Genomic DNA, 57,671 nt, shown 5'->3' with positions numbered 1-57,671 from the left:
GATGGGCGAACGCCCAGAGCGCCACGCCGCTCATGAACGGCTGGCCCAGCGCGCGCTTGATGTGATTGCCCGGCACGCAGGCAGCCGCGATCATCACGAAGGCAATCGCGGTGAGGAGCGCAGTGACGTGCACCATGCCGAACGGCGGCAGCCAGACTGGCACGGGATAGCGCCGCGCGAGCGCGTAGCCCCGGACGATGAACACGAGGCCGAGAATCGAAAACAGCGCGAAGAAGCCACGCCATGCCGGCATGCCGAAGCGCTCGATTTGCGCCTCGCGCCATGGCGCGGCTACGACGCGGATCGAATGCATGGCAATGAAGATTGCAAGGCCCAGCACCAGTAACGCCATATTCGCCCCCTGGACACGGCATAAGCGCAATGGCCGGTATTGTGGCGCAACCGCACGGCATGGCCAATCGGCAAGATCAACGATCTTCCGACGAATATACGCTTAAACGGCTTATGGCCAAACCGGAGCAGGCGGATGCGAAGCGCCATTGATTAAATGGGCAATATCCACCGAAAGGCATTTTTAAAACGGCACTGAAATTTTGCCGCAATGACTAAAGCCGCCAAACAGACAATCGGGCAAATCAGGAAGGGCCCCGTGCGCCGCGCATGGTCTCGCATGCGACCGCCAGATGCTGCGCCAGGCCTCGCCCGCTAGCAGCGAAAATGCTCTATGTCCTGCCCCGCATGCTTGTAGCGCAACAACCAGGACGGCATGTCGCCTTCCCCATTCCAGGTATTGCCATATGCATCGCGGTACATCGGCTGCCGTTCACTTTCGGCAATGAATAATTCAAGATCTTCGAGCGTAATGCCGTACTCATCCATGCGGCGCTTAATCCACAGGATGAGCCGTTCGCGCGCCTCACTGTCGAGGTCGAACATCGGTTAATTCCTCTCGCATCGCTAAGGCAAGGCGTTGATCGATAACGATTCGTCTGCCCTGAAAAGACAAAGGCTTCGCCAAATGCCGCGAAGCCCTGCTGCACTGATGAGGTGACCCGGGCATGGAACCCGTGGCCGGTTCGGAGGGGATCTGAGGTCCGCTGCTCCGCTCGCCAGAATGGCCGCTATAGGTGCGCGGCGACTTGCTGCAAGCGGAGCCCATCATACCTTGCGCGAGCCGCCCAGATCAAGCGGTTTGACGCCTGCGAGGCCCACTCGGGGCGCTCGCAGGCGTCCTGCAGCATCGGCTTATGAGGCGGTTGCTCGCCGCTTCGCGGCACGCGCGCCGTCGGGGGCGGTTTCGTCCGCCGCTGCGGCTGCATCGTCGGCCGCGGCAGAAGACGGCAACGGCTGCACGCCGCTCGCCGTGCGCGCGAGCACGGGCGCAAGCGCCGCGCCGGTGTGGCTCGCCGCCACCTTCACGAGCCCTTCCGGAGTCGCCGCGCCGACGATCGTGCCGCCGCCCACGCCGCCCTCGGGACCGAGATCGATGATCCAGTCCGCCTCCGCGACCACGTCGAGGTCGTGCTCGATCACGACCACGCTATGCCCCGCATCCGCGAGACGATGCAGCACGCGAATGAGGCGCGCCACGTCCGCCATATGCAGCCCCACGGTGGGCTCGTCGAGCACGTAGAGCGTGTGCGGTGCCTTCTGGCCGCGCCGCGTGATGTCGTCGCGCACCTTGGAGAGCTCCGTGACGAGCTTGATGCGCTGCGCCTCGCCCCCTGAGAGCGTCGGCGACGGCTGCCCGAGCGTGAGGTAGCCGAGCCCGACGTCCTTCATGAGCTGCAACGGATGCGCAATGCTCGTGATCGGGCCGAAGAACTCCACGGCCTCATCGATCTCCATCGTCAGCACTTCGCCGATGTTCCGGCCACGCCATGTGACGGCCAAGGTTTCCGGATTGAAACGCTGGCCGTGGCAGACATCGCACGGCACTTTCACATCGGGAAGGAAGCTCATGCCGATCGTGCGCACGCCCTGGCCTTCGCAGGCCGGGCAGCGGCCATCGCCGGTATTGAACGAGAAGCGCGACGCGCTATAGCCGCGCGCGCGCGCCTCGAGCGTATCGGCAAAGAGACGGCGAATCGCGTCCCACACACCGATATAGGTGGCGGGACACGAACGCGGCGTTTTTCCGATCGGCGTCTGATCGACTTCGAGCACGCGGTCGATGGTTTCCCATCCGCTAATCGCGTCGCAGCCCTGCCACGTATGCGAAACGTCGAGCTTCGGCTTCTTGATCGTGCGCGCAAGCACGCTCGAACGGCGCTCGGCAGCGCTCGGTGCACTCTCCTTCGCGGCCTTGCGCGCGCGGCGCTCCGCCGGGGAAGACAGCACCGAACGCCCCACCGCGTCGAGCAGATTCGAGAGCAGCACATCGCGCGCGAGCGTCGACTTGCCGGAGCCGCTCACGCCCGTGATCGCCACGAGGCGGCCGAGCGGAATCTGCGCCGTCACGTCGCGCAGGTTGTGCAGCTTGCCGCCATGCACGGTGAGCCACTGCGCGGGCACGGCCTCGCGACCCGCACGCGCCGGCTTCACTTCGCGGCGCGGCTGCAGTGGATGCACGATCGGATGCGCGAGATAGCGGCCCGTCACGGAGTCGGGCTGTGCCGCGAGATCGGCGACCTTGCCCTGCGCGACCACGCGTCCACCGCGCTTGCCGGCGCTCGGCCCGATGTCGATGATGTGATCCGCGCGGCGAATCGTGTCTTCGTCGTGCTCGACGACGACGAGCGTATTGCCCTTCTCGCCCAGACTGCGCAGCGCGTCGAGCAGAATCTGGTTGTCGCGCGGATGCAGGCCGATGGTCGGCTCGTCGAGCACATAGCACACGCCCTGCAGATTGCTGCCGAGCTGCGCCGCGAGACGAATCCGCTGCGCCTCGCCGCCCGAGAGACTCGGCGCGGCGCGGTCGAGGCTCAGATAGCCGAGCCCGACTTCTTCGAGGAACTGCAAGCGGCTGCGTATTTCGCTCACCACGTCGCGCGCGATCTGCGCATCGCGGCCGTTCAGCTCGAGCGACTCGATCCAGCGGCGCGTTTCGGCCACGGTCCACTGCGCGACGTCGACGATCGGATGCTCATCGAATGTCACCGCGCGCGCGACCGGATTCAGGCGCGTGCCATGGCAATCCGGGCACGGCTCGTCGACCATACCGTCCGGCTCCAACTCCTCGGACGGCAAGGTCTGCTCACGGCCGCGATCGTCGGCGCCAACGACGGTATCGTCATAGGCCGCGCGCTGCTCGCGCGTGAGCGCGAGACCGGTGCCCACACAAGTCGTGCACCAGCCGTGCTTGCTGTTGTACGAGAACATGCGCGGATCGAGCTCGGGATAGCTCGTGCCGCACACGGGGCAGGCGCGCCGCGTCGAAAGCACCTTGACTTCACCGATGCGCGCAGTCGAATTGCCGTTGCCGAGCGCATGACCGAGCCCATCGAGCGGCGCCAGCAGATGCACCACGCCCTTGCCGGCTTCGAGCGTCGCGGCGAGCATCTGGCGCAATTGCGCCTCGTTTTCCGGCTCGATCACGAGATCGCCAACCGGCAATTCGATCGTGTGCTCGCGGAACCGGTCGAGCTTCGGCCATGGCGAAACCGGCACGAATTCGCCATCCACGCGCAGATGCGTATTGCCGCGCGCCTTCGCCCATTTCGCGAGGTCGGTGTAGACGCCCTTGCGGTTCACGACGAGTGGCGCGAGCAGGCCCACGTGCTGGCCGCGGTGCTCGCGCAGCAGTTGCGCGACGATTGCATCGACGCTCTGCGACGTCACCGGCGTGCCGTCATGCACGCAATGCTGCACGCCGAGTTTCACATACAGGAGCCGCAAGAAATGCCACACCTCGGACGTGGTCGCCACCGTGCTCTTGCGGCCGCCTCGCGAGAGACGCTGCTCGATGGCGACGGTAGGCGGAATGCCGTAGACGGCATCGACTTCCGGCCGCCCCGCGGGCTGCACGATGGAGCGCGCGTAGGCATTCAGCGATTCGAGGTAGCGGCGCTGGCCCTCATGAAAGAGAATGTCGAACGCGAGCGTGGATTTGCCCGAGCCCGAGACACCAGTAATCACATTGAACCGGCCATGCGGAATGTCGACGTCGAGCGCCTTGAGATTGTGCTCGCGTGCGTTCACGATGCGCACCACGTCCTCGCCCTGAATCTCGCGGCGCGTCTGCGCCGCGCGCAACGCCGTCTGCAGCGCTACGCCCTCTTCCTCCGCCACGAGCGTGCCGGCGCCGTTGCCGAGCGCGGCTTCATAACGTTCGAGCGCGGCGCCCGTATGCGAGCGCGGGCAGGCGATCGCGTCGTCCGGCGTGCCCACGCACACCACCTCGCCGCCCGCGTCGCCGCCTTCCGGGCCGAGATCGATCAGCCAGTCCGCGGCGCGGATCACGTCGAGGTTGTGCTCGATCACGAGCAGCGAATGGCCACCCGCGAGGAGCTTGCCGAACGCGCGCATCAACTTGGCGATGTCGTCGAAATGCAGGCCTGTGGTGGGCTCATCGAACATGAAAAGGCGCCCACCGGCTGCGTTCTCCCTGCCTTTCGCCTGCGCCGTTTCCGCCAGATAGCCCGCGAGCTTCAGGCGCTGCGCCTCGCCGCCCGAAAGCGTCGGCACGGGTTGCCCGAGCTTCACGTATTCGAGACCCACGTCGACGATCGGCTGGATCACGCGCAATACTTCGGCATCCTCACGGAAGCATTGCGCCGCCTCGCTGACGGTGAGATCCAGCACGTCCGCAACCGAGAGCGTGCGGCCACCGCGCTCGATCTTCACTTCGAGCACTTCCGGGCGGTAGCGGCTGCCGTCGCAGTCCGGGCAGCGCAGATAGACGTCGCTCAGGAACTGCATTTCGATGTGCTCGAAACCCGAGCCGCCGCAGGTCGGGCAACGCCCCTCGCCCGAGTTGAAGCTGAACATGCCCGCCGTATAGCCGCGCTGCTTTGCGAGCGGCGCCTTGGCGAACAGCTTGCGGATCTCGTCGAACGCACCCACGTAGCTGGCCGGATTCGAGCGCGCGGTCTTGCCGATCGGCGACTGGTCGACGAACACGGCGTCGCTGATCTGCTCCGCGCCGCTCAGGTTGCGATAGACGCCTGGCGCTTCGGTGGCCTTGCCGAGGTGACGCGCGAGAGCCGGATACAGCACGTCCTGCACGAGCGTCGATTTACCGGAGCCCGACACGCCCGTTACGCACACGAGGCGCTGCAGGGGAATCTCCACCGTCACGTCGCGCAGATTGTGCTCGCTCGCGCCTTCGAGCACGAGGCGCGGCGTGCTCGCATCGACGGCGCGGCGCTCCCAGTGCGAAGCGTCGGCGACGGCCCGGTGGCCGCCCAGGTACTCGCCCGTCAAGGTGCCGGACGAGCGAATGTCGTCGGGCGTGCCGTCGTAGACAATCGTGCCGCCACGCTCACCCGGGCCGGGCCCCATGTCGATCAGCCGGTCGGCGGCCAGCATCACCGAGGGATCGTGCTCGACGACCACGAGCGTGTTGCCCGCGTCGCGCAGGCGGTGCATCGCTTCGACGATGCGGTTCAGGTCACGCGGATGCAGGCCGATGCTCGGCTCGTCGAGGACGAATAGCGTCTTCGTGAGCGACGTGCCGAGCGCCGTGGTCAGGTTGATGCGCTGCACCTCGCCGCCCGAGAGCGTGCGGCTCTGGCGGTCGAGCGTGAGATAGCCGAGTCCGACGTCGCATAGATACTTCAGCCGCGTGCGCACTTCCGCGAGCAGCAGCTTGAGCGCGTCGTCAAGCAGTGCTGACGATAGCGAGAGACCGTCGAAGAAACGGCGGATGCGCTCGATCGGCAGCAGCATGACGTCGTGAAGCGTAAGGCCAGGCAGCGCTTCGAGTTGCGCGCGCGACCACTGCACGCCGTGCGGCATGAAACGCGCCTCGGGCGCGAGCACCTCGTCCGCATTCTCCTGCGACCCAAGGCGCCATTGCAAAGCCTCCGTTTTCAGGCGCGCGCCGCCGCACGTTTCGCACGGCGTGTAGCTGCGGTACTTCGAAAGCAGCACGCGAATGTGCATCTTGTACGCCTTCGACTCCAGATACTGGAAGAATCGCTTGACGCCGTACCACTGCGCTTGCCAGTTGCCCTTCCAGTCCGGGGTGCCGTTAAGCACCCAGTCGCGCTGCTCCTGCGTCAATTCCGACCACGCAGTGTCGCGCGGAATGCCGGCCTTGGCGGCGTAGCGCATCAGGTCATCCTGACACTCCTTCCACGCGGGCGTTTGCAGCGGCTTGATCGCGCCGCCGCGTAGTGTCTTGCGCGCGTCGGGAATCACAAGCCCCCAGTCGACGCCGATCACGCGGCCGAAGCCGCGGCACACATCGCACGCGCCGTAGGCCGAGTTGAACGAGAACAGTGCCGGCTGCGGGTCCGCATAGCGCAGATCGCTGTCCGGGCAATGGAGGCCGGTGGAAAAGCGCCAGATCTGCGGCTCGGGTTTCGCATCGGAAACATCGGCGGCGCCGTCGGTTTCCGATACGACATAAATGTTCACACGTCCGGCACCGCGCCTGAGCGACGCCTCGATCGCCTCGATCACGCGGCTCTTCTCGGCGTTCTGCAGGCGGAAGCGGTCGGCCACCACGTCTAGCAGCTTGCGCGTGCCGTCGGCGCCCTTCACTTCGCGCTGCGCCTGCACGCGTGTGTAGCCGCTGGCGGAAAGCCACTGCGCGACTTCCTCTTCGGTGGTCGTCTCGGGCAACTCGACCGGGAACGTCACGACGAGGCGCGGGTCGCCCGCGGCCGTGCGCGAGCGCAATTCCGCGTAGATCGTCTCGGGCGTGTCGTGACGCACCGGCTGCGCGGTCTCGCGGTCGAACAGATTCGCGGCGCGCGCGTAGAGCAGCTTCAGATGGTCGTTCAACTCCGTCATCGTGCCGACCGTGGAGCGCGAACTGCGCACGGGGTTGGTCTGGTCGATGGCGATGGCGGGCGGCACGCCGTCGACGCGATCGACCTGTGGCCGGTCCATGCGGTCGAGAAACTGGCGTGCATATGCACTGAAGGTTTCGACGTAACGGCGCTGCCCTTCCGCGTAAAGGGTGTCGAACACGAGGCTGGACTTGCCCGAGCCAGACGGGCCGGTCACGACCGTCATTTGGCCGGTGTGCAGGTCGAGGTCGAGATTCTTGAGGTTGTGCTGGCGGGCACCGCGGATACGAATAGATCGGTTATCGCTCACTTGCGCTGGCATTCCGGCTGGATGAAACGCGTGGGGCCGGGCGGCGCGGCCCGGCAACGCTCAGCCCTGGTGGGGCCGTCTGGGTTGAGATTCTACTGTATATTTATACAGCACGCCGGGCGTGTGCCCGCCGAGCCCCTGCCCGGGCCGCCCGCGCCGGTTCGCAAGCTGGCCGAACGGCCTAATCCATCCTGCCAGCCGCTTCAGCGCGATTTCACCTCGATTTCATCGCGATTTCACGACGCGCTTTCTGGCGCGTCGGTCACCGCTCCCCTTTGCTCGCGCCACATCGTTTCGTAAGCGGCCTCCATGCCCCTCGCGAAACGTACGCCGTCCATGAGCGGCGACGCCTCCATGCGCGCGCGCAATGAAGCGCGCAGACCGGCCAGCCGTGGCAGATCGTTCGACAGTTCAACAACGGTTCGCACGAATGCGTCGTCGGAAAACGCGGCGAGCTCGTCGAGCCCGAGATTCGCCAACTGAGACAAGCCAGCGCGCCCCGCGCACGTCGCACCCACGCGCGTGACCACCGGCACGCCCATCCACATCGCGTCGAGGCTCGTGGTGTGACCGTTGTACGGCAACGTGTCCAGCGCGAGATCGATCTCATGATACGTGCGCAAATAGGCGTCGCGCGGCTGAAACGCCGCGAAGCGCACACGTGCGCGATCAATGCCGTGGCGCGCCAACCGTGCCGCGAGACGCTCGCGCGCATCGCCTTGCGGCGCCATCAGCAGCAATCGCGCATCGGGCAGCGCCGCGAAGACCGCAGCCCAGAGATCGAGCGTAGCGTCAGTCAGCTTGCACGGGTTATTCAGGCTGCCTAGCGTCACATAGCCGGCGCTCTCGGCCGGCAGCCCGTTGACGGCCGGCTCCACCGCGAGAGGGTCATAGCACCAGAACGTGTCAGGCAGGCGGATTGAACGTTCGCTGTACTGACTGTCATGCGAGGACGGGTCGAGATATGGATCGGTCAGGCGGTAATTCATGGCGTCGAGGCCGGTCGTGCCCGGATAGGCGAGCCACGCGACCTGCACCGGTGCTGCCTGACGCGCAAACAGCAAAGGCCGGCCATCGGCCATGTGCATCGCCAGATCGACGAGAATATCGATGCCGTCCGCGCGGATTTTCTCGGCCAGCGCGGCATCGCCGAGCGGGCGCACGTCGTGCCAGACGTCCACGTGCGTAGCGAGGCGCGTGGTAATGGTGTCGGGACGCACGACGCTCGAATACGCGTGGATCTCGAAGCGCGTCCTGTCGTGGTTCGACAATAGCGGCATCATGAAAAATGCCTGGCAATGCTCACGAAAATCCGCCGATACATAACCGATTCTCAGGCGCCGCCCTGAAGCGCGCACCGGAGCCTGCGCAACGCGAGACGCGCGCAGTGGCATTTCGTGCTGCGCGGCCCAGCGGCGCGCTTCGGCAAGAATCGCCGCGGCATCGGACGACTGGAACGAAAGTGCATAGAGCAAATTGCTATGCGCGGTCAGGTTGCCGGGATCGCTCGCCAGCGCCTGACGCAGGCACACGATGCCGTCCTCTAGCTCGCCGCGGTCCTTGAGCACGTTGCCGAGGTTGTTCAGCGTGGCCGAGTGCGTGGGTGCGAGCGCCAGTGCCTTGCGCAGCAAGACGCACGCTGCATCCTGGCGGCCGAGCGCGCGCAACAGGTTGGCCGCATTGTTATAGGCGTCGACGAAATCGGGCCGCGCCTGAATGGCCGTTTCGAACGCCTCCATTGCCGCCTTGTGCTCGCCCAGCTCGCGACACACGTTGCCGAGATTGTTCGCCGCTTCGGCATGCCCGGGCTCGATCTCGAGCACTCGCCGATACTGCGTCTGCGCCTCGCGGCCATGGCCTAGCGCATGCAGCGCGTTGCCGTAATTGAAGGCCGCCGGCGCGAAGGCCGGCGCGATCGCCACCGCACGCGCGAGCACGTCTGCGGCCTCCTGCGGATTCTCGCACTCGATCAACACCGCGCCGAGATTCACGAGCGCGGCCGGCGACCCGGGTGCCGCAGCCACCGCCTCGCGCAGCAACCCCTGCGCCTGCTCGTGCCGGCCTTGCGCCTGCAGCAGCGTGCCGAGGTTCGTGAGCGCGTCCGCGTTGCCGGGTTGCGCCGCCAGCGCGCGCTCGTACGCGGACTGCGCCAACGCGGGCTCGTTGCGCAAACGGCAGCAGTTGCCGAGATTATTGAGTGCGTCGGCCCGGCGTGGATCGCGTTGCGAAACCGCTTCCCACGCCGACGCCGCTTCATGCAGCGCGCCCTGTGCCTGCAGCGCGCTGCCTAGCCCGAACCATAGGTCGGGATCCGCGTCATCCTCATCGAGCAACCCGCGATAAATCGAGGTGGCTTCTTCGTAACGATGTGCGAGCGCGAAGGCCTGCCCCAATGCCTCGCGATACCGTCGATCGCCAGGTTTGAGATCGAAGGCGCGCGTAAGCCACGCGATGGCTTCCTGATAGCGCCCCTCCTGAACGTCGACTACGCCAAGCCGGAATACCGCGTCGCTGTGTGACGGATCCAGATCGACAATACGACTGTAAGTTTCGCGCGCAGACGCAAGATCGCCTGCGAGATGCCGTTCGTGAGCACGCTGAAAAAGGTCTTCGATCTGCATTCGGATGAGCCAGTCTGGGAGCGACAGCCCGATTTTAATTGGCCGCATTGGCGGATCGAAGAAATATTCACGACGTCGACCAGCGAGCCCTGAAATTTATTCTGGACTACGGCTTAATACCCTGCTGGGACGCGCGCATTGGCGTAAAGCGAATCATGCGCCGGGCATCGCAACGCCCGGCGGCTTGCTTCGAATGCGCTCAGGCATGCGGCCGAATTCGCGGCTTCACGCCGCGATATCCACACCCTTCAACACCTTGACGTCGACCGGTTCGGCCAGCCAGTCGCCAATCTTGCCGCGAAACGCCACGTAATGCGCGCTCTCACGATGCGCTTGCACCGCCGCTTCGTCCACATAGGTTTCGTAGATATAAAAACCCGGTGCGCCATCTGCGCGACGTAGCAGGTCATAACGGCGATTGCCCGCTTCATTGCGCGTCTGCACCACCATGTGACGCAGTTCCGCCTCCAGTTCGGCAACGTGTTCGGGCTTCGGCGTGATGCTCGCAAAGAGATAGATGCTCATCGATATTTCCTTATCGTCAACGAAATTGCCGATGGGCAATATTGCCCATCGCCCTGCTTAACTCACCTTATAGCGTTCGAGCCAATGCGCGTACGGTGTGGGCAGCGTCCATGCCGCGCGCTCGACCTTCAACGCTTGTGCGGCAAAGTACGGCCAATGCGGGTTCGCAAGATGCGCGCGGCCGACCATCACGAGGTCCAGTTGCTCCGAGGCCACAGAGCGCTCGGCCAACTCCGGCGTGCCGATACCCCATGCCGACGACACCGGCAGACCCACGGCGCGGCGCACCTTTTGCGCGATCGGCGCGAGGAAGGCCGGCGCCCAGGGAATCTGCGCGGTCGGCGTGGTGAAACCCACGCTCACGCTCAGCATGTCGAGCCCTTCGCGCTTGAAGCCCTTGGCCAGCTCGATCGACTCGGCAAGCGTCTGCTCGTCGCGACCATCGTATTCGATGACGCCAAAGCGCGCAGTCAACGGCAGGTGCTCCGGCCAGACCTTGCGCACGGCAGCCAGCGTTTCCAGAAGGAAACGGCTGCGGTTTTCGAGGTTGCCGCCATAGGCGTCGGTGCGCTGGTTCGAATGTTCCGAAAAGAAACTCTGGCCCAGATAGCCATGCGCGAAGTGCAGCTCGAGCCATTCGAAACCGGCGTCGAGCGCCCGCTTCGCCGCCGCGACGAAGTCCTCGCGCACGCGCGCAATATCGTCGAGCGTCATCGCGCGCGGGACTTTCGGCAGATGCGCGCCGAACTCGATCGGGGACGGCGCGATCGTCTGCCAGCCGCGCTCATCGCCTTCGGCGATATGGTCGTCACCCTCCCATGGGCGGTTCGCGCTCGCCTTGCGGCCCGCGTGCGCGATCTGGATGCCCGGCACCGCGCCGGCCGCCTTGATCGCGGCGACTATCGGCGCAAAGGCCTTGGCCTGCTCGTCGTTCCAGATGCCCGTGCAGCCCGGCGTGATGCGGCCTTCCGGCGAAACCGCCGTGGCTTCGACAATCACGAGGCCCGCGCCGCCACGCGCGATTTGCGTGTAGTGGGCGTGATGCCAGTCGTTGACCCTGCCGTCGACGGCCATGTACTGACACATCGGCGGCACGGCAATGCGGTTGCGCAGGGACACGCCCTGGAGCTTGAACGGTTCGAACAATGCAGACATCTACTGCTCTCCTGTGTCGACCAGAGTGGCCGCCTGAGTGGCCGACTGAGGTCTCGTGATGGTTGCGATGGACGCAAGCCGCCGGGCGCGCCGCAGCTGGCGTTGCCGGGAGGAAATGAAGATCGGGAGCGGATGGAGGCAGCGATTGCCTCGCCGCCTTCAGCCTGGGACCGGCGGTTCAAAACTGGAGAAACGGCAAAGCAAAGCAACCGGACGCGACACGCGCGCGGAGCGTCCGGCCGAAAGACTCGAGACTCAACGGGCCGCGCCAGCAATCGATCGCAGACGGCAGAGCGTCTGCGCTCACTTGCTGCGCAGCGCCGCGAGCAGCGCCTCGGCTACAGGTTCCGACGAAGCCGGGTTCTGCCCGGTGATGAGCAGCCCGTCGGTCGCGAAGTGCGGCGCCCAGTCCGCGGCTTTCGTGTACTTGCCGCCGCTTTCCTTCAGCATGTCCTCGACGAGGAACGGCACCACGTCGGTCAGCTGCACGGCGGCTTCTTCGCTGTTCGAAAAGCCGGTGACCGCCTTGCCCGCCACCAGCGGCCGGCCGTCCGCGCCCTTCACGTGACGCAGCACGCCCGGTGCATGGCACACGGCCGCGACCGGCTTGCCCGCCGCAATCGTCTTCTCGATCAGCGCGATCGAGACCGGATCTTCCGCGAGATCCCACAGCGGGCCGTGGCCACCAGGATAGAACACGGCGTCGAACGCGCTCGCGTCCACGTCGGCGAGACGTTTCGTATTGGAAAGTTCTGCGCGCGCCGCGGCGTCGGCGTTGAAGCGGCGCGTCGCATCGGTCTGGGCCGAGGGATCGCTGCTCTTCGGATCGAGCGGAGGCCGGCCGCCCTTCGGCGACGCCAGCGTAATCTGCGCACCCGCGTCGCGCAACGCGTAGTACGGCGCGGCGAATTCCTCCAGCCAGAAACCGGTCTTCTTGCCCGTGTTGCCGAGGTCTTCGTGCGAAGTCAAAACGATCAGTACCTTCATCGGCGTTCCTCTTTTCTGTGATGTCCGGGCGCTCGCGCGCCCCGCGAAACCGGTCGGCACGGCATGCTTCCCGCACGCTATTAGACCGGTCGTCTATTCACTTGCCGCACCAAACGGCCCTTCACACATGGCGCCCGCTCAAGGGCGCCGGTTCACTGCATTCCTGTTGCTGCGTGGCCTGGATTCGCGTTCGATCAATCGCCGGGCGGCAGGTTCAACAATTGCCGCGTGGTCGCCATTGCAACGTCGAGCGGGCTGCGGTCGCGGCGGATCTTTTCCATCAGCGTTGCACCAAGCCAGAGTTGGTACAGTGCCGCCGCCGTCACGGCGGCGTCGCTCGCGCCCGCGAGCGATCCATCGGCCCGACCTTCCTCGATGCAGGCGGCGATGCGCCCGACGATCTCGTCGGTGCCGCGGCGCAGGACCGCGCGCATTGGCTCCGAGAGGTCGCTCACCTCCGCGCCCAGCTTCACCGCGAGGCATTTGCCATCGGGACCGTCCGCGCACTGCAGCGTGCGCCAATGCTCGAAGTACCCTATGAGCCGCATGGCCGGTGTATCCGTCTGGCGCCCGAACTGCGCCTCGAGGCGTTCCACGTACTCGGCGAAATACGACGTCAGCAATGCTTCGCCGAACGCCTCCTTCGAGCCGAAATAGTGATAGAACGACCCCTTGGGGACGCCGGCGGCCGCGAGGATCTCGTTGAGACCCACTGCCGAAAAGCCTTTGCCCAGCAGGATGGGCATGGCGGTATCGAGGATGTGTTGCCGTACTTCGACGGCTGGCGCTGCGTTCATGGATTGCCATGTTACAGGCCGAATAGACCAGTCGTCTAGTAATCTCACGTTTAGCGTAGTGCCATTACCCGGAGAGACTGTCATGTCGTCACGCACCCTGCTCTGTTACGGCGATTCCAATACCCACGGCACCAAGCCGCTCAACCTGCCCGGCGTGCTCGCGCGCTTCGGCCCCGCCGACCGCTGGCCCGGCGTGCTGGCCGCCGCGCTCGGCAGCGAGTGGCACGTGATAGAGGAAGGTCTGCCCGCGCGCACGACGGTTCACGACGACCCGATCGAGGGTCATCACAAGAACGGCCTCGCGTACCTGCGCCCGTGCCTGGAGAGTCAGTTGCCCGTGGACGTGGTCGTGCTCATGCTCGGCACCAACGACCTCAAGGCGCGTTTTTCCGTCACGCCCACCGACATCGCCAATTCGGTCGACGTGCTGCTCGAAACGCTCGTCGCATGTCGGGCGGGACCGGGCGGATCGACGCCGCACGTTCTGCTGATGGCGCCGGCGCCGATCGACGAAGTGGGCTTTCTCGGCGAGATCTTCGTGGGCGGCGCAGCCAGGTCGCGCCTGCTCGCGCCGCTCTACGAGCGCGTGGCGGTGAAACACGGTTCGGCGTTTCTCGATGCCGGGGAAATCGTAAGAGTCAGCCCCACCGACGGCGTGCACTACGAAGCCGATCAGCACCACAAGCTCGGCAAGGCCGTCGCAGAAGTCGTGCGGCAGCGCTTCGGCAACTGAGCAGCAACTGAGCGACACCTGCGCAGCGAAGGCGCGGCCGTCGCACACTTTCCGAAGAGAAACGGCCGCGCACGCGTTCCACGATCGGAAACTCCACCCGAACGAAGCGTTTCCGAAGCGAAATCCCGCGCCCAAAATGAAAAACGCCGCCGGGCCGAAGCCCTGGCGGCGTTTGCCTGATCGTTACGCCCGGCACAAGCACCGGACGCAAGCGCGACAAGCCATTAACGCGACATCATATTCATGCCGACGTTGTGCATGACCCACAGCGTGCCGCCGACGATGATCGCCACCGTCAGCACCGTATAGGTGAACGCGGTCACGTTCCAGCGCTGGCTCGACGACGTGTTCATGTGCAGGAAGAACACGAGGTGCACGAGGATCTGCACGACGGCCAGCGCGGCCAGGCCGAGCAGCGCGGTTTCGCGCGAGAAGCCGCCATGCAGCACGAGCCAGAACGAAGCGGCCGTGAGCACCACCGCCAGGACGAAACCTGCCAGATAGCCGCCGAGGCTGCCGTGGCTTTCTTCTTCGTGGATGGAATGAGCACTCATTTAGATCACGCTCGCAAGATAAACAAAAGAGAACACGCAGATCCAGACGATGTCCAGGAAGTGCCAGAAAAGGCTCAGGCACGACAGACGGCGGATTTCGCGCTCGCCGATTTCCGGCGCCTTGAGGGTCTGCACCATCAGCACGACCATCCAGATCATGCCCATCGTCACGTGGAGACCGTGGGTGGCCACCAGCGTGAAGAACGACGAGAGGAACGCGCTGCGTTGCGGACCCGCGCCTTCTTCGATCAGGTGCGCGAATTCATGCAGTTCGAAATACAGGAAGGTCGCGCCCAGCAGGAACGTGACGGCCAGCCAGAACAGCACCTGGCCGGTACGCTTCTTGTACGCGCCGATCATCGCGAAGCCGTACGTGATGGACGACAGCAGCAGCACTGCCGTTTCCATCGCGACGCCCGGAATGTCGAACAGGTCCTTACCCGTCGGGCCGCCTGCGAACTGGTTCTGCATCACGGCGAACACTGCGAACAGCGAGCCGAACAGAATACAGTCCGTCATCAGGTACAGCCAGAAGCCGAACACCGAGTGTGACGGCGGGTGATCGTGGTGATCGTGCTCCGCGAGTGCGGCCGCACTTGTATTCGTCAACATCAGTTGGCCTCCAGTGCTTCTTCAACCTTGCCACGGCGTTGCTTGTCAGCGAATGCCTTGACCAGTGCGCGGCTGCGCATTTCTTCGTCCGCCCGGACCTTGGCGGCCGGGATGTAGTAGCCCTCGTTCTTCTGGAAGCTGTAGCCGATTGCCGTCGCGAGAATGCCGACGAAACCAGCGATGGCCAGCCACCAGATGTGCCAGATGCCTGCGAAGCCCAGCACGAGGCTGAACATGCCGATAAAGAGACCGGCGCTCGTATTCGAGGGCATGTGGATGTCGGTGTACTTCGTGTTTGCGACGTCCACGGTCTCGCGGCCGGTTTCCTTCAGGTGTGCGAATTCGTCGAGCTCGCTCACGTGCGGGATGACTGCGAAGTTATACGACGGCGGCGGCGACGAGATCGCCCACTCCAGCGTACGGCCGCCCCACGGATCGCCCGTCAGGTCGCGGTTTTCCGGCAGGTTGCGGTCGCGGATCGAAACATACAGCTGTGCGAACTGATGCACGATGCCGATCAGCACGAGCACGGCGCCAAACCAGGCGATGAGCATCCACGGATGCCATGCCGGGTTGTCGTAGTGGTTCAGACGGCGGGTTGCGCCCATGAAGCCGAGCACGTACAGCGGCGTGAACGCGACATAGAAGCCCGTGAGCCAGAACCAGAATGCACGCTTGCCGAGCTTCTCGTTGAGCTTGAAGCCGAACGCCTTCGGGAACCAGTAGTTCATGCCGGCGAGATAGCCGAACAGCACGCCGCCGATGATCACGTTGTGGAAGTGAGCGATCAGGAACAGCGAGTTGTGCAGCACGAAGTCCGCGCCCGGGATCGCCATCATCACGCCGGTCATGCCGCCGATGGTGAAGGTGACCATGAAGCCGAGCGTCCACAGCACCGACGAGTTGAACTCGAGGCGGCCGCGGTAGATCGTGAACAGCCAGTTGAAGATCTTCACGCCGGTCGGGATCGAGATGACCATCGTCGCGATACCGAAGAACGCGTTCACATCGGCGCCCGAGCCCATCGTGAAGAAGTGGTGCAGCCACACGACAAACGCCAGCACCATGATCGCGCAGGTCGCGTAGACCATTGCCTTGTAGCCGAACAGCGGCTTCTTGGCGTACGTCGCAACGACTTCCGAGAAGATACCGAACGCCGGCAGGATCAGGATGTACACCTCAGGGTGACCCCAGGCCCAGATCAGGTTCAGGTACAGCATGGCGTTACCGCCGCCATCGTTCGTGAAGAAGTGCATGCCCAGGTAGCGGTCGAGGCCGAGCAGCGCGAGCGTGACGGTCAGGACCGGGAACGCGGCCATGATCAGCACGTTCGTGCACAGCGCCGTCCACGTAAACACCGGCATCTTCATCAGCGTCATGCCAGGGGCACGCATCTTGATGATGGTGACGAAGAAGTTCACGCCGGTCAGCAGCGTGCCGACACCCGAGATCTGCAGCGCCCACAGGTAATAGTCGACGCCTACCCCTGGACTGTATGCAAGCTCCGAAAGCGGCGGATACGCGAGCCAGCCCGTCATCGCGAACTCACCCACGACGAGCGAGATCATCAGCAGGATTGCGCCGACCGCGGTCATCCAGAACGACAGCGAATTCAGGAACGGGAACGCGACGTCGCGTGCACCGATCTGCAGCGGCACCACGATGTTCATCAGGCCGACCATGAAGGCCATCGCCATGAAGAAAATCATGATCACGCCGTGCGCCGTGAAGATCTGGTCGTAGTGGTGCGGCGGCAGATAGCCCGGCGCGTTGTACGCGAGCGCGAGCTGGGTACGCATCATGATGGCGTCGGCAAAGCCGCGCACGAGCATGATGAGGGCGAGCACGATGTACATCACGCCCAGACGCTTGTGGTCGACGCTCGTCAGCCACTCCGTCCAAAGATACTTCCACTTACCGAGGTAAGTGATGCCTCCAAGCACGAAGGCGCCGATCAGCGCCATGCCGATCATCGTGCCGACAATAATCGGCTCGTGATACGGAATGGCATCCAGTGTAAGTTTTCCGAACATGCCCGCTTACCCCTTGGTCACGCACGACGGGTCACTGAAGTTCGTGACGTGGCCGTTGTTGTACTTCGCAATGATGTTGTTGAAGAGCTTCGGGTCGACCGTCGAGAAGTACTCAACCGGAGCCTTCTCGCTCGGCTTGGCAACCGTCGCGTACTGATCCATCGAGAGCGACGTCGAGGACGCCTTGACCTTCTGGACCCACGCGTCGAAGTCTTGCTGGTTCGTTGCGATCGTGCGGAACTTCATGTCCGAGAAGCCCTTGCCGCTGAAGTTCGCCGAGAGGCCCGCGTAGTCGCCCGCTTCGTCCGCGATCAGGTGCAGGCGCGTCTGCATGCCCGCCATCGCATAGACCTGGGTGCCCAGCTGCGGGATGAAGAACGAGTTCATCACCGAGTCGGACGTAATGCTGAAGTTCACGGGCGTACCGACCGGCACCGCCAGCTGGTTCACCGTGGCAATGCCGAGGTCCGGATAAATGAAGAGCCACTTCCAGTCCAGCGCGACCACTTCGACGTTGATCGGCTTGACGTTCGATTCGATCGGCTTGTACGGGTCGAGCTCGTGCGTGGTTTTCCACGTGAGCACGCCGAGGAACAGAATGATCAGCGTCGGGACAGTCCAGACGACGATCTCAATGGCCGTCGAGTGCGACCATTTCGGCGCGTAGGTGGCGTTGCGGTTCGATGCGCGATAGCGGTACGCGAACCACAGCGTCAGGACGATCACAGGGATCACCACAATCAGCATGGCCCAGGTGGAGGTCGCGATCAGCGACTTTTCCGCCATGCCCACGCTGCCTTTGGGGTCGAGGACTTCCAAGTTGCATCCGGAAAGACACATGGCCAATCCGGCACTGACGGGAAGCAGTAACCTTTGCAAGGTCGTTCTTTTCATCACGTTTGCCTGAAATTCATTCATTGAATAGTTCCGGACGCGTCCCCTGACAAGCGACAAAGGAAGCGCGCCCGAATCATACAGCCGCTTTGATCGAAGACAATCAATGAATGCAGAAAATGACCTTTGTCAAAACGGAATCGAGACACTTTGTCGCATGTGTTTGCGAGGTTTGTCGCGCCTCGGGAACACACGCACGTCGTGCCCTACTCCGCACTTGACATCGATCCGCCGCGGCTCTTTTCGAATCTCAATATTCGAAAACTGCTGGACGCACTCGCGCGCCGCGCCGCCTCATGGCGGGGCGGCGCGCAGGTGCGCCGTCATTCTTTACTGATCTATTACTTGCTTTACGTCGGCGAGTGCGCGGTACGGGCTTCCGTACCCGCGCGCACGGGTTCCGTTTGCGCGGCATCTTCGACGGGTTGCTTGGTGCGGCCGGCCTGGGTGACGAGGTTCGCCGCCGAGAGCTCGATCGCGTCGGTCATGGGCTTCGGATAGAGGCCCACGGCCAGCACCAGCGCTGCGAGCGAAGCGAAGATCAGCGTTTCGCGGCGGCCGAGATCGGCCAGCTTCGCAACGCTCTTGTTCGCCACAGCGCCAAAGATCACGCGCTTGTACATCCACAGGGTGTACGCAGCGCTCAGAATGACGGTCGTCGCGGCAATCGCGCCGACCCAGAAGTTCACGCGGATGGCGCCCATGATGACCATGAACTCGCCCACGAAGCCCGACGTGCCCGGCAGGCCGAGGTTGGCCATGCAGAACAGCATCATGAAGGTCGCGTAGCGCGGCATCACGTTGACGACGCCGCCATAGGCCGAGATCGTGCGCGTCTTCGTACGGTCGAACAGCACACCGACCGAAAGCAGCAACGCGCCCGAGACGAAACCGTACGAGATCATCTGCACGATCGCGCCTTCGGTGCCGATCTGGTTGAAGAGGAACAGGCCCAGCGTCACGAGGCCCATGTGGGCGACCGTCGAGTACGCGAGCAGCTTGGTCATGTCGGTCTGCGCGAGCGCGAGCAGGCTCGAGTACACCACGGCCACGAGCGAGAGCGTGATGACGACCGGTGCGAAGAAGTGCGCGGCGTCAGGCGTGATCGGCAGCGTGAAGCGCAGGAAGCCGTAGCCGCCGAGCTTGAGCATGGCCATCAGCACGGTCGCGCCGGTGGGCGCTTCGAGGTGGACGTCGGGCAGCCAGGTGTGGAACGGCCACATCGGCACCTTGACCGCGAAGGCCGCGAAGAAGCCGATGAAGACGAGAATCTGCGGAACGAAGCCGAGCGAGACGTTATGCCAGACCGACATGTCGAAGGTGTGCGACTGGCTGTAGAGGTACAGCATCGACAGCAGCATCAACAGCGAGCCGGCCAGCGAGAAGAAGAAGAACTTGACCGCGGCGTAGCTGCGGCGCGCGTGGCCCCACGTGCCGATCAAGAGGTACAGCGGAATCAGCGTCGCTTCGAAGAACACGAAGAAGAGCATGCCGTCGGTTGCCGCGAACGTGCCGACCATCAGGCCCGAGAGAATCAGGAACGCGCCGAAGTACTGGGCGACGCGCACCGTGATCGACGTCCACGAGGCAATCACGATCACGAGCGTGGTGAACGCGGTGAGCACGACGAGCCACATCGAAATGCCATCGATCCCGAGACGCCAGGCCACACCGAAGTCGGGCAGCCAGTTGCGGAACTCGACGAACTGCATGCCGGCGACGTGGTTGTCAAAACCAGTGATCAGCGGCAAGGTCAACAGCAGGCCAACGACGGCGCCGATCAACGACAGCCAGCGTGCGCGCTGCGGATGACGATCCGATCCGACGCGCAGCACTGCCACGCCGAACAGGATGGGAATCCAGATCGCCAGACTCAGGAATGGAACGGATTGCATTTCAACGGGACCTCAAAAATGCGGAGCGAATAGCTTCGTCAGCGCACGGACTTGTACGCAAGCAACTTGAAAGATTGACGTGGGGTGGAAATCGGACCAGACAGGCTGTAATGAATTCGTCAGCTACAAGGCGAAATGCAACACACGTTCAAGGGTTAACGAGGGTAATCGGAATATGGAAGTTTTGCAGCGCAACAACACGGGTCGAATCGAAAATTGACGCAAGTCATTGTTTTTATTCAAAACTGCACTAAGGCGAAATACAACAAATTGCTCGGCAGACATCTTTTTTGATCACGAAAGCGCCTCTCGTAGCCGTCAGGGCGGGCCCAGGAGCGACATGACGTCGCGCTGCGCGGCCCGAATAATACCTTACTTGTTTCTTTCGGTTCAATGACTTATGCATCGCGACATGGCCCCTGGAACCGTGCCAGCCCCGCCCCGCGCGCGTTTGCGCGGTGCAAAAAAAAGCCCCGGCCGTTTGCAGGCCGGGGCGAACTCTCACGGTGCGCCAGCGGCGCTGGTACACGCATGTCCGGCACTTTAGCCCCTTCCGGCCCCCCAATTAAGCGGCCTGACTGGAAAAGTCCTTTCTAGCGCGCCATGGGATCGGGGTGCTGCCGCTCGCACGCTGGATGCTTCTGATCTGGCATCGATTTATTTTGCAAATGCGAATCATTTGCATTTACGCAGGATTTGCAGCACCATGGAGCCCTTGCCGCCCGACACGACAGGAGGCTTCATGACCCCGACCGCCCGATTCGCCAGAAATGACACGTTGCTCGACGAAACCTTCGTCCAGCATCCCGATAGCGCCGAACAAACCGTGCTGCGCGCGGTGCGCACCTGGCTGCGTCCGCACTGCGACGCTTCGGCCAAGTCCGAAGGCTGGCGCGGCGTGCTCGCCGATGCCGGGCTTGCCGCGGACGGCATCGACCACTTCGCGTTGCTGATGACCACCCTGTGCCGCGCCTCGTGCCGCCCGCTCGACACGCGCTGCCGCTGCGCGTCCGAACTGGCGAAGGACGAAGGCTCGCTGTTGCAGGTGATCGCGCTGCTGCAGTCGACGCGCAGCGAGGCCGCCGTGCAACTGCTCAACGACTGGCTGCCGATGCCCAGCGTGAGCGGCATGCTCAAGACGGCGCGCTGGTTCGCCATCGCACTGCTCGACGCGGGGCTGCGGTTGAGCCACCGCGCGCGCCGCGTCACGTACATGCACTGAGCGCTTCGATGCCGCGCGCTCTTGCACCTTTCACGATTAATTTGGATGACTGATCAATCTGTCGTGCACTTCTCGGTCTACTCGCGCCCGGAACGCGACCGGAGACGCTCCCTCATATAGCGTCGTGCGGCACGCGCCATCTGCGGGTACAACTCGCCCGGAACAGCGAATAACACGAGCGCGCAAAGCGCGAGCACGGCGCAGAACAGGAACGTGCCGCGATACCCGAACGCCTGCACGAGCAAGCCCGAGAGCACGCCGGAAAGGATCGAGCCCAGCCGCGCGGAGTTGAAGAACAGCGCCGTGGCACGCCCGGGCGATTCGGGCATCAGATCCTGCACGTAGGTCATGCCCAGACACGACGTGACGGCCACCACGAAGGCGTTGAGGATCTGCATGGGAATGAGCGCGTGCACGCCGGGCGCCGCCGACATCGACACGAAATACAGTGCGTGCACAACGGCACAGGCAGCGAGCCAGTGCAATTTGTTCAGGCGCGACGCCTTCGCGCCGAGCGCGAGCATCATGGGAATCTCCATGAAGGCGCCGAGACCAAGCATGATCGAGACGTCGATGCGCGTGCCCTGCAGGCCGTGCACGATATAGAGCGGCAGCACGATCATCGTCGCGTTGGCGGCAAGGCCGATGAGCGTGAGCGCAACCACGGTGCGCATGATGTCGCTCTGCGAGACGTCGGGCCCGCTCACGTGCACGCGCTGCTTCACCGCCGGCTGGACTTCGGCCTGGGTAAGCGGCTGTCCTTCGTAGGGCGCCACCGCCTCTTCGGCAAGCTCCTGCGCGACCTCCCCTGCCGTGGGCCGCGTCATCAGATGCTGTGTGGCGTGCTCGTCCAGGCGCGGCTCGCGCATGCGCCAGACGATCGTGCCGCAAGCGGCGAAGCTCGCCGCCGCGAACAGGAAGAGCCCGTAGAAGCCGGTCGCCGCGAGCACCAGCGCACCGACCGCCGGCCCGAACACCCAGGCCGCCGAAAGAATCGTGCGCAGCGTGGCGCTCGCGAAGGTGCGCTCGGCGTCGTCGACGGCCGGCAATGCCGCGCGGCTGAACGAGAACACGAGCGAAAGCGCGCAGCCGCCCGCGCCGATGAACGCAATGCCCACCGCGAGCAGCAAGCGGTAGTCGCGCACGATGCATAAGCACAGATAGCCGAGCGTGGCCGCACCCAGCGAGGCAAGCAACAGCAGCCGATGCTTGCCTGTGGCGTCGCTCCAGCGCCCGGCCACCGTGCTGGCAACCACGCCGCTCGCGGCGATCGCGGTCATGAACACGCCGAGCCGCAATGGCGTCATGCCGGCACGTTCGACGCCGAACAAGGACAGATACGGCGCGGTGAACGACATCGCCACGCCCAGCATCAGGGTGGCGCCGGCAAGCGGCAAAAAGCCGGGAATACGCAGAAGACCGACAAGGCGCGAGTTCTTGAGCACGGCGCGACGCTGAAGGGGGAGAGAAATCGCAACACGCGAGGTGTCGCGAGTCAGGCGTATCGAGCGCGATTATCGGGCGCGAGCCGGGCCTCGTGCAAGGCGGTTGCAAGCCGTGTCAGCATATGGGTGCGCTATCCACAGATTTTGTTGAGAGGCCTGTGCGTAACCATGGGACGACTGTGGCAAGTATCTGATGCGTATCGGATTGTGCCCACCGTTTCCGAATGCAGCAGATTCGCAGCGGATACGAAACGCGGCGTTGGGCTTGTCCACAGATTTTGTTCACAGCCTTGTGGGCAACCTTGGGACATCCACGCTAAGTCTATGATCGGAAACAGCAAGTGTGCAAAAGCCACAACGGATGCACAAATTTTGGGCGAAAAAGTTGTCCACAGTTTTTCTGGACAACTCTGTTGATAACCGCCTGGGGATCTCGCCAACTCATTGATCGGACGGATAGTTCATCGATTCAGTCACGGAAGCGGCAACTGAGTTTCCAATGAGCAACCCCCGCTCATCGACTTCGGGGCATGCGATGGCGGCGAGCGCGTTTCGCTTCTGGCTTTCTAGCGCCCGCACGGCCATCGACACGGCATCACGCCAGATCGAGCGCCCCCGTGAGATCACCCGGCGGCGTCTGCCCGCGCGTGGCGAAGGCGCGATCGCGGGACGCCACGCCGTCGAGCGGCGCGAGTCCGTGCACACGGCTGATGAAGCGCAGGATCGAGTTCGTGTCGTAGAACGCGTGATCCACATAGCCCTTCTTCGCGAACGGCGCGATCACGAGCGCCGGGATGCGCGAGCCCGGCCCCCAGCGGTCGCCCTGCGGCGGCGCGACGGGGTCCCACCAGCCGCCGTTCTCGTCGTGCGTCATCACGATCACCGTATTCGCCCAGTGCGGGCTGCGCTGCAGATGCTCGATCACGGCGGCGATGTGGCGGTCGCCCGACGCCACGTCGGCGTAGCCCGCGTGCATGTTCAGGTTGCCTTGTGGCTTGTAGAACGTGACGGCGGGCAGACGTCCGGCGTCGATGTCGGCGAGCAGGCGGTTGGTGGCCGGCTCGTCGCCGAGACCCGCATCGCGCAGATGCCGCGCGCGCGCCGCCGTGCCCGGCGCATAGTTGGCAAAGTAGTTGAACGGCTGATGGTGATACTGGAAGTCGGGCACGGCTCCCGTGTCGAGATGGTCTAGCGCGTACTGCCAGGCGCCGCTGTACCAGGCCCAGTCGACGCCCTTCGCCGAGAGCCGGTCGCCGATCGTCGCGCAGGTTTGCGGCGGCATCACGCGCGGATTGGCAGGATCGGCCCATGCAGGATTGCCGTCCTCGGCGGGCCGCACGCTGCTCGGCTGATACGGCGGCGCCATCGTGTTGACCGCATAGCCGTCGGGCGTGAAGAGACCGTCGTTCACGAACTTGGGCGGCCCGCCGAGCGCCGAAGGCGGGCAATTGGGCGCGAGCTTCAAGCGCGTGCCGAGCGGATCGTCGCCTTCGACCACGGAGACGAGATGCTTCGCGGGGCTCGACTGAATGTCGGGATAGTACGGCGCCTGCGCGGAGATCAGATAGATGTGGTTGAGCCAGGAGCCGCCAAACGCCGCCATGAAGAAATTGTCGCAAAGCGTGTATTGCTGCGCGAGTTTCCAGAGCCGCAGTGAATCGGCGGAATTCTCGTAGTAGCCCATCACGAGACCACCCGAATCGCCCCACGCGGCGAACTGGTCGTTGCGGCCCGCGTTGATCTGCATTTGATTCTGGTAGAAGCGATGGATGAGATCGCGCGTGATGATTCCGTTCGGCAACGGATGGCCATGCGCGTCTACGATGCGAAACGGCCGGTTCTCAAGGCCGGCGATGGCCTGCTCGCCGATCATGTAGCGCTTGCCGTCGAGTTCCTGCGCCTGCGGGACCAGGCCGCCCCAGATCTTGGGCAATTGCGCGAGCGGCGTCTTGCCGTCGCGGTCGAGCTGCGTGTAGCGCTGCGCGGGCACGCCGGAGAGCGGCGTCTGCACGCCAGGGAAATTGCCGTAGAGGTTGACGAAGCTGCGGTTCTCCGCATAGATCACGACGATGTGGCGCACCTGATCGCGCAGTGCCGCGTCGAGGCGCGTATCGCCTGCGCTGCGAGGTGCCGCGCCCTGCGTTTGCCCGGGCGACTGGCAGCCGCCGAGCGCGAGTCCCACGCCCACCGCTGCGATCCCGCCCAGCACGCGCCGGCGGGCAGGATCCTGCGGACCGTCATGGTCGGGGCCGCCGTGAGCATCGAGCTCTTGCTGGTTGTCCTGGTTTGCTGCCTTCGGGTCGTCATGCTTCATCGGCCTGCCTCCTGTGCGGTCGAGAAACGCGCCATGCGCGCCTCGCAGGAGGATACCGCGCTCAGGCGTCGCGCGGCGGTATCGTCGGCTCAGGCCCTTGCGCGAGCGTCTGCGTGGGACGCGGCTCGTCATTCGGGCCCGCGTTCGGCGCATGAGGCGCCGCCGGAAAGTCCGCGCGCTCATGGCGCGGTGCGTTGCCGTTGTCGGTCCACAGCGGATCGGGAATCTCGCCGAACACCTGGCGCAAGCGTTCGCCCCATGTCGAGTGAAGCATCTGGAAATAGGCGTTCGAATGGTCGAGCGAGGCGTAGCGCGTCACGCGCAGCGTGTCGCGTTCATACACGAGCAGATCGAGCGGCAGGCCCACCGACAGGTTGGAGCGCAGCGTCGAGTCCATTGAAATGAGCGCGCATTTGGCAGCCTCGCCAAGCGGCGTGCGCGGCGTGAGCACGCGGTCGATGATCGGCTTGCCATATTTCGATTCGCCGATCTGGAAGTACGGATTGACGCTCGAGGTCTCGATGAAATTGCCCGCCGCGTAGATCTGGAAAACCCGCATGGGCTGCCCGCGCATCTGGCCGCCCAGAATGAAGCTGCAGTTGAATTCGACATTGAAACGCTTGAGTGCCTCGGCGTCGCGCCGATGCACTTCCCGCACCGCCTCGCCCACGATGCGCGCGGCCTCGACCATGCTCGATGCGTTCCAGAGCGTGGTCCGGGCGGGATCCTGCTGCTCGGTGAGCTCCTGGAGCGTGGCTTGGGTGATCGCGAGATTGCCGGCCACGAGCAGCACCAGCACGCGCTCGCCGGGCTCCTCGAACACCGCCATCTTGCGCGATGTGCTGATGTGATCCACGCCCGCATTGGTGCGCGTATCCGAAAGGAAAACGAGTCCCTCCTCCACCGCCATCGCCACGCAGTACGTCATGATCCTGGTTCGCCTCGTGTCGTGAAGCACCGATTCTCGCATGCGCCACGCCAGTGTTGCGCATGCGAAACCGATACTGTCCCCGTTGTTATAGCGAGAAAACTATTGCTGAGCGCCTTGCGCGCTGACCTTCACGCTGACGTCGAGCGTTTCGCTCGAGCCGCCAATGCGCCGCCCGCGCACCGGCGCGGCCGCCTCGTAATCGCGCCCCACCGCAATCCGGCAATATTTCTCGCTTGCGAAACAGGCGTGCGTCACGTCCACGGTGACCCAGCCGTTGTCGAGCCAGACATCAACCCACGCGTGACTCGCCATCTCCGGCACATCGCCGGGATCGAAGTAGCCGCTCACATAGCGTGCTGGCACACCGCGCGCGCGGCACAAGGCCAGCATCACATGCGCGTGATCCTGGCAGACGCCGCGGCCCAGTGCGAACACGTCGGCGGCCGTGTGCGCCACGTCGGTCACGCCGGACTCGTACTGCACGCGCTGCGTGATGCGCGCTGCGGCGTCGAGAATCGCGGCCGTGTCGTCGAGCGGCGCAAGGCTGTGGGCGAATTCCGTGAGCGCCTCGTCCGCCTCCGTGAGGCGCGTGGCCAAGGTGAAGTGATGCGTGGGGATCGGCCCCTCGCCCTCCGGCAATCGCCCGTCGGCGAGCGGGATGGTCTCCACTTCCCCGCGCACACGCAGGCGGATCTCCTTGTGCTGGCGCGATATCACCAGCGTCATGAGCGCATTGCCGTACGCGTCGCGGCTCGTTTCGAGCTTGCCGGGCGCATCCACATGCCATTGCGTAACGATCTGTGCAGGCGTCGTGAGCGGCGCGAGGCGCAGTTGCTGGATCGAGTAATGCACCGGCGCTGCGTAGCGGTACACGGTGTCGTGGCGAATTGCGAGCTGCATGGCGAATTTCCTTCAGCGAAACGATCTGGATATCGAACTATGCACATTCACGCTAGCCGACTGGCAGCATCAGATAGGTGCGCGCTACCTGATTGCCGAGCTCGTAGACGCGCACAAGGAACTGCGTGAGGAACGTATGCACGCCCACCGAAAATATCTGCCGGAGGTCCGAATAAAGGAGCTCTGCTCGCAGCTTGCCGGCCGCGCGCTCGACCTCGCGCGATGCATCGGTGCGCAGCAACGCGAGATTCGCACAGACGCCCTCCATTGAGGCGAGCAGCGATCGCGGCATCTGCTGGTTGAGAATCAGCAGCTCGACCACGCGCGCGGGCGTCACCACGTCGCGATACACCTTGCGGTAGATTTCGAGCGCGGACACTGAGCTCAGGATCGAGGTCCAGTAGTAAAAATCCTCGAGCTGTCGCGCGGCGGAGCGTGAATCCGGCCGTTCGACCTCCATGAAACGCACGTCCAGAATGCGTGCCGTATTGTCCGCCCGTTCGAGGAAGGTTCCGAGCTGCGTGAAATACAACGCGTCGTCCTGCAGTGCGGTGCCGACCCGAACGCCGCGAGAAAGATGCGAGCGGAATTTCACCCACTCGAACAGCGCGTCCGGGTTCGTATTGAGCTCATCCCCACCCAGACGCCCGGCAAATTGCAGCCACGTGTCGTTGACGGTCTCCCACCACTCGGTGGTGAGCGTGCCACGCACCGCGCGTGCATTCTCCCGTGCCGCCAGAAGGCATGAATAGATGCTGGACGCGTTGGTCGGGTCCGCCACGAGAAAGTGCAGTACGTTGCTGCGCGTTGTCTTGTCGTGGCGCGTGTCGAAGGCCGCATCGAGCTCGGATATGCGCAGCACCGCGCGATGGGTGCGCGCCTCGTCGTCGGCGTTGCCGGGCAGCAGCAGCGCCTTCAAGTTAATGTCGAGCATGCGCGCGGTATTCTCCGCGCGCTCCATATAGCGGGCCATCCAGAACAGGTGATCGGCGGTACGGCTCAGCATGGTCGCTCCTCTTCGATTCCAGCGCTCGTGGTTATCCAGGACGCGCTCATTCGAGCACCCAGGTATCTTTCGTGCCGCCGCCCTGCGACGAATTCACGACCAGCGATCCTTCGTTGAGCGCGACTCGCGTGAGCCCGCCCGCCGCGAGCTGGATCTTCTTGCCCGACAGCACGAATGGACGCAGATCGATGTGGCGCGGCGCGACGCCGGATTCCACGAAGGTTGGGCAGGCGGAAAGCGACAGCGTGGGCTGTGCGATGTAATTGGCCGGACGGGCCAGCAGCCGCGCCCGAAACGCCTCGATTTCCTCGCGCGTCGAAGCCGGGCCGACCAGCATGCCGTACCCGCCCGCCCCGTGGACTTCTTTCACGACGAGTTCGGGCAGGCGATCGAGCGTCCAGGCAAGGTCTTCGGGCCGCCGGCACTGCCACGTCGGCACGTTGTTGAGAATGGGCTTTTCCCCGAGATAGAACGCGATCATGTCCGGCACGTAAGGATAGATCGATTTGTCGTCGGCGACCCCCGTTCCCATCGCGTTTGCCAGCACGACACGACCGGCGCGATACGCCGTGAGCAGCCCCGGCACGCCGAGCGCCGAGTCCGCACGAAACGCGAGCGGGTCGAGGAAGTCGTCGTCCAGACGGCGATAGATGACGTCCACGCGCCGCGGCCCCTGCGTCGTTCGCATGAATACGTAGTTATCCTCTACGAATAGATCGCTGCCCTCGACAAGCTCGACACCCATTTCCTGGGCCAGAAACGTATGCTCGAAATACGCGGAGTTGTACATGCCCGGCGTGAGCAGCACGACGACGGGATCGTCCACGCCATCGGGCGCGCACGAGCGCAGCGTCTCGAGCAGCAAGTCGGGGTAATGCGCGACGGGCGCCACCTTGTGCTGGACGAACAGCTCGGGAAAGAGCCGCATCATCATCTTGCGGTTCTCCAGCATGTAAGAGACGCCGGAAGGCACGCGCAGATTGTCTTCGAGCACGTAGAACGCGCCGTCGCGGCCATCGCGCACGATGTCGATCCCCGCGATGTGCGCATAGACGCCCAGCGGCAGATCGATGCCCTGCATCTCGGGCCGATACTGTGCGTTGGTGTAGACCTGCTCTGCAGGAATCACGCCGGCGCGCACGATATTGCGCTCGTGATAGACGTCATGAAGAAAGAGGTTCAGCGCCTGCACGCGTTGGCGCAAGCCGCGCTCGAGCAGCGCCCACTCGTCGGCGGGAATGATCCGGGGAATCAGATCGAACGGAATCAGCCGCTCGGTCCCCGACAGGTCGCCGTTGACTGCGAAGGTGATGCCGACACGTCTGAACAGCAGGTCTGCTTCGGCGCGCTTGCGCGCCATGGTCTCGCTGGTCTGCCGCTCCAGCCAGTGCTGGAAACGTTCGTAGTGAGGGCGCACCGCGCCCTCGTCGCGCATTTCGTCATGGACTTGCATCGGCTCGTTCTCGCGCGTAGATGCAGCGACGCTTCCTGCGCGCATGAGCTTCTCGTCATGCGCGGCGCGCTGCGGTACGAGCTAAAAAGCAAGCTGTATGCCATCCGCAGACCGCATATTGCGCGCATTAATGGTGCAAGGCGCCATGCACCACCGGGTTGCGCGCGGGCGACAAGCGCCGCCGAACTGCCGCTTGCCTCATCATAGTGCATCTTCGGCGCACGCCGATGGTCATGCATGAACCCGATCACCGGGACATCGGCTTAGGTCTGACCTTTCACCTGCAAACGCCGCGCGCGCGAGCAGCCAGAACGAGACTCAGCGCGACTGAGCCGCTGCCCCGCGCCCCCGGGTTGCGCCGAGGCCGGTGCGCTGCTGCACGCCCCACTTGCGGCGCCCGAGCAGGAAATGCAGCCAGCCGAGCGCGGCGCCGGCGTGACGCATCAACTGGAACGAGAATGGCTCGAAGATTGCCGCGAGCAACGCCATGCCGAAGCTCGAGCTTGTGCGGTCCCCGCTCCAGCGCCGGTACAGGTGCACCGAAAACAAATGGAAGGCGAGGTCGATCGCGATTTTCCCGACGATTACCGCGAGCACCGGCAGCACGATCGTGAACCGCCCGTCGAAGAGGAAGCCGAGCAACAGCGCGAACGCCGTGAGGCCGTATATCGGCTGCACGGTGTCGAACGCCTTCACCGGCAGCATCATGAGGCCAAGCTTGCCGTAGCGGCGATTGCCGGTCATGTCGCGATACCAGTACTGGGTTTGCAAAAAGCCCGCAAACCAGCGGCGGCGCTGCCGCAGGAAGCTGGCGAGCGTGCCGGGCGCGTCGGTGCGCGCGCGGGCGGCGCCGATCACGCGCACGTCCCAGCCGAGCGCCTGGCGTGCCGAATGGCGCCGCAGACGGTGAATCAATTCGTAATCCTCTACAAGGCATTGCGGATCGAAGCCGCCCACCGCCATCACCGCTTCGCGCCGGAAGGCGGCGAACGCACCGGAGACAAGCAGCAGACTGTCCGCGCGCATCCAGGCAAAACGCGAGATGAAATTGCGAATGTATTCGTAGGTCTGGAACCACTGAAAAAAGCGCCCGCTCGGCGAGGTGCCGCAGACCGGCGTGAGCAGCCCCGCCGCCGCCACGAGCGCAGGCTCGCGGCCAAACGCGTCGACCATCGCGGCGCAGGCATCGGGTTCGAGCAGCGTGTCGGCATCGACCGTCATCACAGCGTCGGTTTCCATCATGCCGAGCGCCGCGTTCAGTGCGCGCGCCTTGCCGCCGTGCGGCAGCTTCAGCCAGCGCAGGCCCGGATAGTCGGGTGAAGGCATGCTCAGGCGCCCTTCGCCCGGATCGGACAGTCCGTAACGCCCTGCGAGCAGCGCTGAGGTGCCATCGATCGAGCCGTCGTCGGCGATCACGATCTGCTGCGGGGCGCGAGTCTGCGCGAACAGCGCGTCGAGCGTGATCGGCAGCACAGCCGCTTCGTTGTGCGCGGCAACGATCACGCCGAGCGTCGGCGTCGGCTGCGAAGCTGGCAGCGCCGTCGCAGCCACCGGGCCGGCAGGATGCAGCAGCACGCGCGCCTGCCAGGCCACGAATACGAGCAGCAGCGTGTCGTAGATCACATAGGCAATGCCGGTCGACCACGCGACCACGCCTTGGAGATAGAACGCGCGTGCAAACAAGATGCCCCAAAGCACCATGACACCTAGATGAATCGCGATGCTGGCAAGCGGCGTTCGCACCGGCGCGAGGCGCGGCGACGTGCGTGCGAGCACCTGGTCGAGCGAGTCGTTCAAGACAATCCTTTTTTTGGCGTTCACGGCATCATCCGGCGCAGCACCGAATGACGATCAACCCACTGATGCTTCAGCGCGCCGGCGACATGCAGCGCAAGCACGCCGTACAGCGCGTAGCTGCACGCCGTGTGCAGCGCGCCGAACTGATCGTGCAGCTGGTTCTTGATCGCCGGATCGAGATTCATGATGAAGCCGATGCGCGGCCACTGAAAGAGGCCGAACAGATACATAGGATGCGACGCGGCGGCCACCCAGGCCGAGTCGTGCAACCAGCCGGAGAGCGGCATCGCGAAGATGAGCACGTATAGCGCGATGTGCGCGGCGTGCGCCGCCGTGCGCTCCCATGAAGGGAACTCGGCGGGCAGCGGCGGCGGCCGATGCGTGAGGCGCCATAGCACGCGCAGGATCGCGAGGCCCAGCACGGCAATGCCGATGGATTTGTGCGTATCGATGACAAAGCGGATCGACTCGTCGGAAAGCGTGCCGTCGGGCAACAGCGCGGCAGTCAGGCCGAGCGCGACGTTAGTGAGGATCAGCAAGGCAATCGCCCAGTGCAACAGCACCGCGACACGCGTGTATTTCTGCGCGGTGGCCATCGTTTCGAAACCGGGTTTAGCGGAAAGGGAAGTTTTCACGTGAGCGTGCCGTAGCGTTTCAGTTTGGGATAACGCGCCGCGCGGCAGATTTATTCCCTCGCGCGCAACAAGGACTGCACAGAGCGCAGGGAACGCGCATGGATCGGTAAGCCACCGGCATGACCACCGGCATGACGCAAGGCGCTGCCCGCACGGCGATCCGCGCATTATGCGCCCTCGCCTCGCGCCGCGCAGAAGCCAGCCGGAGATGCCCTCAGGCGTATAAATGCCGGAACGGTGCATATGCATCGATCCAGCTCCCTGACTAGTTTGTGCACTCAACCAGGCAGCGCCTGAGCGGTGCGGCGCTCGCGCACGCAATATTTCCGCGCGGGACCCGTGCCGATCGCGCATGGGCGATACCCGGCGCCAAATCCAATGCAATTGCGCCAGGAAAAACCCGGAACTCGGCGCGCGATTCATGCGTTTCGCATAGGAAATCCCGTGCGCCGCAAGATGCTTTCAGGAAGCCTTCGCTTTATCTCGATTTCCCGATGCGAATCAAGTGCTTACTGAATTGATGCAGCGCACAAAAATTCTCTTGACACGACTTTCTTTTGAGATATCATGAAGTCGATTGCTGCATCGCACCAATACGCGAACCGGTGATCGACAGAAAGTTTTCTTTTTTTCGTAACGGAACCGACGCGTAACGGTCCACCATCAGGAACGACGACATGACTCTGCCTACCCCCGAACAATTCGCCGCAACCCAGAAAGCCGGTCTCGAAGCGCTCTTCGGTCTCACGAACAAGGCATTCGAAGGCGCGGTCAAGCTTGCCGAGCTGAACATCGAAACGGCCCGCGCCGCCATCGCCGAAGGCCAGGAACATGCCCAGCGCACGCTCTCGGCAAAGGATCCGCAAGGCTTCTTCGCCCTGCAGGCAGGCTTCACGCAGCCGGCCGCCGAGAAGGCACTGGCCTATGGCCGCAACGTCTACGCGATCGTCTCGGCCGCGCACACGGAATTCGCGCAAGCCGCACAAGGCCAGATCGAGCAGCAGCAGCAAGCCGTGCAATCGCTCATCGACAACGCAGCGAAGAACGCACCCGCTGGCTCGGAAACGGCCGTCGCGGCATTCAAGTCGGCGATCACGGCTGCGCAAGGCGCCTACGATTCGGTGAACAAGGCCGCCAGGCAAGCCGCCGAAATGGCCGAAAGCAACTTCGAAGCGGTCACCAAGGCTGCGTCGAAGGCTGCCGCTCAAGCCGCGCGTGGCGCGAAGCAAGCGGTGTAACGAGCCAGACCAACGCCCTTCGGCGTTGTCGACCGGGCGCCCGAACGGGCGTCACGGTCTGCCAGAAAGCGGGATCCGCGCGAAGCGGAGCCCGCTTTTTCTTTGCGCGCTTTCGTTTCGCTCAACCGTTGCAGCTTCCCACATCGAACATCGTCTTCACTGCACAGTGCGAAGTCAGCATGCGCGCGCCGTCATGGCCTACGCCGGGCACGATGTGAAACTCCTGATTCAGCCCCGCCTGATGACGCGTCTGCATGTAGCGAAAGAATCCTTGGGCCCGCGCGAGGCGCTGCGGCCCTTGTGCCTCAGCCGCGCAGATTTTGTCGAGTGAAACCGAGGCGGGATCATCGTCCGCGCCGCCCACGAGATAGACGATGTGCCGCTGTGCATAGCGCGCTTCGAGCTGCGCAGGCGTATGTCCGAGCATGAAGCCAGGGCGCGCCTCCATGCCGTATTTCCAGGTATCGAAGCCGGGGCAGTGTGCGGCGTCGAAGCTGGCAGGCGCTCCATCCGCACCTGGCCGCAGCGCGTCGAAATACGCATACGACGACGGGCTCGCCACGACGAAACGCACGGCGATGCCCGCTTTCGCAAGCGACTCCGGCGTTCCCGATGCGATCGCATAGCGTTGCAGCACCTGCGCACCGCCCGAGTGCCCCGCAAACACGACGGTCTCCAGGTTGGGAAAGCGTTGCTTATCGGCAAGGCGGCGTGCGATCGCATCGAGCACCGCATAGGCGCTCACCGGCGCGCCCGTCGCGGCATCGGCCCCGCCCATCCACGCGTTGCCATCCCAGCTCAGGAGCTCGGGCGGCGCGTCATGGGCCCGCGTGTCGGCGGTCGAGAGAAACTGAGGGGCAATCAGCAAGGTGCCGGCTGGATCCACGCCCGCCGCTTCGGCCTGCGCGCGTGCGCGCTGCGCCGTGCGGTAGTAGTCGTCGGCGTTGCGCAAGCGCCCGTGCAGCACGATTACCGCACGCACGATCTCCGGCTGCGGCATGCTCCAGTCCGCGCTGATGTCGAGCGCGAACTCTACGTGGCCTACGTGGCCCTGTGGGGTGTCGATCGGCATGCGGCCACTGGCAATTGCCGCGACCGTGCGCGAGTCCGCTTCAAGAGCGTGACGCGCGCAAGCCGGAGCGGCCAGCAACGCGGTGGCCAGCATCCCGGTCAGGGTGGCGAGAATTTTGGTCCTGAGCAAACGCCAATACGCGGGGCCGCAGCGCCGGTTCGAACCCATGGTGTTTCCCTTCGGAAATACGCCGCAAAAATCGTTCGAAGCGCAAGCCGCGCGACAGGATCGTTGCTGCGCGGCGCGAACCCAGCCGCGCCGCCGGTTCAGCCCGCCCTCAGTGGATCAAGAGCCGAACATGCGGCTCACCGCATGTTCGAGATGGTCGCGCATGGCCTGCGCGGCGCGCGGTACGTCGCGCGCCTGGATGGCTTCCAGCACTTCGAGGTGCTCCTGCTGCACGATGCGCTGCCGCTCGATGGATTTCACGAGCGAGAGATTGCGCGACAGATTCATGCTGAACACCATCTGCTCCTGGATGCCCGAGAGCGCGGTGATGAAGAACTGATTCTTCGAAGCGCGGGCGACGGCCATATGAAACGCGAAGTCGTCCTTCGCGCCAATGCCCGACGTTTCGACGATGGTCTGGAGGTTGTCCCATTCACGGCGGATAGCTGCGATATCGTCGTCGTCGGCCTTCTGCGCGGCGAGCGCAGCCGCCCCCGATTCGACGACCACACGGTACTCGTAGCAGCGCCGAATGTCCGACAACGTTTCGAGCGGGGCGAAGCGGCGCACGTCCGGGTCGGGCCGGCGCATGACCGTCGTTCCCGAGCCGTGGCGCGTGGCGATGATGCCATCCGCACGCAATTGCGCGAGCGCTTCGCGCACGGTGGGACGCGAGGTTGCAAAGCGTTCCGCGAGCATATGCTCGGTCGGCAGCCGCTCCCCTTCCTTGTATTCGCCTTCGATGATGCGGTTCAGGATGTCGCTGTAAATCCGCGCCGGCATGTTCGGCGCTTTCTGCTCAGCCATGGTCTGGTGCTACGCGGTGAGTTGTCAGGTATGTCACAGATTGTAAGTCATACGGCGCATGCGAGCCGCGCAACGGCCCTGCCGCGCGGCTCGCAGTGCGCTCAAGCCGGCTCGAATCGCCCTTCAATGGAGCGCGCTCACGCCGATGCGCAACGACGCCGTCTCCGTCTGTCCCGGCTCCAGCCAGCGCAGGCCGAGGCCGTTGTGAATCGCATCGGGCAGGCCGAGCCATGGCTCCACGCAATAGAAGTCCGAGTCGGGCGCGAGCGTCCACGAGGTCACGGCGTACCAGGGCACCGAGCCGGACCGGCGCAGATCGATTTCGACAGCGCGCCGCAGCGTGGGCATTTCGATGCGGACCGGCCCCGCCGGCTCGCCTTCGAGACAGTGAAACCGGTCGACGATCCGTGGGTCGTCGAATCTGTAGCGCGCGGCGCCCGCCTCCGGCGTGCTCGTTGTGCCGTCCGCCAGTTGATGCCGGTACACGTTGCGCGGCAGCACGAGTGTCGCCTCGCCGCGCTGCATATGCGGCAGGGTGAAATAGAAATGATGACCCGCGTAATACGGCATGCAGTGCTCGAGCGTATCGGCTGCTTTAGCCGCTGCCGTATTCGTCGTAATCAGCTCGACGTCGAGCGTCACTTCGTCCACGAGTCGATAAACAGCTTCGAAACGGAAGCGGAATGGATAGCCCGTGCGCGTCGCCTCGCTATCGGTCAACGTCATGCGCACACCGTCGCCTTGCGGATCGACTTGCGCCTCGAATGGCAACGTTCGCGCGAAACCATGCATGGGCACTTCGCGCACCACGCCCTGCGCGTCGCGCCATAAACCAATGCGGCCGTCCACGCGATGGCGGGCGATGAAAGGAAACAGCAGCGGGTTGCCGCCGCGCACGAGCTCGGGCTGGCTCCAGTCGGCCGCGTCGGGCCAGTGGATGATCGGCGCGCCGTGCAGATGCCATGAGAGGAGCCGCCCGCCGGCTTGCGGTGCAACCAGCAGGCGCGAACCGCCGCGCACGATTTCAATGACGTCCTGATCCTGAAACTTCGCCATTTCGTATCGGATAAAGAGAAAAATTTCGGCGCAGCCTGGCGGCTCGCTGTGCGCTCAGCTACGTACTCAACCGCGCGCTTTCTTCCATTCGGCGTAGGCGGCCAGCGTTGCCTCGTTCGGCGGATAGGTGCCGGGCAGCGCCGCGCCCGCCTCGATCCGCTCGGTGATGAAGCGCTCGAGTTCCTCCTGCTCCCACGCCGCCTGCGCCACCGTTTCGGCCAGATGGCGCGGGATCACGACCACGCCGTCGGCGTCGCCGACGATGATGTCGCCCGGATAGACGGCCACGCCGCCGCAACCGATGGGCACGTTCAGATCGACCGTGTGGTGCCGGCACAAATTGAGCGGCGCCGAGGCGCCCGCGCAGAAGACCGGCAGGCCCAGCGCGGCAATCGTCGCGCTGTCGCGCACGGGGCCGTCCGACACCATGCCCGCCACGCCGCGCACGCGCATGCGCGTGGCGAGGATCGAGCCCATCGACGCCGCGTCGGTCACGCCGCGGCAGTCCTGCACGAGGACGGCGCCGGCCGGCACGGTCTCGACGCCCTTGCGCTGCGGATGCTCAGGGTTCTGGAACGCGCTCAGTTGATCGAGGTCTTCGCGCGCCGGGATGTTGCGCATCGTGAAGGCCGGGCCGACGAGATTGGGGGCGCCGGACGCCGGGGCCGCGAGCGGCTTCACGCCCTGCACGAAGACGTTGCGCAGCCCGTGCTTGAAGAGCTGGGTGGTCAAGGTCGCGGTGGAAACATGGCGCAGTTGTTCGAGGGCTTGTTCGCTGACGGCAATGGCAGGTGAATTCATCGTCTCTCGTCCAGTTTTGGGGTGCGCGGTGCCGCGCAGGCGGGCGGCTCGATATCTGTCGAGCGCAATGTCGGCATTGTTGTAATACAACAAGAAAATTGTCAACCAGCCCGATGCGTCTCGGTTGCGGGCCAGTCATCCGACAACCCAGCTCGGCCAGAAGACGCGAACACGATGGACCTTGCGCAGCCCCGCCCACCACGGTTCGAGGAACGGCGGAGCCGGGCGAGGCGCAATACGCCTGGGGAAATCCCCAGCGCGGCAATATTTGCTTTACAACTTTGGCGCAAATAGAATGATGTCTTACATGACGAGCCCGATACGGAGCCGTCCCGGCCAGACAAAGCGCGCCGGCAAATGAATGATGGGCGCACAGGAGACGAGCAGTGCAACGAAAGACTATCAAGGGACTTCGGTGGTGGATCATCGGCCTCATCATGATCGGCACGATTTTCAACTATCTCGCGCGCAGTTCGCTTTCCGTGGCGGCGCCCACGCTCACCGAAACGCTCCACATGTCCACGCAGCAGTACTCATACGTGGTCACCGCCTTCCAGGCCTGCTATGCACTCGCGCAGCCGATCGCCGGCTTCGTGCTCGACTCCGTGGGCGTGAAGATCGGCTTCGCCATCTTCGCGTTCGGCTGGGCCGTCGCCAATATGTTGCATGGCCTCGCTTCCAGCTGGCCCGCGCTCGCGTTCTTCCGCGGCCTGCTCGGCATGAGCGAAGCCGCGATCTTCCCCGCCGGCATGAAGGCCATCAGCCAGTGGTTTCCAGCCAGTGAGCGCTCGGTCGCCACCGGCTGGCTGAACACCGGCACCTCGATTGGCGCGATGATCGCCCCGCCGCTCGTGGTCTGGTGCATTCTTAAGTACAACTGGCAATTTGCGTTCGTGCTGACCGGCGGCGTCGCGCTGACCTGGGTGGCCCTGTGGCTCGTGTTTTTCCGCACGCCGGCCGAACATTCGATGCTCTCGCAGGAAGAAGCCGAATACATCCGCGCAGGCCAGGACGCGTCGCAACAGAGCACCGCGGGCAAGCGCCCGTCGTGGAAGGAAGTGCTCAAGCAGCGCCGCTTCTGGGGCATCGGCATCCCGCGCATGCTCGCCGAGCCGGCGTGGCAGACCTTCGGCGCGTGGATTCCGCTCTACATGGTCACCGTGCGCCACATGAACCTGAAGGAAATCGCGCTGTTCGCGTGGATGCCGTTCCTCGCCGCCGACCTCGGCTGCCTGGTCGGCGGCTACCTCGCACCGCTGTTCATACGCTGGTTCGGCTGCTCGCTCATTACGTCGCGCAAGCTCGTCATCACGACCGGCGCGCTGCTGATGGTGGGACCGGCCTGCGTGGGCCTCGTCGCGAGCCCGTATGCCGCCATCGCGCTGTTCTGCGTCGGCACCTTCGCACACCAGACCATTTCGGGCGCCCTGTTCACGCTCGCCTCCGACGTCTTCGGCCAGCACGAAGTGGCCACGGCCACGGGCCTTTCGGGCATGTTCGGCTATCTTGGCGCGACGGTGTTCTCGCTCATCGTCGGTGCGCTGGCGAGCACGATCGGCTATAACCCCTTGTTCGTGTGCCTGATGCTGTTCGACTTGATCGGCGCCGTCGTCGCCTGGCGGCTGATCTCGAATCAGCACAAGGACAACGAACAGAATCACGCGGTTCGCGCCGCGCTCGAGCCGGCGCAGAACGTGCAAGCCTGACCCGTTCATCGGCCGGCGCCCCATGGAAATGCGGGCACCGGCTTTCGGCGTTTTTATGTGAGGTAACCCCACTGTGAAGAAAGTTGCATTGTCCGGCGCGGCTGGCCAGCTCGGCACCGTCTTGCGCAAGGGCCTGCTCGAACGCGGCGTGAACCTGCGCTCGGCGGCCGGCTCGAAGCCGCTCGAACCGCTCGTGGCCGGCGAAGATGTCATGCACGGCGACCTGCGCGACCCCGCAGTGGTCGACCGTCTGCTCGAAGGCGTCGACGTGCTGATCCACATGGCCGGCACGAGCGTCGAGCGCCCGCTTCCCGAGATCATCGAAAACAACCTGCGCGGGCTCGTCGAAATCTACGAAGGCGCGCGCCGCCACGGCACGCAGCGCATCCTGTTCGCGAGCTCGAATCACGCGATCGGCATGTATCCGGTGGAGGACAAGCTCACGCTCGACTGCGCGTTTCGCCCCGACGGCTTCTACGGACTCAGCAAGGCCTGGGGCGAATCGCTCGCGCGGCTCTACTGGGACAAGCATGGCATCGAGACCGTGAACGTGCGCATCGGCAGTTGCCTGCCCAAGCCCACGGAGTTTCGTCACCTGAGCACCTGGTTCGGCCACGAGGATCTGTTCCATCTCGTCGATCGCGTGATCAACGTGGAGTCGATCGGCTTCGCGCTCGTGTGGGGCGTGTCGAACAATACGCGCAGCTATTGGGTGCAAAGCGGCGCGAATGATGATGCCGTGCGCCTCGGTTTCAAGCCGCAGCAGAATGCCGAAGACTATGCGGCTGAGATTCTCGCCAAAGAGAATCCGCTCGATGCGCTTGCGCAACTCTATCAGGGCGGCAGTTTCGCGAGCATCGATTTCACGCCGGAGGATGAGCGCGGCAAAAAGGCGTGACGGCCGTTCTTGCCTGAACGCCTTGCGAAAGCTCTTCGCGACGCATACAAAAAAGCGCCCACATGGCGCTTTTTTTACGCATGCCGCTTTACAGCACGCCCGATTTGATGATCATCTGCGCCGCCGCCGCCAGCACGCACACGAGCACGAGCATTCGGAACGCCAACGGATGCAGCTTGTCGCGCAACGGCCGGATGAGGAACATGCCCGCGATGGACGGCAGGCTCGCCGCAGCCGAGATCGCGAGGTCGGCGCCGCTCGCCTGCGCGCCGCCGCTGAACGTGGTGACCAGCGTAACCACCGACACCACCAGAATGATCGCGATCTGCTTGGTGAAGACACGGCCCGTTGTGCCCGTGGCGATCAGATACATCGCGAGCAGCGGTCCGGGCACCGAGGCAATGCTCTCCATGAGCGCCGCGCCGAAACCGAGCGCGAAGCCCACGGGCTTGACGAGCGCGGGCGCCAGCTTGAGCCGCGGCGAGGCGAGCATCAGGGCGGCGGCCAGGATCAGTGTGACGCCCGAAGCGGCCAGTGCGTGATGCGACTCGAGCCGGATCAGCACGGCAACGCCCACGATATTGCCGATCACGGTGCCGATCAGCGGCGCGGCAATGTGCTTGACCGTCTTCCACAGTTCACCGCCTTCGAGCGCCTGCGGAATGTTACCGAGAATGATCGGCATCGAAAGCAGCAGCACGGCCTGCTTCACGGGCAGGAAGTGCGTGAGGATCGGCATGGCGACGAGCGGCACGCCAATGCCGGTCACCCCTTTCACCATGCCGCCGAGCACGAGCGCAATGGCAATGCCGCAGAGTTGGAGCACGTCGAGCGCCTGCATGTGCGGGAGCAGGACGCCCCCGGAAAGATGGAAGTCGAACATTGAAATGGTCTGGTGCGTGACTGGGCGGCGATCCACGCGTGAGGCGTCCACACGCGTTCGTCCGGTTTTATCTTGAAAATCGGAGTGCATGATAGCGCAGCCTTGCCAAATGCATCTGGCGTCGCCGTCTGGCCCCCTCCCGCGCACCACGGTGCATACGCACAAAAAAAGCGGCGGCGCCGCAATAGCGCCGGCGCAAACACTGCGTCGGAGTGTGAAAGCGTGAAAATCAGAAGCGGTGGACGATGCCGATCGCACCCGCGAACTGGCTGCGCGACGAGGACGGCGCGCTGTTCTGGCCGTCGCCAATATCGGCGGTCGCATTGATGATGTTGCCCGCGCCATTCGTGCCCAGCGTCTGGCCGCCCGCGCGCTGGTACGCCTCCACGAAGTACAGGCCCGTGCGCTTGGAGAGCGTGTAGTACTGCGAGAGGTTGAACTGCTGATACGAAGCCGCGCTGGTGATGCCGTTCGCCTTGGTCGCGCGCGTATAGCTGTAGCCTGCCGCGAGGTCGAGCGTGGTCAGCGGCTTGTAGTGCAGGACCACGCCGCCCGTGTTCCAGATCTGCGTGTCGAAGAACTTCGATCCGGTCCCCGCAATGTATTGAACATTCGAGTAGGATGCCGAAATGTCCCACTGCGAATTGAATGCATAGCCCCCCGTCACGGCGAGGCGCTGTTGCGCCTGCGCGGTCTGGAAGCCGTTAGTGATGCCCGAAACGCCCGGCTCGCCATTGCTGTTCGCCGTGGAATTCGCCCCCCACGCACCGCCACCGCTCGTCGAGTTGTTCAGGCGCTCGAAGCCCACGGCGAGGCCGACCGGGCCACGAATATAGTTCGCCGCGACGCTCCACGTTTGGCCAGCGCCGGTGCTGCCCGGCACGCCACCGAGCGCATACATGCCGCTCACGGTGAAGCCCGCGATATTCGGCGAGGTATAGACCACTGCATTGTTGATGCGGTAGATCGTGTCCAGCGAGTCGAGGTCGCCCGGATGCGCGCCATAGGCGCCGGTGAGCCAGGTGGTCGGGCTGTACGGCGCGAGCAGCGAATAGTATGGCGCATACTGGCGGCCCATCGTGAGCGTGCCGTACTGCTGGTTTGCAACGCCGACGTAGGCCGTGCGGCTGAACATCAGGCCCGTGGTCTGCTGCGCGCCGTTGGCCGAGTTGAAGCCTTCTTCGAGCTGGAAGATCGCGCGCGTGCCGCCGCCGAGGTCTTCACCGCCCTTCAGGCCGAAGCGCGAGCCCGCCCAGATGCCCTGTGCCATCTTGACGACCGAGTGCCCCCCAGAATTGCTGCCGAGCGCGGCCGAGCTGCTCTGATAGCCGATGCCGGCATCGACGATGCCATACAGCGTAACGCTGCTTTGAGCGTGCGCGCCCAGTGCGGCGAGTCCAAGCGTGGAAGCGAGAATAGTTTTCTTCATCTGTACTCCTGCATATAGTCGTTGTGATGTCTTGCTTGTTTTCTACTACGCTTGATGCGTGATACGGAGATTCCCCTGTCGAGCCGCGCGGGGCGCGCTGCAGTCGTGAACTGCAACGCGCCCCCGCCTTCGATGCCGGATCCTGTCTCCTCCGCGATGGGTGGTAGATCCCGCCGTTAGTCCCGCAGTTAACCCCGCGGTAAACCCTTTAGTGAATCTCGGGCTCGCCACCGCCGCCGCACGATCCTGCAACGCCCTCGCGTTGCAGGAAATCGAACTCACAACCCTTGTCGGCCTGCATCACGTGCATCTGGTACATCGCGCCATAGCCACGCGTGAAGCGCGGCTCGGGCGCCACCCATGCGGCCTTGCGGCGCGCCATCTCTTCGTCGGAGATCAGCACGTTCAGGCGGCGCTCCGGCACGTTCAGCTCGATCATGTCGCCGTCGCGCACCAGCGCGAGCGGTCCGCCAATGAACGACTCCGGCGCCACGTGCAGCACGCACGCGCCGTAGCTCGTGCCGCTCATGCGTGCGTCCGAAATGCGCAGCATGTCGCGCACGCCCTTCTTGAGGATCTTTTGCGGGATCGGCAGCTGGCCCCATTCGGGCATGCCCGGCGCGCCGATCGGGCCCGCGTGTTGCAGCACGATCACGCTGTTCTCGTCGCAATCGAGTTCTTCGCTGTCGATGCGCGCGGCCATGTCGTTGTAGTCCTTGAACACCACGGCCTTGCCCGTATGCACGTGCAGGCGCTTCTCGGCAGCACCGGGCTTGATGACCGCGCCATCGGGCGCGAGGTTGCCGCGCAGAACGGCCAGGCCCGTATCGGGCATCAGCGGCTTCGCGCGGCGATAAATAACTTCGTCGCTATAGATCTCGGCGTCGGCGATGTTCTCGCCCAGCGTCTTGCCGTTCACGGTCATCTGCGTGCCGTCGATCAGATCGCCAAGTTCCTTGAGCATCGCGCGCAGGCCGCCCGCGTAATAGAAGTCCTCCATGAGGTACTTGCCGGTCGGGCGGATGTTCGCGAGCACCGGCGTGCGGCGCGCGATCTCGTCGTACTGCGCGAGCGTGAGGTCGACGCCCGCACGGCGCGCGAGCGCGATCATGTGCACGATGGCGTTGGTCGAGCCCGAGAGCGCGAGGCAGGTCGTGACGGCGTTATCGACCGACTTGCGCGTGATGATGTCCGAGGGCTTGAGGTCCTCCCACACCATCTCGACGATGCGCATCCCCGTCTTCGCCGACATCTGCGCATGGCGTGAATCCGGCGCGGGAATCGAAGCGAAGCCCGGCAGCGCGAAGCCGAGCGCTTCGGCCGCGCTCGTCATCGTCGAGGCCGTGCCCATCGTCATGCAGTGGCCCGGCGAGCGCGCGATGCCGCCTTCCACGCCCTTCCAGTCGTCTTCGGTGATCTTGCCCGCGCGCAGGTCGGCCCAGTACTTCCACGTGTCCGAGCCCGAGCCGAGCGTGACGCCATTCCAGTTGCCGTTGAGCATCGGGCCTGCGGGCAGGAAGATCGTCGGCAGGTCCATCGAGATCGCGCCCATCAAGAGCGCGGGCGTGGTCTTGTCGCAACCGCCCATCAGCACGACGCCGTCGGCCGGATACGAGCGCAGCGTCTCTTCCGCTTCCATCGCGAGGAAATTGCGGTAGAGCATCGTGGTGGGCTTCTGGAACGGCTCGGAGAGCGTCTGCACCGGCAGCTCGATGGGAAAGCCGCCCGCTTGCCAGATGCCGCGCTTGACCTCCTCCACGCGCTGCTTGAAGTGCGTATGGCACGGGTTGATCTCGCTCCACGTGTTGAGGATCGCGATCACCGGCTTGCCCGCGTACTCCTCGCGGCTGTAGCCCATCTGCGCGGTGCGCGAGCGATGGCCGAACGAGCGCAGGTCGTTCACGCCATACCAGCGGTGGCTGCGCAGTGCTTCGGGGGTCTTTCGCTTGTTGCTCATCTTGCCTTCGCTCCTGGTGTTTCCGCGCATGGGTTTCAGCGCGTCTATCAATCAATCCGCCGGTACGCCGTTAGCGCGATTCCTTCACGCGCGACACGAGTTGCGTCGGGCTGACGAACTGCAGCGCGACCAGCACCCATGCGAGCGTGATCGCCATGTAGATCATCGCCATGGCGTCGATGGACTGCGGCGCGCGCACGCCCGTCGAGAACACTGCGTAATACAGCGCGACGACGAGGGTTTGCGTGTCGGGTCCGGCGGTAAAGAACGTGAGTTCGAACATGCCGATCGTGCGCACCAGCACGAGCAGCCCCGCCGCCAGCATCCCCGGCACGAGGAGCGGCAGCAATACGTAACGGAAGTAGCGCAGCGTGTTCGCGCCGAAGATGCGCGCGGCCGATTCCAGGTTCGGATCGATCTGCTCGATGAACGGCGTCATCACGAGAATCACGAACGGCAGCGCGGGCACGAGGTTCGCGAGGATCACGCCGGGCAGCGTGCCGGCAAGGCCGAAGTGGTACATCGCGGTGGCCATCGGAATGCCGTATGTGACGGGCGGCACCATCAGCGGCAGCAGAAACACGAGCATGGCGATGCGCTTGCCCGGAAACTGCGCGCGCGCCAGCGCATAGGCGGCTGGCACGCCGAGCACGATGGACAGCAGCACGACCGCGCCCACCACTTCAAACGTCACCCACAGCACGCTGCCGAGCTGGAAGTCGCGCCACGCCTGCGCATACCAGTGCAGCGTGAAGCCTTGCGGCAGCGGCGTGCCGAACCAGCGCGTGGCGATGGAGTTCACGCCCACCGTCGCGATCAGCAGCAGCACGTTGAGCAGGAAGAACGCCATGCCGCCCCACACGAGCACTTTCCAGAGCACGTCGGGCAGGCGCGAAGCCGGCTTCGCCTGCGGCGCCCTGGCGGCGGGTGCGGGAGCGGGAGCGGGCACCGGACGCTCTTCGCGCACCGGCACGCCTGCGGGGAGTCCCGCCGAGTGATGTTGATGCGTGCTCATCAGCCTTTCCCTCCGCTCACCGGGCCCGAGTAGAAGTAGCGCTTCGCGCTCAGCATCGCGGCCACCACGATCAACTGCACGAAGCCCATCACGATGGCAATGGTCGAAGCGAGCGAGTAGTCATAGCTCTCGAACGCGGCTTCCGAAGCCGCGATGGAGATCACGCGCGTGGGGCCCGCCGGCGCGCCGAGCAGCACCGCCGATGGAAACACCGAATACGCCTGCACGAACGAGAGACACGCGGCCATCGTGAGGCCGGGCGCGAGCAACGGCAGATAGATCTGCCGGAACTGCTGCCACGGTCCCGCGCCGAGCGTGGCCGCCGCGCGCGCGAGCGTCGGATCGATGCCGGTGACGTACGAAAGCGTCAGCAGGAATGCGAACGGAAAGCCCGAGACGATCAGTGAGATCAGCACGCCCCAGTAGTTGTGCGTGAGGCGAATCTCCTCGTTCGTGTAGAGATGCAGTGCGTGCAGCGCCTGCGGGAACCAGCCGTTCGGGCCGAAGTAGCTCAGCATGCCATCGGCGATCAGCACCGTGCCGAGCGTGACGGGAATCACGAGCAGCGTCGTCACGAGCTTCTGATACGGCGACTTGCGGCGCAGCGCGAACGCCACCGGCAACGAAAGCCCGACGTTGATGATCGTCGCGGGCACCGCCAGCTTGAGCGTGACGAACACCGTCGGCCACAGCGAGAGGTCGTGGATGAACTGCAGATAGTTCGCGAGCATGCCGCCGCCGTTCATCGGCTTGAACGACAGCATGAGCCCGTAGGCGAACGGGTAAAGGAACATCGCGATGATGAAGCCCAGCGCGGGCGCGATCAGCCAGCCGCGCGCGTCGCGCGGCTGCTTGCTCGGCGACGAGGCAAGTGTGCTCATGATGCGCGCTCCGCGTAGGCCAGCACACGCGATGGCGCGACGCGCAGCGTGGCGCGCTCGCCCGCTTCGAACTCGCCCGCCACGCGGGCCCACAGCTTGCCGAACGGCGCATTCGCGAGCAGCAGCGAATCGCGGCCGCCATATTCCACCAACTCGACTTCGACGTCGAAGGCGTTGGGGTCGCCCGCGTCGGCGCGTTCGAAATCTTCGGGGCGCATCGCCACGGAAATCGCGTTGCTACCGGCCTGCACGATGGCATCGTCCATCGGCACGCCCGTGAGCGTGATGCCCGACGCGGACAGCGCGACATGCTCGCCGCGCGCTCCGGTCACGGCGAACGGCAGCACGTTGCGATAGCCCATGAAGCGCGCCACGTGCAGATTCGCGGGTCGGCTGTAGATTTCCTTAGGAGTGGCGACCTGTTGCACGACGCCCTCTTTCATCACGACGATGCGGTCGGCCATCGAAAGCGCCTCGTCCTGGTCGTGCGTCACGTAGATCGTGGCGCGTTCGAGCTGCCCATGAATGCGGCGAATTTCCGCGCGCATCTCGATGCGCAGCTTGGTGTCGAGGTTCGAGAGCGGTTCGTCCATCAGCACGAGCGGCGGCTCGATCACGATGGCGCGCGCGATCGCCACGCGCTGCTGCTGGCCGCCCGAAAGCTGGCCCGGCAGCTTGCCCTCATGGCCGACGAGCTGCACGAGTTGCAGCGCTTCGCGCGCACGGCGCTTCGCCTCGTCGCGCGGCACGCCCTTCATTTTCAGGCCGAAGCCCACGTTCTCCAGCACGCTCATGTGTGGGAACAGCGCATAGTTCTGGAACACCATGCCGAAGCCGCGCTTCTCGGGCGGCAGCACATCGATACGCAAATCGTCGAGCCAGATGCTACCGCTCGTGAGTGGCTGCAGGCCCGCAATGCAGTTGAGCGCCGTCGATTTTCCGCAGCCCGAGGGACCGAGCAGCGCAATGAATTCGCCGCGGCGAATGTCGAGATCGAGATTGCGCAGCGCCGCGAGCTGTACCCCTTCCGCGCTGGCGAAACTGCGGCACACCGAGTCCAGACGCAGACGATCGAATGAATGCTTCATGACACGTTCCTGAAACGCGAGGTCCACTTACCGGAGCATAGGCAACGGACGGCACCCGTGCGAGGTCACACGCAAAGGCGCCGCCCGGGCGTCGCTGACTCGTCAGCCATTACTGCGACTTCTGCGCGCCGATTTCGCGGTCCCATTTCTGGAACGCCGCAACCATCGCCTGCGCCGAAAGCGGCTGGACGTGCGGATACTGCGTGAGCCACTTCGCGTATTCGGGGCGGCCATATTTGGCGATCACGTCCTCGCTCTGCTTCGGCGCCATCGAGAGCGTCACGCCCTTCACGGCCGGGCCCGGGTAGAAATAGCCGTCGTCATAGGTCATGGCCTGTTGCTGCGGCTCGAGCATGAAGTTCATCAGCTTGAGCAGCACGGCGAGCTTGTCCTTCGAGACGCCCTTGGGGATGACCATATAGTGGGCGTCGTTCACCCAGGTCATGTTGTCGAACGCCTGCACCTTGAAGTCGGCCGGCACGATGCCGAGCGCGCGCGGGTTGATGTCCCATCCCGTCACGCTCACCGTCATGTCGCGCGAGCCCTCGCCCAGTTCCTTCATGACCGCCGAGGTGCCGCCCGGGTAGTACGGCACGCACGCATTGAGTTCTTTCAGGAACGCCCAGGTCTTGTCCCAGCCGTTGATGGGGTCTTGCGGATTCTTGTCGCCGAGCAGGTACGGCAGGCCCATCAGGAACGTGCGGCCCGGGCCCGAGTTGGCTGGACGCGCATAGATCAGCTTGCCGGGATTCGCCTTGCACCAGGCGAGCAGTTCCTGCGGCGTATGCGGCGGCTTGGCCACCTTCGCGGGGTTGTACTCGATCAGCGGACCCGCCGGCATATACGACACTTCGAGGCCGTAGCCTTGCGCAAGATCCTGCATCTTGCGCGGACCCGGCGCGTACTTGTCGAGCACGCCCGGCAGCGCCGCCGCTTGATCCGGCAGCAGCTTCATCCAGAGGTTCTGCTCGATGCCGGCGGCCAGCGCGTCGGTGCCCGTGAGGACGAGATCGATATCGGCGCGGCCTGCCGCCTGCATCGCCTTGATCTTGCCGGGCAGCTGCGGCGCCGGCGCGTTGGTGTAGGTGATGTTGGAGACGAGATTCGGGTTCTGCGCCTTGAAGGCCTCGAAGGCCTTCTGCGTGAGTTGCAGGTTGCCGGCCACGTCGACTATGTTCAGGGAAACCGGATCGGCCTTCGCCACGCCCGCGCCGAACACCGCCGCGGCCGCCACACAACCGGCCAGCACCCTGGCCTTCAAGCGTCCATCGAACATCGCGTCTGTCTCCTCACATCTGTTTATGGAATTTGTTCTGCGCGGCTGTTTTAGTTCTACTGCGAGCCCCGGCAAGTCCTGGCAATTGAGCCGCGGTCAAAGGATGCCGAACCACACATCAAGTTGTCAAGCAACATAAGGGGCTTTGTGAGCCTTTTGTCGGACGTTTGTTGGGATGCCTGCCGCAAAGGCGCCCGCAGCCCTGCTGCGAGTGCCTTTGCGCCGCTTCACGGCGCTTGCCGCTGCTTATTTGCGCACCAGCTCGCCGTCACGCAAACGCCACAGCCCCAGCGGGTTGTCGTCCTGGACGGCGGCCGGCAGCAATTCCGCCGGCAGATCCTGATAGCAGACCGGGCGCAGGAAACGCTCGATCGCCATGGCGCCCACGGAGGTCGTGCGCGCGTCCGAGGTGGCCGGGAACGGACCGCCGTGGACCATTGCGTACGAGACCTCGACGCCCGTGGGAAATCCGTTCGCGAGAATGCGTCCCGCCTTGCGCTCCAGCACCGGCAACAGGCGCGCGGCCATCGCGTAGTCGTCGCGGTCGATCTGCAGCGTGGCCGTGAGCTGGCCTTCGAGGTGCTCCGCCACGCGCGCGAGCTCGGCTTCGTCGCGGCACGTCAAGACGAGCGAGGCCGGCCCGAAGATCTCGTCCGACAACGCGTGCTGCGCGAGGAACTCCGTGGCGCTCGCCTTGAAGAGCAAGGGCTGCGCGGAGCACTGGGCGTCGCTCTGCGTGCCAGCGGCCAGTTGTTCGACACCCTGGGTCGTCTTGCGCGCCACCACCGCATCGCCATAGGCCTTGGCGATGCCCGCCGTCAGCATGGTCTGCGCCGGCTTCTGGCCGAGCGCGGTGCTCACAGCCGTCACGAAACGGTCCAGCCCGGGACCGTCGATGGCGAGCACCAGACCCGGGTTCGTACAGAACTGGCCGACGCCCAGCGTGAGCGAATCGACGAAGCCCTGCGCAATCGACTCGGCGCGCGCGGCAACCGCAGCGGGCAGCACGAACATCGGGTTGATGCTGCTCATTTCGGCGTAGACGGGGATGGGTTCCGCGCGCTGCGCCGCGATGTGCGCGAGCGCGAGGCCGCCGCGACGCGAGCCCGTGAAGCCCACCGCCTTGATGGCCGGATGCGCGACGAGCGCCTCGCCCGTCTCGTTGCCGCCGCCGAAGATCAGCGAGAACACGCCTTCGGGCAAGCCGACGTCGGCGACCGCCTGCTGGATCGCGCGGCCCACGAGCTCCGAGGTGCCCGGATGCGCGAGGTGCGCCTTCACGACGACCGGGCAGCCCGCGGCGAGCGCCGAAGCCGTGTCGCCGCCCGCCACCGAAAACGCCAGTGGGAAATTGCTCGCGCCGAACACGGCCACGGGGCCCACGCCGATGCGCCGCGCGCGCAGATCCGAGCGCGGTAGCAGCTTGCGCTCGGGCAGCGCCGAATCGAGCACGGCCCCGCACCAGCGGCCGTCGCGCACCAGCGACGCGAACAGGCGCAACTGGCCGACCGTGCGGCCACGCTCGCCTTCGAGACGCGCCTTGGGCAGCGCCGACTCCAGATGCGCGCGCTCGATCAGCTCGTCGCCGATGCCGAGAATGCGCTCGGCGATGGCCTCCAGCAGTTGCGCGCGCTGCTCGTGCGGCGCGGCGCGGAAAGCGTCGAAGGCTTGCGCCGCGAGTTCGCAGGCGCGCGCGACATCGGCCTTGTCGCCGAGACCGAACGGCGGCTCGATATCCTTGCCGAGCGCGGGCGCAAACGCGCGCATCTCGCCCGCCTGGCCACGCACTGCCTGCGCGCCCAACAGCATTGCTCCAGTGATCTGCATGTTCGCTCCGCTCATTGACGAATCAATTGAAGTCCACGCATGTGGGCACGCTCAAGCGTGCGCCGCTTGCGCCGAACCCGTCAGCGACTGCTCGAACGCCAGCAGCGCCTTCGCAGCCGCGCCGATGGCGGGCAGCGCCTCGGCCGGCGACTGCGAGAGCAGCGGCAGGATCGGCCCCATGTCGGCGATGCCCGAAAGCGTGACGGCGTCGTGCAGCACGCGGATCAGCGAAATGTCGTCGCGCAGCGTCTCGAGCGGCATGAACGCATCGTAGAGCCGTTGCGCTTCTTCGGCGCGGCCTTCCTTGGCGGCCTTGAGCAGCGCCATCACGGCGTGCGCGGCGATGCAGCCCGAGCCCGTCGTCCATGCGGCCAGACCGAAGTCGCGCACGTGCACGAGCGCCGGACGCTCGCCCATGCCCGAGACCACCTGCGAGGCGCGCACGCTCTGCAGCAGGCGGCGCAGATACGGATCGTTCGACGGGTCCTCGCGCACGATGGCGTACTTCACCGCAATCAGCGTGCCGCGGTCGATCAGGCGGGCAAGCGTATCCACGTCGACATAGTTCTCGCTCTTGATATAGAGCGTGAGCGGAATACCAGCCGCATCGGCGATGCGCGTGAGGCCCGCCTCCACGCCCTCGGGCGTGGTGAAGCCGGCGAGCGGCAGCACCATGGCCGTCTGGTAGTTCGTCTGCGCGAGGATGCGCGCCTGGTCGAGCAGCTTGCCGTAGTCCGGGCCAATGGCCGGGATCACGCGCGTTTCGGGCGAGCTCACCTCGGCCAGCATGTCGAGCAGTTCGCGGAACTCGCTCACGGCGACGTGATAGAGGTTCGCGTTGCCGCCGTACAGCAGCGTGCGCAGGCCGCCCGCTTCCATGTGGCGGACGAGCTTGCGGTTTGCTTCGACGTCGAGCGAGAAGTCGGGGCGGCGTGCCAGAGGGGGCACCGCCATCACGGTCGAGGCGAATTCGCTCTCGACGATCGGGGACACGTTCATGAGGCCTCGTGCTGGGATGGTGGGTTGTCGATACCCGGCACAGTAGCATCTGCCTCGCTTAGTTGTCAAACAACTTGGTTGATTTGTTAGGGTTTGTTTGGAGAGGTGGGCCGAATCGCTTCGCTCCGCACACGAGGTGTCCCACCCGCCGTAGTTGGGTCTGCGTAAATCCCCAAAGTAGGGATAACCATCCCCCAATTGAGGATTCGGCAATTAATCCCTACAATGGGGATATTCATCCCCATATTGAGGATTTACCGTGAGTCTTGCCGACTTTCTCTTCACGCCCGGTTTGCAACGCGTGCTTGGTGCCACGCTGCTGCAGCCCGAGCGCAGTTTTACGCTACAGGAATTGCTGAGGTTGGCGGACAGTGGGCGCGGAAGTGCTCAAAAACAGATAGATCGCCTCGTTGAGGCTGGCGTACTTCGGGAAGATGCCCGACGAGGCAGACAACGAAGCATCCGTGCGAACACCGAATTCGTCCTTTATCCCGAATTGTTGAGCATCGCGCGCAAGTCATTTGCCGTGGTTGAGCCGCTGAAAGAAGCCCTCGCGCCTTTTGCCGACCATATCAGCTCAGCGTTCGTGTTTGGCTCCTTGGCCAAGGGCTCCGATAGTGGCCGGAGTGACATCGACTTGATTGTCGTCGGGAGCGCGCCTCTCCTCGAACTCTCTGAGGCTCTGCACAAGGCCGAGCAGGATCTGCTGCGCCCCGTCAACTTCTCGTTATATGAGCCGGCCGAATGGGCTACCCTGGTAAAGTCTGATGCCATCATGGCCCAGATTGTCCAAGGTCCCACGCTGAGGGTACTGTGATGCCGCGCCCAGATGAATATGAAAACCTGATCAAGATGAAAGCCTTTGACGTGGTCGCCCCGACACCCGGGGCTATCGCGGGCTTCCTCCGTAACGCAGCGGACTATCAGGCCACCGCCGAGGGACTGGACCCTGGGCGACATATGCAGATATTTACCTTGGCCTACGAAGGTTATTTTCAGGTGGTCCAAGCCATTCTGGAGTTCTACGAGGTACGCACCAAAGAAGCAGGCCGTAACCTGGCCATCCAGCGCGTGTCTACCTCGCTGGGCGTGAACTCCCAAGAATTTGCCTTCATCACGAAGGCGCATGAGCGTCGTAATGGCACCTCTTACATTTCGCCGTTCCCCCCGGTTTCGAAGGCTGAGGCCGCCACCATGCTAAGCATCCTGGTCAAGTACCTCCCCGTTGCACATGCACTGACCGGTACGCTGTGAGGCCTTGAACGGCCAAGCCAAACATCACCGCCCGAGCAAGCCGCATCCGCCATCACAACAGATCGCCTCGCCCTACCCCTATAGCCAACGCAATTGATCATTGTAAAATTGCGCTCGACCAATGGAACCGGTTCCATTTACCATAGTGGCCGATTGCGACCTAGGCTATATGGGAGCCAGTCCCTGCATACGGCCGCGGCCGAATCAAACCGCGCCGAATTGAGATAGAAACCAACAATGTCCGACACTCCTCTCACGTCACGCCGAGGCTTTCTGCGCACGGCGGCGGTGCTCGTACCCGCAGGGGCGCTGGCCGGCTGCGAACGCGGCTCGCAGCCCTCGTCCAGCACTGCGCAACAAGGCGGCCAGCCTGAGGCGGCCTCCGCACCCCAGGCGCAGGCGGTATACAAGCCCCGCTTCTTCGACGCCCGCGAATGGGCCTTCCTGCACGCGGCCGTCGACCGTCTGATCCCGGCCGACTCCGAAGGTCCCGGCGCGCTCGAAGCGGGCGTGCCCGAGTTCATCGACCGCCAGATGGACACGCCGTACGCGCACGGCGCGCTCTGGTACATGCAGGCGCCGTTCCAGCAGGGCGTGCCCGAGCTCGGCTACCAGTTGAAGCTGGTGCCGCGCGATATCTACCGCCTCGGCATCGCGGCGGTGAACGCGTACTGCAACAAGGCCTACGGCAAGCCTTTCGACGCGCTCGACGCCAGCAAACGCGACACCGTGCTCGGCGCGCTCGAAGCCGGCAAGGTCGAGCTCGACAGCGTGCCGGCCTCGGCATTCTTCGGCCAGCTGCTGCAGAACACGCGCGAAGGCTACTTCTGCGATCCCATCCACGGCGGCAACAAGAACCTGGCCGCGTGGAAGATGATCGGCTTTCCCGGCGCGCGCGCCGATTTCATGGACTTCGTGAACCAGAACGGCAAGGCTTACCCGTACGGTCCGGTTTCGATCAACGGAGAGCGCGCGTAATGGCGATCAAGAAACCTCATGTCGATGCCGTGGTCGTCGGCTTCGGCTGGACCGGCGCGATCCTCTCGAAGGAGCTGACCGAAGCGGGCCTGAGCGTCGTGGCGCTCGAGCGCGGCGAGTATCGCGACACCTATCCGGACGGCGCGTACCCCAACACCATCGACGAGCTCACGTACAACATCCGCAAGAAGCTCTTCCTCGATCTCTCGAAGACCACCGTGTCGATCCGCCATGGCGTGAACGACACGGCGCTGCCCTACCGCCAGCTCGCGGCGTTCCTGCCGGGCGAAGGCGTAGGCGGCGCGGGCCTGCACTGGTCGGGCGTGCACTTTCGCATCACGCCGGAAGAACTGCGCCTGAAGAGCCACTACGAAGAGCGCTACGGCAAGAAGTTCATTCCCGAAGGCATGACGATCCAGGACTACGGCGTAAGCTACGACGAGCTGGAGCCGCACTTCGACTTCGCGGAAAAAGTGTTCGGCACCTCGGGCCAGGCCTACAAGGTCAAGGGCAACGTGGTGGGCGACGGCAACGTGTTCGAAGCCCCTCGCAGCGACAATTTTCCGTTGCCAGCGCAACTGAATACGTATTCTGCACAGCGCTTCTTCGACTCGGCGCAGTCGATCGGCATGCATCCGTATCGCCTGCCTTCTGCCAATACTTCGGGACCCTACACAAATCCGTATGGCGTGCAGATGGGTCCGTGCAACTTCTGCGGCTACTGCAGCGGCTACGCGTGCTACATGTACTCGAAAGCCTCGCCGAACCTGAACATCCTGCCCGCGCTCAAGCTGGAAAAGCACTTCGAGCTGCGCGCGAAGTGCCACGTGCTGCGCGTCGAGCTCGACGACACGAAAACGCGCGCCACCGGCGTCACCTATGTCGACCCGTCGGGCCAGGAGGTGTTCCAGCCCGCCGATCTCGTGATCGTCTCGGCATTCCAGTATCACAACGTCCATCTGATGCTGCTCTCGGGCATCGGCAAGCCTTACGACCCGGTCTCGGGCGAGGGCGTGGTGGGCCGCAATTTCGCGTACCAGAATCTCTCGACCATCACGGCGTTCTTCGACACCGACACGTGGACGAATCCGTTCGTCGGCGCGGGCGGCAACGGCGTGGCCGTGGACGACTTCAACGCCGACAACTTCGACCACGGGCCGCTTGGCTTCGTGGGCGGCTCGCCGCTGTGGGTGAACCAGGCGGGCGTGAAGCCGATCAGCGGCATCGCCACGCCGCCGGGCACGCCCAACTGGGGCAGCGCCTGGAAGAAGGCTGTCAAGGACCACTACGCACACACCATCTCGATGGACGCGCACGGCAGCAACATGTCGTATCGCGACGTCTACCTCGACCTCGATCCGACCTACCGCGATTCGTATGGCCAGCCGCTCTTGCGCATGACCTTCGACTGGAAGGACAACGACATCAAGATGGCGCAGTACGTGACCGGCCAGATGAAGAAGATTGCCGAGGCGATGGGCCCGAAGGCACTCAGCGTCTATACACGCGAGTTCGGCGAGCACTTCGATTCGCGCCGTTATCAGACGACCCACCTCGTGGGCGGCGCGATCATGGGCACGGACCCAAAGACGAGCGCGATCAACCGCTATCTGCAGAGCTGGGACGTGCACAACGTGTTCGTGATGGGCGCCTCCGCGTTCCCGCAGGGCATCGGCTATAACCCGACGGGGCTCGTTGCCGCCCTCGCCTACTGGTCCGCGAAGGCCATTCGCAATCAGTATCTGAAGAACCCCGGCCCCCTGGTGAGCGTGTGACGAATCCCATGATGAAGAAAAATTTTGTCCCCACGCCCATCGACCGTAAACATGCACGCAATGGCGCGCGCGGCGCGCTGCGGCGCTTCAAGAACGTTCCGAAGGCGGCCGCCGCACTGGCTGCCTGCGCGACGCTCGCCGCAGCGTTCGTGCCGCTCGCGGCCCGCGCAGCCAACGCGGTCAACAGCGTCACCAACAGCGCAAGCGCAACGCTCGTCGCGCACGGCGAATATCTCGCGCGCGCCGGCGACTGCATCGCCTGCCATACCGCGCAGGGCGGCAAGCCCTTCGCGGGCGGGCTGAAGTTCGACACACCCATCGGCGCGATCTACTCGACCAACATCACACCCGACGCGAACACCGGCATCGGCAAGTGGCGCTACGACGATTTCGCGAAAGCGGTGCGCCAGGGCGTGCGCCCGAACGGCGAAACACTCTACCCCGCGATGCCCTACCCGTCGTACGCGCGCCTTTCCGATGACGACATGAAGGCGCTCTACGCGTACTTCACGCAAGGCGTCGCGCCGGTCGCACAACAGAACCGCGCGGTGGACATTCCCTGGCCGCTCTCGATGCGCTGGCCGCTCGGCATCTGGCGCACGCTGTTCGCGCCCAAGGTGCAGGCGTTCGATGGAGCGCACTACAACGACGCGATCGTCGCGCGCGGCGCATATCTCGTGCAGGGCCTCGGCCACTGCGGCGCGTGCCACACGCCGCGCGCGCGCACGATGCAGGAGCTCGCGCTCACCGATCTCGAAGGCGACGACTTCCTCGCGGGCGGCGGCGCGATCGACGGCTGGGTGCCGTCGAGCCTGCGCGGCAATCCGCGCACCGGCATCGGTGCGTGGAGCGAGGACGAGATCGTCCAGTTCCTCAAGTCGGGCCGCAATCTGCACACGGCGGCTTTCGGCGGCATGACCGACGTGGTCCAGCACAGCACGCAGTACATGACCGATGCGGACCTGCTCGCGATGGCGCGCTATCTGAAGACGCTTGCGCCGAGCGACCCGAAGGAAACGTCGTACACCTACGATCCCGCCGCCGCGAGCAAGCTGCAAGGCGGTGATGCGGGCGCGCGCGGCGCGGCGGTCTATGTCAACAACTGCATGGCCTGCCACCGCAGCGACGGCCGGGGGTACACACGCGTGTTCCCGGCGCTTGGCGGCAACCCGGTCGTGCAGGGCAAGGACGCCACGTCGCTCATCCACGTGCTGCTCACGGGCGCCGCGCTCGACGGCACGAAGAGCGCGCCCTCGACGTTCACCATGCCGCCGTTCGGCTGGCGCCTGTCCGACCAGCAAGTCGCCGACGTAGCCACCTTCGTACGCACGAGCTGGGGCAACACTGGCGCGCCGGTCAGCGCCGACGACGTCGCCAAGGTGCGCAAGACGGTGACCCTCACCACGCCCGAGCTGCCGCCGGGCGCGTCGCTCAAGCGCTGATGCCGCAGGGCCGGTTCACGCGAATTACAGGCCCTGACGCACCCGCGCTTCAATCCGCGTTTTTCCCAAGCGCCTGCGGCTGGCCGCCTCGTTCGCGAGGCGCGCCGGCGTGCGCGCGCATAACAAGAGACCGCTCCATGCGGCGGTCCATCACAAGCACGACTCATCGAGACAACACATGATGAAAAAACACCTGATCTCTGCACCGGTTCTGCTCTCTCTCGCGGGTGCAGCGGCGGCGCAGGGCTCCGTCACGCTCTATGGCATCGTCGACGCGGGCATCACTTACCGAAGCAACGAGCGCACCGGCAGCGTCGGCGCCTATCAAGGCCATTCCAATGTGGCCGTGACGAGCGGCAACCTCTCGGGCAGCCGCTGGGGGCTCAAGGGCAAGGAAGACCTAGGCAACGGGCTCGCGGCGATCTTCCTGGTCGAAGACGGCTTCGACATCACCAACGGCACCTCGGGCCAGGGCGGCCGCCTGTTCGGCCGCCAGGCGTTCGCGGGCCTCGCCGACCAGCGGTACGGCTCGCTCACGCTGGGCCGCCAGTACACCTCGCTCGACGACTTCGTCGGCCCGGTCGCGCCGGTCAGCGCGATCGGCGGCTTCGGCGCGCATCCTGGCGACATCGACGATCTGGACCAGACCACACGCGTGAACAACTCCATCAAGTACACGAGCGCGAACTACGCGGGCTTCACGTTCGGCGGGCTATACGGCTTCGGCGGCCAGCCGGGCAGCCTCAAGGACCAGAACACGTGGAGCGTGGGCGCGGGCTATGCGAACGGCCCGCTGCATCTGGGCGTGGGCTATGAGCGCTCGGACAACAGCAAGAGCGGTCCCAACGATCCGACCTACGGCAAGTGGCAAAGCACCTACGACGGCACCTTCAATTCGTCGATCAACGAAGGCTATGCGAGCGCGCAGTCGCAGCAGATCGTGGCGGCGGGCGCGAGCTGGGACTTCGGCGCGGCGCTCGTGGGCGTGAACTACAGCAACGTGCAGTACAAGGCCGGCGCAAACTCGCTCTACTCGGGCACCGCGATGTTCAATATCGCGGGCGTCTTCGGCACTTGGAACGTGCAGCCAAGGACGCATCTGTTCGCCGGATATAACTACACGCGCGGCAGCCATGTCGATGGTCTGGAGAACGAAGCGCAGTACCATAACGTCTCGGTGGGCGCGCAGTACGATCTCTCGAAGCGCTCGACGGTGTATCTGCTTGCGGGCTACCAGCACGCTTCGGGTATGACGCTCGATGCGCTCGGCAATCCGGTGGCCGCTACGGCCTCGTTTGCGGACAAGGGCAATGGGCACTCGGCGGCGGCGCAGTCGCAGGCGATTGTGAGCCTGGGATTGCGTGAGCGGTTTTAAGCGCTTGCTTGAGAATTGATTTGTTTTAGGCTGTGGGGCGTTGGCCTTTACTTGTTTTCGCGGCGGA

Annotated in this window: 45 protein-coding genes (1 of these 45 cut by a window edge); 11 read left to right on the top strand and 34 right to left on the bottom strand. The window is 64.5% G+C overall.

Annotated features, from left to right (window positions below; genetic code table 11):
* From EYW47_RS26570 to EYW47_RS26535, 8 genes are all read right to left on the bottom strand, one after another.
* A protein-coding gene (locus EYW47_RS26570; protein ID WP_133197817.1) for an NnrU family protein crosses the window boundary here: on the bottom strand, positions 1-352 show its 5' portion. 227 nt of this gene lie to the left of the window's left edge; 352 of the gene's 579 nt are visible here — the first part of the coding sequence; its start codon is at positions 350-352; its stop codon lies beyond the left edge, outside the window.
* Positions 353-666: 314 nt separating this feature from the next.
* Positions 667-897 carry an H-NS family nucleoid-associated regulatory protein gene (locus tag EYW47_RS26565; RefSeq protein WP_133197816.1) on the bottom strand — a complete coding sequence of 77 codons (231 nt, stop codon included), beginning with the start codon at positions 895-897 and terminating at the stop codon, positions 667-669.
* Between the two features lie 309 nt (positions 898-1,206).
* On the bottom strand, positions 1,207-7,182 hold the full coding sequence (gene uvrA, locus EYW47_RS26560; protein ID WP_377785359.1) for an excinuclease ABC subunit UvrA: 5,976 nt from the start codon (positions 7,180-7,182) through the stop codon (positions 1,207-1,209).
* Between the two features lie 224 nt (positions 7,183-7,406).
* A complete protein-coding gene (locus EYW47_RS26555; protein WP_133197814.1) occupies positions 7,407-9,791 on the bottom strand; it encodes a tetratricopeptide repeat protein in 2,385 nt (794 codons plus the stop codon).
* A 225-nt stretch (positions 9,792-10,016) separates the two neighbouring features.
* Positions 10,017-10,316, bottom strand: a complete 300-nt coding sequence (locus EYW47_RS26550; RefSeq protein ID WP_133197813.1) for a putative quinol monooxygenase — start codon at positions 10,314-10,316, stop codon at positions 10,017-10,019.
* A 57-nt stretch (positions 10,317-10,373) separates the two neighbouring features.
* Positions 10,374-11,471, bottom strand: coding sequence for an NADH:flavin oxidoreductase/NADH oxidase (locus EYW47_RS26545; RefSeq protein WP_133197812.1), 1,098 nt, complete (start codon positions 11,469-11,471; stop codon positions 10,374-10,376).
* A gap of 303 nt (positions 11,472-11,774) precedes the next feature.
* Positions 11,775-12,458 (bottom strand): type 1 glutamine amidotransferase domain-containing protein, encoded by a 684-nt coding sequence (locus EYW47_RS26540; RefSeq protein WP_133197811.1) that lies wholly within the window; start codon positions 12,456-12,458, stop codon positions 11,775-11,777.
* Between the two features lie 194 nt (positions 12,459-12,652).
* Complete coding sequence (locus EYW47_RS26535) at positions 12,653-13,255, bottom strand: TetR/AcrR family transcriptional regulator (RefSeq protein WP_133197810.1); 603 nt, start codon at positions 13,253-13,255, stop codon at positions 12,653-12,655.
* An 82-nt stretch (positions 13,256-13,337) separates the two neighbouring features.
* On the opposite strand from EYW47_RS26535, the gene EYW47_RS26530 reads away from it, so the two are divergent.
* On the top strand, positions 13,338-13,988 hold the full coding sequence (locus tag EYW47_RS26530) for an SGNH/GDSL hydrolase family protein (protein WP_133197809.1): 651 nt from the start codon (positions 13,338-13,340) through the stop codon (positions 13,986-13,988).
* A 224-nt stretch (positions 13,989-14,212) separates the two neighbouring features.
* Here EYW47_RS26530 and cyoD read toward each other — a convergent pair whose 3' ends face one another.
* The 5 genes from cyoD to EYW47_RS26505 all read right to left on the bottom strand — a co-directional run bounded on the left by cyoD (position 14,213) and on the right by EYW47_RS26505 (position 19,976).
* Positions 14,213-14,542, bottom strand: coding sequence for a cytochrome o ubiquinol oxidase subunit IV (cyoD, locus tag EYW47_RS26525; RefSeq protein ID WP_028218809.1), 330 nt, complete (start codon positions 14,540-14,542; stop codon positions 14,213-14,215).
* Positions 14,543-15,154, bottom strand: a complete 612-nt coding sequence (gene cyoC / locus EYW47_RS26520) for a cytochrome o ubiquinol oxidase subunit III (RefSeq protein WP_133197808.1) — start codon at positions 15,152-15,154, stop codon at positions 14,543-14,545.
* Complete coding sequence (gene cyoB / locus EYW47_RS26515; protein ID WP_133197807.1) at positions 15,154-17,187, bottom strand: cytochrome o ubiquinol oxidase subunit I; 2,034 nt, start codon at positions 17,185-17,187, stop codon at positions 15,154-15,156. The genes cyoC and cyoB overlap by 1 nt, the downstream gene beginning before the upstream one ends.
* A gap of 6 nt (positions 17,188-17,193) precedes the next feature.
* A complete protein-coding gene (gene cyoA / locus EYW47_RS26510) occupies positions 17,194-18,081 on the bottom strand; it encodes a ubiquinol oxidase subunit II (protein WP_043285347.1) in 888 nt (295 codons plus the stop codon).
* A 350-nt stretch (positions 18,082-18,431) separates the two neighbouring features.
* The gene (locus EYW47_RS26505; protein ID WP_133197806.1) at positions 18,432-19,976 is read right to left on the bottom strand and encodes an NADH-quinone oxidoreductase subunit M; all 1,545 of its coding nucleotides are present in this window, start codon (positions 19,974-19,976) and stop codon (positions 18,432-18,434) included.
* Positions 19,977-20,718: 742 nt separating this feature from the next.
* Here EYW47_RS26505 and EYW47_RS26500 point away from each other — a divergent pair.
* Entirely contained in the window at positions 20,719-21,198 is a 480-nt protein-coding gene (locus EYW47_RS26500) for a hypothetical protein (RefSeq protein ID WP_133197805.1), read from the top strand.
* A gap of 77 nt (positions 21,199-21,275) precedes the next feature.
* Here the strand turns inward: EYW47_RS26500 and EYW47_RS26495 are convergent, their stop codons facing one another.
* The 8 genes from EYW47_RS26495 to EYW47_RS26460 form a co-directional block, all read right to left on the bottom strand.
* Positions 21,276-22,643 (bottom strand): sugar efflux transporter, encoded by a 1,368-nt coding sequence (locus tag EYW47_RS26495; RefSeq protein WP_133197804.1) that lies wholly within the window; start codon positions 22,641-22,643, stop codon positions 21,276-21,278.
* Between the two features lie 595 nt (positions 22,644-23,238).
* Complete coding sequence (locus EYW47_RS26490; protein WP_133197803.1) at positions 23,239-24,957, bottom strand: acid phosphatase; 1,719 nt, start codon at positions 24,955-24,957, stop codon at positions 23,239-23,241.
* Positions 24,958-25,018: 61 nt separating this feature from the next.
* Positions 25,019-25,885, bottom strand: coding sequence for a proteasome-type protease (locus tag EYW47_RS26485; protein WP_133197802.1), 867 nt, complete (start codon positions 25,883-25,885; stop codon positions 25,019-25,021).
* A 102-nt stretch (positions 25,886-25,987) separates the two neighbouring features.
* Positions 25,988-26,788, bottom strand: a complete 801-nt coding sequence (locus tag EYW47_RS26480; protein ID WP_133197801.1) for a transglutaminase family protein — start codon at positions 26,786-26,788, stop codon at positions 25,988-25,990.
* Positions 26,789-26,840: 52 nt separating this feature from the next.
* Positions 26,841-27,794, bottom strand: coding sequence for an alpha-E domain-containing protein (locus EYW47_RS26475; protein ID WP_133197800.1), 954 nt, complete (start codon positions 27,792-27,794; stop codon positions 26,841-26,843).
* Positions 27,795-27,840: 46 nt separating this feature from the next.
* Positions 27,841-29,247 carry a circularly permuted type 2 ATP-grasp protein gene (locus EYW47_RS26470; protein WP_133197870.1) on the bottom strand — a complete coding sequence of 469 codons (1,407 nt, stop codon included), beginning with the start codon at positions 29,245-29,247 and terminating at the stop codon, positions 27,841-27,843.
* A 318-nt stretch (positions 29,248-29,565) separates the two neighbouring features.
* Entirely contained in the window at positions 29,566-31,044 is a 1,479-nt protein-coding gene (locus EYW47_RS26465) for a glycosyltransferase family 2 protein (protein ID WP_133197799.1), read from the bottom strand.
* 20 nt (positions 31,045-31,064) lie between these two features.
* Complete coding sequence (locus tag EYW47_RS26460) at positions 31,065-31,640, bottom strand: cytochrome b (protein WP_133197869.1); 576 nt, start codon at positions 31,638-31,640, stop codon at positions 31,065-31,067.
* Between the two features lie 716 nt (positions 31,641-32,356).
* Here EYW47_RS26460 and phaP point away from each other — a divergent pair.
* Positions 32,357-32,917: a TIGR01841 family phasin gene (phaP, locus tag EYW47_RS26455; RefSeq protein ID WP_133197798.1), complete on the top strand. Its 561-nt coding sequence runs from the start codon at positions 32,357-32,359 to the stop codon at positions 32,915-32,917.
* A 121-nt stretch (positions 32,918-33,038) separates the two neighbouring features.
* On the opposite strand, the gene EYW47_RS26450 is transcribed toward phaP, so the two are convergent.
* The 4 genes from EYW47_RS26450 to EYW47_RS26435 all read right to left on the bottom strand — a co-directional run bounded on the left by EYW47_RS26450 (position 33,039) and on the right by EYW47_RS26435 (position 36,821).
* Positions 33,039-34,157, bottom strand: a complete 1,119-nt coding sequence (locus EYW47_RS26450) for an alpha/beta hydrolase (RefSeq protein WP_240763932.1) — start codon at positions 34,155-34,157, stop codon at positions 33,039-33,041.
* 117 nt (positions 34,158-34,274) lie between these two features.
* Positions 34,275-34,964 (bottom strand): FadR/GntR family transcriptional regulator, encoded by a 690-nt coding sequence (locus EYW47_RS26445; protein ID WP_133197797.1) that lies wholly within the window; start codon positions 34,962-34,964, stop codon positions 34,275-34,277.
* 123 nt (positions 34,965-35,087) lie between these two features.
* A complete protein-coding gene (locus EYW47_RS26440; RefSeq protein ID WP_133197796.1) occupies positions 35,088-36,020 on the bottom strand; it encodes an aldose epimerase family protein in 933 nt (310 codons plus the stop codon).
* A gap of 66 nt (positions 36,021-36,086) precedes the next feature.
* Positions 36,087-36,821, bottom strand: coding sequence for a ribonuclease activity regulator RraA (locus tag EYW47_RS26435; protein ID WP_133197795.1), 735 nt, complete (start codon positions 36,819-36,821; stop codon positions 36,087-36,089).
* A 386-nt stretch (positions 36,822-37,207) separates the two neighbouring features.
* Between EYW47_RS26435 and EYW47_RS26430 the strand changes: the two genes are divergently transcribed.
* Positions 37,208-38,527 carry an MFS transporter gene (locus EYW47_RS26430; RefSeq protein ID WP_377785361.1) on the top strand — a complete coding sequence of 440 codons (1,320 nt, stop codon included), beginning with the start codon at positions 37,208-37,210 and terminating at the stop codon, positions 38,525-38,527.
* A 73-nt stretch (positions 38,528-38,600) separates the two neighbouring features.
* Positions 38,601-39,425 carry an NAD-dependent epimerase/dehydratase family protein gene (locus EYW47_RS26425; RefSeq protein WP_133197794.1) on the top strand — a complete coding sequence of 275 codons (825 nt, stop codon included), beginning with the start codon at positions 38,601-38,603 and terminating at the stop codon, positions 39,423-39,425.
* Between the two features lie 88 nt (positions 39,426-39,513).
* Here EYW47_RS26425 and EYW47_RS26420 read toward each other — a convergent pair whose 3' ends face one another.
* From EYW47_RS26420 to EYW47_RS26380, 9 genes are all read right to left on the bottom strand, one after another.
* The gene (locus tag EYW47_RS26420; RefSeq protein WP_133197793.1) at positions 39,514-40,308 is read right to left on the bottom strand and encodes a sulfite exporter TauE/SafE family protein; all 795 of its coding nucleotides are present in this window, start codon (positions 40,306-40,308) and stop codon (positions 39,514-39,516) included.
* A 229-nt stretch (positions 40,309-40,537) separates the two neighbouring features.
* Positions 40,538-41,737 (bottom strand): porin, encoded by a 1,200-nt coding sequence (locus EYW47_RS26415; protein WP_133197792.1) that lies wholly within the window; start codon positions 41,735-41,737, stop codon positions 40,538-40,540.
* Between the two features lie 208 nt (positions 41,738-41,945).
* On the bottom strand, positions 41,946-43,694 hold the full coding sequence (gene araD, locus EYW47_RS26410; RefSeq protein ID WP_133197791.1) for an L-arabinonate dehydratase: 1,749 nt from the start codon (positions 43,692-43,694) through the stop codon (positions 41,946-41,948).
* 70 nt (positions 43,695-43,764) lie between these two features.
* The gene (locus EYW47_RS26405; RefSeq protein ID WP_338117843.1) at positions 43,765-44,709 is read right to left on the bottom strand and encodes an ABC transporter permease; all 945 of its coding nucleotides are present in this window, start codon (positions 44,707-44,709) and stop codon (positions 43,765-43,767) included.
* The gene (locus tag EYW47_RS26400) at positions 44,709-45,590 is read right to left on the bottom strand and encodes an ABC transporter permease (protein WP_133197790.1); all 882 of its coding nucleotides are present in this window, start codon (positions 45,588-45,590) and stop codon (positions 44,709-44,711) included. The genes EYW47_RS26405 and EYW47_RS26400 overlap by 1 nt, the downstream gene beginning before the upstream one ends.
* Entirely contained in the window at positions 45,587-46,678 is a 1,092-nt protein-coding gene (locus tag EYW47_RS26395; RefSeq protein ID WP_133197789.1) for an ABC transporter ATP-binding protein, read from the bottom strand. Before EYW47_RS26395 ends, EYW47_RS26400 begins: the two co-directional genes overlap by 4 nt.
* Positions 46,679-46,787: 109 nt before the next feature.
* Positions 46,788-47,954, bottom strand: coding sequence for an ABC transporter substrate-binding protein (locus tag EYW47_RS26390; RefSeq protein WP_133197788.1), 1,167 nt, complete (start codon positions 47,952-47,954; stop codon positions 46,788-46,790).
* Between the two features lie 246 nt (positions 47,955-48,200).
* Complete coding sequence (locus tag EYW47_RS26385) at positions 48,201-49,781, bottom strand: aldehyde dehydrogenase (NADP(+)) (protein WP_133197787.1); 1,581 nt, start codon at positions 49,779-49,781, stop codon at positions 48,201-48,203.
* Between the two features lie 51 nt (positions 49,782-49,832).
* Positions 49,833-50,780, bottom strand: a complete 948-nt coding sequence (locus EYW47_RS26380) for a dihydrodipicolinate synthase family protein (protein ID WP_133197786.1) — start codon at positions 50,778-50,780, stop codon at positions 49,833-49,835.
* 259 nt (positions 50,781-51,039) lie between these two features.
* Between EYW47_RS26380 and EYW47_RS26375 the strand changes: the two genes are divergently transcribed.
* The 6 genes from EYW47_RS26375 (at position 51,040) to EYW47_RS26350 (ending at position 57,604) form a co-directional block, all read left to right on the top strand.
* Positions 51,040-51,597, top strand: a complete 558-nt coding sequence (locus EYW47_RS26375) for a nucleotidyltransferase domain-containing protein (protein WP_133197785.1) — start codon at positions 51,040-51,042, stop codon at positions 51,595-51,597.
* On the top strand, positions 51,597-52,034 hold the full coding sequence (locus tag EYW47_RS26370; protein WP_133197784.1) for a hypothetical protein: 438 nt from the start codon (positions 51,597-51,599) through the stop codon (positions 52,032-52,034). The genes EYW47_RS26375 and EYW47_RS26370 overlap by 1 nt, the downstream gene beginning before the upstream one ends.
* A 237-nt stretch (positions 52,035-52,271) precedes the next feature.
* The gene (locus EYW47_RS26365; protein ID WP_133197783.1) at positions 52,272-53,012 is read left to right on the top strand and encodes a gluconate 2-dehydrogenase subunit 3 family protein; all 741 of its coding nucleotides are present in this window, start codon (positions 52,272-52,274) and stop codon (positions 53,010-53,012) included.
* Complete coding sequence (locus tag EYW47_RS26360; RefSeq protein ID WP_133197782.1) at positions 53,012-54,787, top strand: GMC family oxidoreductase; 1,776 nt, start codon at positions 53,012-53,014, stop codon at positions 54,785-54,787. Before EYW47_RS26365 ends, EYW47_RS26360 begins: the two co-directional genes overlap by 1 nt.
* Positions 54,788-54,795: 8 nt before the next feature.
* Positions 54,796-56,229, top strand: a complete 1,434-nt coding sequence (locus EYW47_RS26355; RefSeq protein ID WP_240763931.1) for a cytochrome c — start codon at positions 54,796-54,798, stop codon at positions 56,227-56,229.
* Positions 56,230-56,410: 181 nt separating this feature from the next.
* Positions 56,411-57,604 carry a porin gene (locus tag EYW47_RS26350; RefSeq protein ID WP_133197864.1) on the top strand — a complete coding sequence of 398 codons (1,194 nt, stop codon included), beginning with the start codon at positions 56,411-56,413 and terminating at the stop codon, positions 57,602-57,604.
* Positions 57,605-57,671: the final 67 nt, after the last annotated feature.

This window comes from Paraburkholderia silviterrae, assembly GCF_004353915.1.
GTDB classification, from domain to species: domain Bacteria; phylum Pseudomonadota; class Gammaproteobacteria; order Burkholderiales; family Burkholderiaceae; genus Paraburkholderia; species Paraburkholderia silviterrae.
This window is presented reverse-complemented; position numbering and strand designations above follow the sequence as displayed.

What these genes read in the sequence shown, in the direction of transcription:
- EYW47_RS26535 (WP_133197810.1), bottom strand. Translation starts at nt 13,255, where the DNA reads ATGAACGCAGCGCCAGCCGTCGAAGTACGGCAACACATCCTCGATACC.
- cyoC (WP_133197808.1), bottom strand. Translation starts at nt 15,154, where the DNA reads ATGTTGACGAATACAAGTGCGGCCGCACTCGCGGAGCACGATCACCAC.
- EYW47_RS26565 (WP_133197816.1), bottom strand. Translation starts at nt 897, where the DNA reads ATGTTCGACCTCGACAGTGAGGCGCGCGAACGGCTCATCCTGTGGATT.
- EYW47_RS26530 (WP_133197809.1), top strand. Translation starts at nt 13,338, where the DNA reads ATGTCGTCACGCACCCTGCTCTGTTACGGCGATTCCAATACCCACGGC.
- EYW47_RS26400 (WP_133197790.1), bottom strand. Translation starts at nt 45,590, where the DNA reads ATGAGCACACTTGCCTCGTCGCCGAGCAAGCAGCCGCGCGACGCGCGC.
- EYW47_RS26395 (WP_133197789.1), bottom strand. Translation starts at nt 46,678, where the DNA reads ATGAAGCATTCATTCGATCGTCTGCGTCTGGACTCGGTGTGCCGCAGT.
- EYW47_RS26390 (WP_133197788.1), bottom strand. Translation starts at nt 47,954, where the DNA reads ATGTTCGATGGACGCTTGAAGGCCAGGGTGCTGGCCGGTTGTGTGGCG.
- EYW47_RS26420 (WP_133197793.1), bottom strand. Translation starts at nt 40,308, where the DNA reads ATGTTCGACTTCCATCTTTCCGGGGGCGTCCTGCTCCCGCACATGCAG.
- EYW47_RS26470 (WP_133197870.1), bottom strand. Translation starts at nt 29,247, where the DNA reads ATGCAAGTCCATGACGAAATGCGCGACGAGGGCGCGGTGCGCCCTCAC.
- EYW47_RS26440 (WP_133197796.1), bottom strand. Translation starts at nt 36,020, where the DNA reads ATGGCGAAGTTTCAGGATCAGGACGTCATTGAAATCGTGCGCGGCGGT.
- EYW47_RS26550 (WP_133197813.1), bottom strand. Translation starts at nt 10,316, where the DNA reads ATGAGCATCTATCTCTTTGCGAGCATCACGCCGAAGCCCGAACACGTT.
- uvrA (WP_377785359.1), bottom strand. Translation starts at nt 7,182, where the DNA reads ATGCCAGCGCAAGTGAGCGATAACCGATCTATTCGTATCCGCGGTGCC.
- EYW47_RS26555 (WP_133197814.1), bottom strand. Translation starts at nt 9,791, where the DNA reads ATGCAGATCGAAGACCTTTTTCAGCGTGCTCACGAACGGCATCTCGCA.
- EYW47_RS26445 (WP_133197797.1), bottom strand. Translation starts at nt 34,964, where the DNA reads ATGGCTGAGCAGAAAGCGCCGAACATGCCGGCGCGGATTTACAGCGAC.
- EYW47_RS26475 (WP_133197800.1), bottom strand. Translation starts at nt 27,794, where the DNA reads ATGCTGAGCCGTACCGCCGATCACCTGTTCTGGATGGCCCGCTATATG.
- EYW47_RS26415 (WP_133197792.1), bottom strand. Translation starts at nt 41,737, where the DNA reads ATGAAGAAAACTATTCTCGCTTCCACGCTTGGACTCGCCGCACTGGGC.
- cyoB (WP_133197807.1), bottom strand. Translation starts at nt 17,187, where the DNA reads ATGTTCGGAAAACTTACACTGGATGCCATTCCGTATCACGAGCCGATT.
- EYW47_RS26540 (WP_133197811.1), bottom strand. Translation starts at nt 12,458, where the DNA reads ATGAAGGTACTGATCGTTTTGACTTCGCACGAAGACCTCGGCAACACG.
- EYW47_RS26485 (WP_133197802.1), bottom strand. Translation starts at nt 25,885, where the DNA reads ATGACGTACTGCGTGGCGATGGCGGTGGAGGAGGGACTCGTTTTCCTT.
- EYW47_RS26545 (WP_133197812.1), bottom strand. Translation starts at nt 11,471, where the DNA reads ATGTCTGCATTGTTCGAACCGTTCAAGCTCCAGGGCGTGTCCCTGCGC.
- EYW47_RS26450 (WP_240763932.1), bottom strand. Translation starts at nt 34,157, where the DNA reads ATGGGTTCGAACCGGCGCTGCGGCCCCGCGTATTGGCGTTTGCTCAGG.
- EYW47_RS26365 (WP_133197783.1), top strand. Translation starts at nt 52,272, where the DNA reads ATGTCCGACACTCCTCTCACGTCACGCCGAGGCTTTCTGCGCACGGCG.
- EYW47_RS26500 (WP_133197805.1), top strand. Translation starts at nt 20,719, where the DNA reads ATGACCCCGACCGCCCGATTCGCCAGAAATGACACGTTGCTCGACGAA.
- EYW47_RS26370 (WP_133197784.1), top strand. Translation starts at nt 51,597, where the DNA reads ATGCCGCGCCCAGATGAATATGAAAACCTGATCAAGATGAAAGCCTTT.
- EYW47_RS26460 (WP_133197869.1), bottom strand. Translation starts at nt 31,640, where the DNA reads ATGGCCACCGCGCAGAAATACACGCGTGTCGCGGTGCTGTTGCACTGG.
- EYW47_RS26385 (WP_133197787.1), bottom strand. Translation starts at nt 49,781, where the DNA reads ATGCAGATCACTGGAGCAATGCTGTTGGGCGCGCAGGCAGTGCGTGGC.
- EYW47_RS26350 (WP_133197864.1), top strand. Translation starts at nt 56,411, where the DNA reads ATGAAAAAACACCTGATCTCTGCACCGGTTCTGCTCTCTCTCGCGGGT.
- phaP (WP_133197798.1), top strand. Translation starts at nt 32,357, where the DNA reads ATGACTCTGCCTACCCCCGAACAATTCGCCGCAACCCAGAAAGCCGGT.
- araD (WP_133197791.1), bottom strand. Translation starts at nt 43,694, where the DNA reads ATGAGCAACAAGCGAAAGACCCCCGAAGCACTGCGCAGCCACCGCTGG.
- EYW47_RS26360 (WP_133197782.1), top strand. Translation starts at nt 53,012, where the DNA reads ATGGCGATCAAGAAACCTCATGTCGATGCCGTGGTCGTCGGCTTCGGC.
- EYW47_RS26480 (WP_133197801.1), bottom strand. Translation starts at nt 26,788, where the DNA reads ATGCAGCTCGCAATTCGCCACGACACCGTGTACCGCTACGCAGCGCCG.
- EYW47_RS26435 (WP_133197795.1), bottom strand. Translation starts at nt 36,821, where the DNA reads ATGAATTCACCTGCCATTGCCGTCAGCGAACAAGCCCTCGAACAACTG.
- EYW47_RS26380 (WP_133197786.1), bottom strand. Translation starts at nt 50,780, where the DNA reads ATGAACGTGTCCCCGATCGTCGAGAGCGAATTCGCCTCGACCGTGATG.
- EYW47_RS26405 (WP_338117843.1), bottom strand. Translation starts at nt 44,709, where the DNA reads ATGAGCACGCATCAACATCACTCGGCGGGACTCCCCGCAGGCGTGCCG.
- EYW47_RS26490 (WP_133197803.1), bottom strand. Translation starts at nt 24,957, where the DNA reads ATGAAGCATGACGACCCGAAGGCAGCAAACCAGGACAACCAGCAAGAG.
- EYW47_RS26355 (WP_240763931.1), top strand. Translation starts at nt 54,796, where the DNA reads ATGATGAAGAAAAATTTTGTCCCCACGCCCATCGACCGTAAACATGCA.
- EYW47_RS26505 (WP_133197806.1), bottom strand. Translation starts at nt 19,976, where the DNA reads ATGCAATCCGTTCCATTCCTGAGTCTGGCGATCTGGATTCCCATCCTG.
- cyoD (WP_028218809.1), bottom strand. Translation starts at nt 14,542, where the DNA reads ATGAGTGCTCATTCCATCCACGAAGAAGAAAGCCACGGCAGCCTCGGC.
- cyoA (WP_043285347.1), bottom strand. Translation starts at nt 18,081, where the DNA reads ATGAAAAGAACGACCTTGCAAAGGTTACTGCTTCCCGTCAGTGCCGGA.